This is a genomic window from Blautia intestinalis (assembly GCF_014297355.1).
In the GTDB taxonomy this organism is placed as follows: domain Bacteria; phylum Bacillota; class Clostridia; order Lachnospirales; family Lachnospiraceae; genus Blautia_A; species Blautia_A intestinalis.
The window spans coordinates 1-57,671 of record NZ_JACOQE010000005.1 but is presented as its reverse complement, the minus strand read 5'-3'; the positions used below and the strand labels follow the sequence as shown (position 1 = coordinate 57,671).

Here is a 57,671-nt window from a genome sequence, read left to right as displayed (position 1 = left end):
AAAAAAAGTTGAGATGAGTTCAAAAGGAAGAAAAAAGAATGCAGACATGCATGTCATTCTGGGTACAGCTATGCCGGAAACCGGTCAGAAGCAGAAGTTTAAGCTCCATATTGAAACACCATCAGTAAAAGATTATATTCTGACAGTTTCAATATTTATTGGCTGTACACTGATTGGATTGATATTTCAGAAACTGTATTTCACAGATGCCAATATAGTTACCATATATATCCTTGGAGTATTGCTCACCTCAATTTTAACAGATGGATATCTTTGCAGTCTGGCCGGTTCGTTTTTAAGTGTTGTTCTTTTTTGCTTTTTTCTTACAGAACCAAGAATGTCATTTCAGACATATGCAGTTGGTTATCCTGTGACATTTCTGATCATGCTTATCTCATCCGTACTGACAGGAACACTTGCGGCAAAACTAAAAGAGCATGCAAGGTTATCGGCACAGCAGGCTTTTTGCACACAGATTTTATTTGATACAAACCGTCTACTCCAACAGGTAAAAGACAGAAGAGATATCCTTTGTGTTACCTGTAAACAACTGGTGCGTCTGTTAAACTGTAATATTGTTGCGTATATTGAAGAAAACGGAGAACTGTCCGGCGGCAGTCTGTTTTTTCATAACGACGAAAGAGGAAGACAGGGAGAACTTCTGACATCAGAAGAACAGTATGTAGCCAGGTGGGCATATGAGAATGGGCAGAATGCAGGTGCAACAACGAATCATTTCAGCAGTGCCAGATGTTTATACTTTGTTATTAAAAGTGGAGACAATGTATATGGTGTAATTGGAATTCCATTGCAGAAGAAAAAACTGGATTCTTATGAGAGCAGCATTCTGATTTCTGTTCTTAATGAATGTGCACTTACGATGGAAAATTCACATAATGCAATAGAAAAAGAAAAAAATGCAGTATTTGCTAAAAATGAACAGCTTCGTGCGGATCTTTTGCGTGCGATTTCACATGATCTTCGAACACCTCTTTGTTCGATATCCGGAAATGCAGATATGCTGTTAAACAACGGAAGCTGTCTGGATGAGGCAACAAAACGTCAAATTTATTCAGATATTTATGATGATGCAGACTGGCTGATTGATGTTGTGGAAAATCTGCTTTCTATCACGAGGCTGAATGATGGAAGATTAAAGATCAAATTTACAGATCAGCTTCTGGACGAAGTCATTACAGAATCATTACGCCACATTAGCCGAAAACATGAGGATTATCAGATTGACGTAGAATGTGAAGAATTTATTCTCGTACATATGGATGTGCGGCTTATAATCCAGGTTCTTGTAAATCTGATTGATAATGCAATAAAATATACACTGCCTGGCTCAAAGATATGTATCAGAGGAATAAAGAAGGATGGTAAAGCACAGATCAGTGTAGCTGATAACGGACCAGGTATTTCAGATGAAGTAAAACCGCATATCTTTGAAATGTTCTACACAGGCAATAATACAATCGCTGACAGTCATCGAAGTCTTGGCCTTGGCCTTTCCCTTTGTCGTTCAATTATTGAAGCACACGGGGGAACTCTGGTGCTGACAGATAATATTCCGAGAGGATGCATGTTTACGTTTACTTTACCATTAAGTGAGGTGATATTAAATGAATAAAAATTCGATTCTGGTTGTTGAAGATGATCGTCCGATACGAAACCTGATCATAACAGCATTAAAGACACATGATTATAAATATCTGGAAGCAGAGAATGGTACTTCTGCTATTCTGGAGGCCTCCTCACATAATCCGGATATTGTTTTGCTTGACCTGGGATTGCCGGATATAGAGGGAGTGGAAGTGATCAAAAAAATCAGAATGTGGTCAAATATGCCGATTATTGTTATAAGTGCAAGAAACGAAGACATGGATAAGATAGAAGCGCTGGATGCAGGCGCAGATGATTATATCACGAAACCATTTTCAGTCGAGGAACTTCTTGCACGGATACGCGTCACGCAGAGACGACTTGCACTGATTCAGACAGGCGAGATGCAGGAAGAATCGATTTTTACCAATGGTGAACTGAAAATTGATTATACTGCCGGTTGTACTTATCTGAGAGGTGAAGAACTTCATCTGACCCCTATAGAATATAAACTTTTGTGCCTTTTGTCGCGTAATGTAGGTAAGGTACTGACGCATACATTTATCACGCAGCAGATCTGGAGAAGAAGCTCAGAGAATGATGTAGCTTCTCTTCGCGTGTTTATGGCGACTTTGAGAAAGAAGCTGGAAACAGAAAAGAGTGATGTTTCATATATACAGACTCATGTTGGAATAGGCTATCGGATGCTGCGGATAGAATAAAAAATAATTACTTTAATATGTCATCAAGATTCTGATTCATGATACTTAGAATCTCCATAAATATGATAGTTCAAATTTGAAATAAATAGCGAATTTATTATACTTCTTATGGAGAAATTGTTAAGGAATTATTGAAAAAATAACGGTTACTGTGAACGAAGTCCGTATTTTGTTTCGTCAGTACAGAGATTGTGTAAGGAACTTTTAAAGGCTGTTGCAGAATATTCACAGTTGAATCGGGAAGAATTTTTGGAGACAGTAAAAAAGGCACAGACTTCACAGCAGGCTGCCAGATGAACGCTATGCGATTCTTGACGGACAGTATTTTATAGAACAGAAAGGTTTGCCGGCAGAAATCGCAGATATGAAAGCTTAAGTCGATCCGGAACTTCTGGCAAAAGTATTGGCTGATCCAGAGATGCGGGCATTGCTTAATTCACTGACGAAAACAGATCATACCTTGGCAAATGAAATTGAAGCTCCACATGAGATTTTAAGAAAAAATCCTGTTCAGTATATGAATATGAGCAGGATTTTTCTCTTTACAACAATATTTTTTATAGTATTTCCTTTGATTATCCGGAAAATTTTTCACTGTAATGACTTTTTATATCCTCCCAGTCCATGAACAATACATAAAATACTTTGCCATATTGCTGGTTCTCAACAATTCTCCCATGGTCAAGCACAGACAGATACGATCCATCCGCTCTTCGTAAATGAAAGTGGATATAGTCATTTCCATTGCCATTATCAATCTGTTTCCAAATGCTTGCTTCTATCTTCTTCTTCTCATCTTCCCGTATCAGGTTGCTGAAACTTTTCTTTGTAAGTCTGAATAGTTCATCCATATCTTTATACCCGGCCATATGAAGAAACTCCTGATTTGCATAAAAGAGTTCATCATCTTCTTTGTCTGCTCTGTATATGATAAATGCTCCTGGAAGGTGTTCAGAGATATCCCTGAATGCAAATCCCAGTTGTTTACGAGCCCTTAATTCAAGCCCTTCCCTATAAGCCATGCAGCCATTTTTCCCATCGTAAAGTCATAGGAAACCGGATCCGTTAATTGACGATCTGACTGATAAACAACTTTATAATTATCACTCCATGGATTATCCGTTTTTAAAAGACTATATTCATATCCAAATTTCGAAAGTGCACTTGTTGAATCTGAAAAAATATCCGGAACACGAAGGATAACAATGGTAAATCCCCAAAAATATTCCTGCCCGTTTTCATCTTTCAGATAAATAGGATTGCGGACAGCAATTCCATATCCACCCTGTTTCAATTCAAAAGGCCCCTGTGTAACGATTGTATGATGATCTCTTGCATATATGGAAATTTCACCACGTTCTTTATCATGAATCAGATCAATCTTACCTGCCTCATTTCCCTCGGCCGGATAAATATCCGTTACAATACCAGCCGGAGCAAGCTGTACGCTTTCAACAGAATCCGACATAATATTTTTTGCAATTGTGTCAAATTGATTGATTTCTCCAGTTCCGCTGATCAAAAGCTGTTTCAGAACATCTGTAATCTCTATTCCATTTATAATCTCATTCTTTATACGTTCTCCATAGGTTGTTGCATTTAATTGTGCTGTTGTGCGGCTCTGCTCTTTTTCATGAGTATCTGTTTTGTATACAACTAAAGTAACAAGGCATATGCCCATTAAAAAAACGAGAAGAGGCACAATTATCTTTTTTTTCACCTGATCACCTCGTTTTATCTATCTGATATTTTTATAATTAAGCATTATATCACGGAAGTAAAAAATTTGAATAAATTTTGCAAAAAAAGAAGAAGTCATAAAATCGGAATTTACTTCTACTTAGACATACAAACTGTTGACAGTAAAACTCCTATATAGTATTATTTGATAAAATACTATATAGGAGTTTTTGCGTGAAAATGAATGGCGGATTTCTTGTTACCAAAATAAAACAACTTGGAGATCGAATCTTTGAGAAGATTCTCAGCGAAAAGAATATTGATGCGTTTAACGGAGCCCAAGGGCGTATTCTTTATGTACTGTGGCAGGAAGATGGAATCTCAATCAGGTCACTCTCGATTAAATGTGGATTAGCGATAACTTCTCTTACTACGATGCTGGAAAGAATGGAAAATCAAGGGCTGATAAGACGTGTTCAGTCTGAAACGGACAAAAGGAAAACACTCCTGTTTCTGACTGAAAAAGCACATGCCTTAAAGGACAAATACGATTCTGTATCTGATAAAATGGGCAGTATTTACTACAAAGGTTTTTCGGAGGAAGAAATTACCCAGTTTGAGGAATGCCTCGACCGTATCAGAAAGAATCTTGAGGAGTGGCAGAAATCATGAGTATTTGTATCAAAGATCAGATTCAAAACATGAATATCGTCATCGGATGTACAGTGGGGTGTGCATATTGCTATGCCCGCAATAATGTGAAACGCTGGCATATGATTGATGACTTTGCTGACCCTGAATTCTTTCCGGGTAAGCTCAAGATGATGGAAAAGAAACGTCCGCAGAACTTTCTTCTTACCGGCATGAGCGATCTTTCCGGCTGGAAGTCAGAATGGAGAGACGAGGTATTTGAAAAAATCCGTGAAAATCCACAGCATCAGTTCCTGTTCCTTACAAAGCGACCAGATCTGCTGGATTTTGATACAGATTTGGAAAACGCATGGTTTGGTGTTACGGTGACGAGAAAAGCAGAACTGTGGCGTATTGACGCACTACGGGAAAATGTCAGAGCAAAACACTATCATGTTACCTTTGAGCCGCTATTCGACAATCCAGGTTCAGTTGATTTTTCCGGGATCAACTGGATCGTTGTCGGCACCATGACTGGAGTTCAGAGCAGGAAGGTTCATACGGAGCCGGAGTGGGCATGGTCTCTGACAGATCAGGCGCATGTGCTTGACATTCCGGTATTTATGAAGGAAGATCTTGTCCCTATCATAGGGAATGAAAATATGATTCAGGAAATGCCGGATGAATTTAATAAAGTGTTGGAGGTACAGAGATCATGGCAGAAGTAATAAATGGAATCCTCATTAATGAGGCGGAAACAAAGAACATCATGACCAAGTCCAGTCTGCCTGTAGGCGGTTACTCGGTCAATCCATATGTAGGCTGTACACACGCCTGCAAGTATTGCTATGCTTCTTTTATGAAGCGCTTTACCGGACACAAGGAGGAATGGGGCACTTTCCTTGATGTAAAGCATTGGCCGGAAATTAAGAATCCGAAGAAATATGCCGGACAGCGGGTGGTCATCGGTTCTGTGACAGATGGCTACAATCCACAGGAGGAGCAATTCGGGAATACCAGAAAACTTCTGGAACAGCTGATCGGCAGTGACGCAGATATTCTGATCTGCACAAAGTCGGATCTTGTGGTACGAGATATTGATCTGCTGAAGAAGCTTGGACGAGTAACCGTTTCATGGTCGATCAACACACTAGATGAAAAATTCAAGAACGATATGGACTCTGCTTCTAGCATTGAGTGCCGTATCGCTGCTATGAAGCAGGTATATGAAGCAGGTATCCGTACAGTCTGTTTCGTATCCCCGGTATTCCCCGGTATCACGAATTTTGAAGCGATCTTTGAGCGGGTAAAAGATCAGTGCGATCTGTTCTGGCTCGAAAATCTCAATCTTCGAGGCGGTTTCAAAAAGACAATTATGGATTATATCGCCGGAAAATATCCTGATCTTGTACCACTTTACGACGAGATCTATAACAAGCATAACCGCAGCTACTTTGAAGCACTTGAAGTAAAAGCTGAGGAAATGGCTAAGAAGTATGATTGCCCATTTGTGGATAATGAAATGCCTTATGGCAGAGTCCCGCAGGGACATCCGGTGATCGTAGATTATTTCTATCATGAGGAAATCCGAGGGACAGAGAATACAGGAAAAAGAAATCGTTAATCTAAACGAAAATTAAACTGATGATGGTGGAGAAATTTATTTATCGCCATTTGAAATCGAGAAGTTCTTGTTTGAAAAATAGAGAAATTGTAAAATTGAAGAAAAAATGCACAGTTCTTAGCTTATCGGGAGCTGTGCATTTTTGTAAATAAATACTTTTAATTAGCCGATTACGGCGTCCTCTGCTGTAAAATGTTCCAGAGAATTTTCTTTTACCTGAATGCAGATATAAGTAATTCCGGAAATATCGGATGCAAAAAACTGACGCTTTGCAGCAGGTGCGATTTTTAGCCAGTCTCCAGTTGAAAGGCTGATTTCTTCTCCATCAATTATGGCTTTGCCGTTACCTGAAAGAATTCCATAGATTTCCTCATTTTCTTTATGAGAATGAACAAATGGGACATTTGCTCCTGCAGGTAGTTCGTTTAAACTGATTTCTGCACCTGTTAAAGACAACTTTTCATGCAGTTCAATTCGGTTTTCCTTTCCAATAGTTGTTTTTGTGTAATTTGTCATAATAATACCTCCATAGTTGATTTGTAGTTTCTAATTACATGGCATTAGTATAGTGTGAGACACATACAAAAACAAGTACGCACCTTTTTGTAACTGTACACTCAAAATTGAATGTGTTACAATAGACTCGGAGGTGAGAATTATGCGAGTAAAAGAAGAATTACCGGAATGTCCAGTTGCAACAGCAGTATCTCTCATCGGAGGAAAATGGAAACTGCTGATTTTGCGTAACTTGAAAGAGCGCCCATGGAGATTCAATGAGCTACAACGAAGTATAGATGGTATTTCACAAAAGGTTTTGACAGATAGTTTAAGACAAATGATGAGTGATGGACTGGCATATCGCCACGATTACCATGAGCAGCCACCGAGAGTTGAATATGGATTAACGGAACTCGGAACAAAAATGCTTCCAATTGTTAATTCACTTGCTGACTTTGGTAACTACTATAAATCACTTATTGAACAGAAATAAGTACGTTAGTATTTGAAAAGCTCGAATAATCAGAATTGATGGAGGAAAACTTCATTTTTCCAGTCGCTCAATATTAAAAATAATGGAGTCAGATATAGGAGGATATATGAAGTTTCGTGAACTTCCACAAAAATGGAAAATGACTGTGACGATATTACAAATTTTAGCAGTGGGTCTACCAATTGCATTTCTGTGTTGTTTTTAATACTACTTGTCATATTTAACCTTTTTCTCAATTCATACCGAGCAGAAAATGCCATACAGCGGGCAAAGCTCGTTAAAAATGACAGTGAACTCATAGGGGAACGTATTGAGATTCCAAGAGACGGAAAAGCCAGTGTAAAGGCAAATCTTTATGTGCCGGATTCTATTGGCGATGGACGATTACCGGTTGTATTTAATATTCACGGAGGCGGCTTTGTTGGAGGAGACGCTGATGGGTTACAGTGCCGGAGCCTATTATGCCGCAGACAGCACGAGATTGCTGCAAAAAGCAGATTTCCAAATGGCATCGTTGGTATTGTGTTATCCGTGGACTACCGGACTGAGTGCAGATAAGCTGGAAAAAGATTATCCGCCTACACTTTTTATTCTTTCTGGACAAGATCCAATCTCTCAGAAAGCAAAAAATTATGTGAAGGATATGAAATCTGCGGGATTAGAACTGGAAGTGATAGAGTATGAAAATGCAGTTCATAGTTTTATTGAGTCCAATAACCCGGAAAGAATGACTGAAAGTACGGTTGATATGTCAAATGTAATCAATCCAGAACAGGAGTCTCTTGCCAGAGAGGCAGAGGCAGCCATTTCGGAATGGATTAGATTGCAATAAACAAAAGACGATATTATTATCCCTAATGGAACGCCACAATTCCAGTTTTTGAAACTGAGGAATTTGAATTTGGAGGATTGAATTATGTGGAATGAATTAGGCATAAGCGGAGCAGCCTGTCGATGTAATTGTAATTCTATGGTCATCGGGGTATAATTATCATAATATAATGAAAGCAGGTGAGTTCCATATGACAAAGGTAAACGGTAAAATGAAATATCAGAGAATATTTGTAATTGTGCTGGATTCGGTCGGCATGGGATATATGCCGGATGCAGCGAAGTTTGGAGATGAGGGAGCAGATACGCTCGGTCATCTGGGCAAATATCTGCATGAGGATAAGCTGCTTCATCTACGGAGTCTGGGTCTGGCAAACCTGAAAGCAATGGAAGGTATTCATCCTGTTGAGAAACCGCTGGGCTGCTACAAGCGAATGAAAGAGCAGAGCAATGGCAAGGATACGATGACCGGACACTGGGAAATGATGGGTATCCATACGACAAAACCGTTTAAGACATTTACGGAAACCGGTTTTCCGCAGGAGCTGATCGACGAGCTTGAGAAGCAGTGTGGCAAAAAGGTTATCGGAAATAAAAGCGCAAGCGGAACAGAGATCATTAAAGAACTTGGTATGCAGGAGATGCAGGAAAATGCGATGATCGTTTATACTTCTGCAGATTCTGTATTGCAGATCTGTGGAAATGAAAAGACATTTGATCTTGCAAATCTGTATCGCTGCTGTGAGATCGCGAGAAAGCTGACGCTCAAAGAGGAATGGCGAGTAGGTCGCGTAATTGCAAGGCCGTATGTCGGTGATTCACCGGAGAACTTCAGACGAACCAGCAACCGCCATGATTATGCATTAAAACCGACGAATAAAACAGCAATGGATGCGTTGAAAGAAAACGGTTACGATGTGCTGGCAGTCGGTAAGATCCATGATATTTTTGATGGGGAAGGAATTACAGATTCCGTCCATTCCGTAAGCTCTGTCAACGGAATGAATCAGACGATTGATTATGCAAAGACTGATTTTACAGGACTTTGTTTTACAAATCTTGTTGATTTTGATGCGCTTTGGGGACACCGCAGAAACCCGGAAGGATACGCGGCAGAGCTTGAGCGTTTTGATGTGAAACTAGGTGAGTTTCTGAAAGTTCTCAGGGATGATGATCTTTTGATGATCACTGCGGATCATGGAAATGACCCGACTTATACAGGAACCGACCACACAAGAGAATATGTACCGCTTCTTCTGTATTCGCCGAAACTGACAATAAGAGGAAGTCTGCCGGAGTCTGATTCCTTTGCTGACATCGGCGCAACGATCGCAGCAAATTTCGGAGTTGCGATGCCGGAAGAAACAATCGGCACATCGATGAAAGAAATTTTAGATTGAAAATAAATACAGGCACAGATCACATAAAACAGTGGTTTGTGCCTGCTGCTTTACAGTGGCAGTATGAGAGCAATCGTGCTGCCGTTTTTATCGCTTTTCAGGACTTTTACTTCTCCTCCATGCTGTCTGGCAATTTCATTTACGAGCGCGAGCCCCAGTCCGGCACCGCCCATGGCGCGGCTTCGTGACTTGTCTACACGGAAAAAAGGGGCAAAGATTTTTTCCTGATATTCCGGAGAAATACCGATTCCGGTGTCAGATACTTCAACGAGGGCGCAGTCTGTCGGAACAGGAGGAACAGCAGTGTTCAGGAGAGATTTTTTCTGCCGGATGTTTACCGTTACTTTTCCACCGGGATGGTTGTATTTAATCGCATTTTCCACAAGATTATACACAGCACGGTAGAGAAGAAGATAACTTCCGGTGATGGTACAGTCTCCATCCTCCTGAATCAGCTTAATTTGTTTTTGCTCAGCAATTGAAGTCAGGTCGCAGAGAACTTCATCTGTAAGCTCTGCCAGCGAGATTGTTTCAGAACGTTCAATCGTCTGTATCCCGGTCATATCGAGAAGTATTTCTGCCAGATGGGAGAGTCGTCCGGTCTGTTCCTGAATCATGGAAAAAAGCTTCTGATATTCATCAGCGGAGGGCTCTTTCTTGCGGGAAAAAACTTCCAGATTTGTCTGCATGACCGCAAGGGGTGTGCGAAGCTCATGCGCGGCACTGGCAGAAAATTGTTTTTGTGCGGTAAAGGCATCATTCAGACGGGAAAGCATTTCATTAAAGGAAAGTGTCAGATTCGAGATCTCATCGTTGCTGTCCGGTACTTCAAGTGGTTCGGAGAGGTTTTGTGCCTGGATTTTTTCAACTTTTGTGCTGAGATTGTGCAATGGTTTTAATGCCCGGCGACTGACAAAATATGTGCAGGCACTGCTCAGCAGAATGATGAGTACTGTAGTGATAAGGCTTCGGATCTGAAAAAGCTGTTTGGTCGTTGTTACCTGTTCTGAGAGATCAGGAAACAAGATAGTTGGATCTATGTTAAAAGTAATTGGTGAAGAATCGGTTTTATTAATTTGTACGATATAATTTTGCAGGTGGTCCATACCGGTAACTGCGGACTGACTGATAAAAAAGTACATCAGTATGCAGGTGATTGTTACAAGCAGAGCGGTGATCAGTGTCAGACGCCATTGCAGGGAGAGTTTTCTGGAAAAATTTTTCATGATATTTCCTCCATCAGAATATATCCCTGTCCGATTTTATTCTGAATCGGATCAAAGCCCAGTGCAGCACGAAGTTTTTTGCGCAGAGAAGAAATGTGGACGCGGATTGAATTACTGAAACTGTTAACACTTCCGTCCCAGAGATGTTCGATCATTTCCTCGGGGCTGATGATACGACCCTGATGGAGCAGGAAATATTCCAGAAGTGCACTTTCTTTTCGGGTAAGGGAAAGAGTCGCATCATCTACACTGGCTTTCCGTGTGCGTGTATCAAAAATGATGCGGCCACATTTCAGACAGATGTCTTCCTGAATAAATTTTCTACGGGTGAGACTGCGGATTCTGGCTTCCAGTTCTTCAAAGTGAAAAGGTTTGGTGAGGTAATCATTGGCGCCAAGATCCAGTCCCTCTACTTTGTCCTGAATCTGTCCACGGGCGGAAAGAATCAGAACCGGTGTGGTGCTGTCAGATGTACGGAATTGCTGCAGAATGTCAAGACCGTCTGTTCCCGGAAGATTCAGGTCCAGAAGAATCAGATCGTAACTTTCTGTCATACATAATTCCAGTCCTTCGTTTCCATCAAAACAGGTATCTGTTTCGTATCCATTCATGCGAAGACCCTCTGCAATGGAGCAACAGAGTTGTTCTTCATCTTCTATAATTAATATATGCATGTAAGCTCTCCTTTTTAAGTGGTAGTACCTGAGAATTGTTTTGTATCAGGTATTTCGATAATTCTGTCTGATAGTATCATATCATGTTGGACATAAAATTCCTGTAAAAAAAATTACATATTTCAATGAAATCGGCATTTTGATCAAAAAATTTCATTTTCGTGTTTTCTTAACACCAATTTTATGTACAGTATGGTATAGTTTTGTCTATAGTAATCGCAGTGAGCACAGCTCACGCTGTAAAATGCAAACGAAATCAATTGAAGGGAGATATATATCATGAAATTCAGAATGAAAAAAATAACAGCACTTATGGCAGCTGCAGTATTAGGAGCATCCACCTTTGGAGGAGTATCCGTAATGGCAGCAGAAAGTACAGAAGCAATGGCGGTTCCGGCAGACCAGGCCGGAATGGTAGTTGATGATGATGCAGTTGCTGCAGAGGGGGATGCAATCCCGTCTGATTTTATACAGGGTACTTTCAAACCATCTGAGACAACTGTGCAGGCACAGGATTCTTATGAGTATCCATTCCTTGGACTTAACATGAAACTTCCAGAGGAACTGCTTAAACAGATAAAAGCGCAGACTATTGCGATGATCTCAAATGAAGGATGGAATGACACTGCAGATGCAATTAAATATGCATATATAAGCTGGAGCGAAATGACCGAGGAGCAGAAAGAGGCAGAGGTTGACAAGCTTGGAACAGCGTATGATGACTGGTGCAATAGTCTTGCAAAAATTGGAGTGATTGGAATCTATGACGAAGATTCTGAGAAAGAACTGGATGAGATCACAGGCTGTACAGAACACAAAGAAATCGGAAGCAGCAGTGATGGAAAGTATAAATATTATCTGAGCACTAATAAAGATGCAGATGAATCCCTGAAAAAAGAAGTGGAAGAAATTGATGTGACACTCACAGAGATGACACCATTCCAGCAGCTTTCCGCATTTGATCAGCCACAGGATACCAGCAATGCAGGTGATTCTACAACTGTGGGTAAATTTGAGACAAAAGGTGTTGACGGAAAAGACTATACAGAAAAAGTATTTAGCGATTATGACCTGACTCTGGTCAATATTTTTACTACCTGGTGTTCTCCATGCGTCAATGAGATTCCGGAACTGGAAAAACTCTATGAGGAGATGAAAGAAAAAGGAGTCGGTGTTGTCGGTGTTGTTCTTGATACAGTAGGAGATGACGGAAAACAGGATGATGCTACCGTGAAAAAAGCTGGTGTTCTTCAGGAAAAGACAAAAGCTTCTTATCCTTTCCTGATTCCGGATTCAACAATGATGAATGGACGTCTGAATGGCATCTCTGCTTTCCCGGAAACCTTCTTTGTTGACAAAGATGGAAATATTGTAGGAGAAACATATTCCGGAAGCCATAGCCTGGATGATTGGAAGAAAATCGTAGAAAAAGAGCTTGCGAATGTTTCAAAATAAAAGAGTATAGTTGTGATAACCGGCAATGCCGGTTTCCGGCAGAAAGATAAAAGATAACTATGATAAAAAAAATAACAGAAACAAAATGGGCAGGAGTTGTTTTGGCAATTCTTGGAATCCTTCTGATGATCTTTGGAATCTACAGAGGCGAGATGTCCGTTGTTTTTACAAAAGCAATTAATATCTGCATGGAGTGTATTGGAATTGGATAATAAAAAAGTGAAAATAAACGAATGGCCGCGACATGGAATCCAGGCATTGTGGGCACTGCTGACTAACAGTCATCTGTCTGGTTTTGTGACCGGCAAGATCTATACCGGAAAGCTGAAAAATGTCTGTGTTCCGGGGCTGAACTGTTATTCCTGTCCCGGTGCGACAGGCGCCTGTCCGATTGGTTCTCTTCAGGCGGTAATTGGAAGCTGGAATTTCAAAATGGCATATTATGTGGTCGGATTTCTAATTTTTGTGGGAGCATTGCTGGGCAGACTGGTCTGCGGATTCCTGTGTCCGTTTGGACTGATTCAGGATCTGCTCAATAAGATTCCGTTTCCAAAGAAAATCAGGACATTTCGCGGAGACAAACTGCTTCGCAAACTGAAATATATAATTTTTCTTGTGTTCGTAATTTTATTGCCGATGTTTGTGGTAGATATCATGGGACAGGGTGCACCGTATTTCTGCAAACTGATCTGCCCGGCAGGAACATTGGAAGGTGGTCTTCCGCTTGTATTGTTGAACAGGTCCATGCGGAGTGCAGTTGGATGGCTTTACATATGGAAAAATGTGATTCTGGTGATTACGATTATTTTGACTATTCTTATTTACCGGCCATTCTGCAAATATATCTGTCCGTTGGGAGCTTTTTATTCTATATTCAATAAAGTATCTGTTTTTCGCTATCGTGTAGATGAGGCGAAGTGCATTCACTGTGGGAAATGTGCAAAAGCATGCCAGATGGAGGTCAACCCTGTGGAAAACCCGAACAGTGCAGAATGCATCCGTTGTGGAAGATGTAAGAAAGCCTGTCCGACACAGGCAATTCAGTGTGGAGTAAAGAGATAATATTAATGCCGTCAGGTGGCCCGGAGCTAACTGGCGGTATTTTTACGTTATAGGAAATCACTCCGTAATCTTCCTGTTACATAAAAACGTGACGAAATATTGCATAAGATTTGTATAGGTAAATATTGGTGTGTCTGGTATAATAAGTTTACTTGTATCAAAAAAAGAAAAATGGAGGAGGGTATAAGTAATGATTTGTGGAATGACATATTTTCAGATATGTTTGTATTTTTTGTTTTATTCTTTTGGTGGATGGGTAGTTGAGGTCATCTTCCATGCGGTGGCACTTGGAAAGGTGATAAACAGGGGATTCCTGAATGGTCCGGTCTGCCCGGTATATGGTTTCGGAGTGCTGTCTGTTTTTGCTCTGCTCAATACAATTCAGAGCGGCGGACATGTGATGAGTGAAGGAATGATCTTTGTTTTTGGATTTGTGCTGGCCACGCTGGTAGAATTGATCGCCGGATGGCTGCTTGACGTATGCTTTCATGCAAGATGGTGGGATTATTCAGATAAGCCGCTGAATTTTCATGGATATATCTGTCTGGAGTTTTCACTGATCTGGGGACTTGCAATCGTGATGGTCGTAAAAGTTTTTCAGAAGTATGTGGAGAATCAGGCATCACACACACCGGCAACGTGGGAATGGGTTGTGATGGCAATCTTGTATGCGGCATATTTTGCGGATTTTGTAGTGACTGTCGCAACGATCCGCGGACTGAACAAGAAGCTTACCAGACTGGATAAAGTCAGCTCCGATATGAGAATCGTAAGTGACAAACTCAGCAACACACTGGCGATGACCACGATCGATACTGTTCAGAAAGTCGGTGAGGGCAAAGTGCAGGTTGCACTTGCAAAGGCAGAGCTGCGTGATGCAACAATAGCGCAGAAAGATAAGTCAATCGAAATGCTTCGAACGAAAAAAGCAGAACTTCAGGCACAGTTTGATGAGCTGTCCGGTTCTATCACAAATCACACTGTATTTGGACAGGGACGAATCATTAAAGCTTTCCCTGAGATGAAACACAGAGATTATTTTGAACTGATTCAGGAACTGAAGAAGAAATTGAAGTAAAGTTATTTGCATGATTGCAGGCGTGAGTAATAATGACTAAAATTTACAATATGTTTTTTGGTCAAAATCGCTTTTGAAATAAAATTTTGATAGTTTTATAATAAGAATAGCAGCAGGCAGCGTATTTGTGTAAGGTAAACGACACGTATGCTGCCTTCTTTTATAGAATGGTTCAGAGGAGGAAAGGTATATGCATGAATATGAAATATTTATTGAAGAAATAAATCCATGCGGGGGAGAGAAATACAGCAAAAAAACTTTGATTGAGGCGGAAGCAGCCAGTCCGGAAGCATATGTAAAAGAGAATGGAAGATTTCCTGTTCTGGAAGCTATGCGCAACGAAGAGGGAGATGTTGTGATTGTAACAGGAGATAATCAGGGGTCTTTTGTACGTTATACCTTTACGGAATAAAATGTGTTGGTAGTGAGGAGAGAGTTTTGTGAGATTCAAGATTGGAGATTTTGTCAGTAAGCCAGTTACAGGTGTATGTGAAATAGAAGATATTGTGTCTCTGGATCTGACTGAAAAAAAAGAGAACAAATTATATTATCTGATGCATTCTATGGAAGATATGCAGGGAAAAATCTATGTTCCGGTATCAAATACAGCTTCAAGATTAAGATTATGCCTGACAAAAGAAGAGGCATGGAATTTGATTGAACGTATTACGGAAATTCCGATTGCATGGACAAATAACGAAAAAATGAGGGAACAGAAATATAAAGAGGCTGTGAAATCAAATGATCCTGAGGCATTAGTTGCAATTATAAAAATGATTTATCAGAGAAAACAGCAAAGACTTGCACAGGGAAAAAGGTGCACTGCAACAGATGAAAGATATTTCAGGACAGCAGAAAACCTGTTATATATGGAGTTGGGAACAGCTCTTGGAAAACCGAAGGAGAAAATCTGTGAAATGATTATTGAGTATATCGATAAGAGCAGGTGTGTATCTGGCTGAACCGTTTGCAGTTTATACTACAGCACCGATGTTCTTCTGTTATTATCGGAAATTAATCTAAAATAGAATTATACCCGATCGGGATTGTTATGTTTAAAGATATCAAATCCAAAAGGCGACTGGTATCATGGAGAAGAAAACACTCACACCGAACATCGGTGGAATTGGGGAGGGTTATAAAATTTTAGGTTGTTCCTTTAAAATCCGCGTGCTACAATTATAGTGTAAATATCTTTTGATCTGTGATTTGTTTCCAGTGAGGAGGCAAAATGGAAAAAGCATCACAGGACAAAAGAGAAAACAACACAAGCTACCAGCCGGAAATACATGTGAGAAATGCAAACAGCCGGGAGATTTTTAAAAACAACAGGCTGACAAGCCAGTTTCTGAGAAATTACGCAAATATTCCGTTGTTGTCAAATGTGATGCCGGAGGATATTGAGGATATATCAGAAAAATATCAGGCATTTCTGGGTGTGGAATTTGAAGCGGATACAATCAAAAAGGTATATATTCGCAGGGCAGACGGCACAATAGAAAGAGAAGTTTACGTATTATCATTAATTGAACATAAGAGTGGAAATGACTATGATGTGGCAATGCAGTTACTTCGGTATATGTGTGTAATCTGGCAGGAGTATAAGGCGACTCAGAATAGAATTCAGGAGGGAAGCAGTCGACGAAAAAATTTTCGATATCCACTGATTATTCCAATCGTATATTATGAAGGAAAAAAGGAGTGGACGGCAAGCCTGCGCCTGAGAGACAGAATTGAGTTTTCTGAGGAAATGGCTGAGTATATCCCGGATTTTACATATCAGGTAGTGAGTTTGAATAAATATACAAATGAAGAGCTCAGCGAAAAACATGATGAAATGTCACTGGTGATGCTGATTAATAAAATACAATCTGAGGAAGATCTTTCGGAATTCAGAAAGGTTTCCGAAGAAATGGTGGAGTCTGTTTATGGAAATACATCAGATGAGATAAAAGAGATATGTAAGAAAATATTATGGTCATTACTAATGAAATTGAAAGTACCGAATGAAGAAGCCAGTAATATTATAGGCGAGATTGGAGGTCATGGTATGGGATATCTGTTTGAGAATATGGATGAAATAGATATTGGGGCTCTAAAAAGAAATACTGCAAGAGAGAAGCAACGAGCAAATGAAGAGAGACAACGAGCAGATGAAGAGAGACAACGAGCAGATGAAGAGAGACAACGAGCAGATGAAGAGAGACAACGAGCAGATGAAGAGAAGCAACGAGCAGATGCACTTGAAGATGAAGTTAAGCGTCTCAGGAAGCTGTTAGAGATTCAGAAACAGAAGTAATATAGAAATACCGTAACTTATCAATAAAGCTAAAAATGGAAACAAGTCAAATCAAAAGATGTAAGTAAGAAAATATCGTTTTGCTGTCTGAGTGATGGTAAAGCGATATTTTTTATTGTGAAATTGTACTTTAATACTTCTTGACAAATTATCAGATCCTTATATAATTATCATAGGTAATTAACAAGGGTAATTAATTATGATAACTATATGAAAGGGATATAACATGACTAATAAGAAGATTAAGGAAATGCTTGATGCATGTTATCAGGCGAAGCGGATCCGGGAAATGCTGCCGCCTCTGCCGGAAGGGGTGATGCCGTCTTATATTCAATATCTGGATGCAATCCAGAAACTGGAAAAAAAAGACATTCATGTAAAAGTGTCTGATATCAGCGATGTAATGAACCTCCCAAGGCCGGGAGTCACCAGAACGGTAAAAGAGATGGAGAAAAAAGGTTATCTTAGCAAGATTGCATCCCCGGATGACGGACGCGTCACTTACATATCTATCACAGAAGAGGGCTGGAAGCTGTTTCGTAAGTATGATGAAAATTATTTCGGTGAACTGTCTGCAGATCTGAGTGACATTTCAGAAGAAGATGCAGACTGTATGATCCGCACGATTGCAAAATTTTATCAGATCATGTGCGAGAGGAGGAGCCATTATGACAAATGATAAAGCTGATTTTACACAGGGAAATATATTGAAAAAATTGGTCGCTTTTATGATGCCGGTTCTCGGGGCATTGATTCTGCAGGCGGCATACGGTGCAGTTGATCTGCTGGTTGTAGGAAGATTTGGTTCCACATCCGGACTTTCTGCGGTTTCCACCGGAAGCCAGGTACTGAATCTGGTGACATTTGTAGTAACTCAGTTTGCAATGGGTATCACTGTTTTGATCGCCCGCTATCTCGGGGAAAAAAGACCGGAAAGGATCGGGGCTGTCATTGGTGGTGGAGCAGTGGTATTTACCATGATGTCTGTTGCTCTGTTTATTGCGATGGTTGGATTTGCCCGTCCTATTTCCGTTCTGATGCAGGCACCGGCGGAGGCTGTAGATCTGACTGCAAGTTATGTAAGAATCTGCGGTGCAGGTATTTTCTTTATTGTAGCGTACAATCTGTTGTCTGCAATCTTCCGTGGACTGGGAGACAGTAAATCACCACTTCTTTTTGTACTGGTGGCATGTATCGTAAATATTATCGGCGACCTGGTACTGGTAGCCGGTCTTCACATGGATGCAGCAGGAGCTGCAATTGCAACAGTTACCGCACAGGCGCTCAGCGTAGTATTTGCAGTAATGCTTTTGCTGAAAAAAGATCTTCCGTTTGCGATCACAAAGAAAGATTTTCGCCTGAACCCACAGTGCCGGAAATTCCTGAAGATCGGTCTTCCGCTTGCACTGCAGGAATTTCTGACACAGATTTCTTTCCTGGCACTCTGTGCATTTGTCAACCGACTTGGACTGGAAGCTTCGTCCGGTTACGGAGTTGCATGTAAAATTGTAAACTTTGCAATGCTCGTACCGAGTTCACTGATGCAGTCCATGGCATCTTTCGTTTCCCAGAATATAGGTGCAGGCAAGAAAAAACGTGCGAAACAGTCTATGTTTACAGGAATCGGTGTGGGTCTGGCTGTTGGCTGTGTGGTATTTGTACTGGTTCTGTTTAAAGGGGATGTATTGTGCAGTGCTTTTTCTACAGATGCAGCAGTTATCCAGAATGGATTTGCATATCTGAAAGGTTTTGCACCGGAAACACTTGTGACTGCGATTATGTTCAGTATGGTTGGCTATTTCAATGGAAATAACAAGACTGTCTGGGTTATGACACAGGGCCTGATCCAGACACTTCTGGTACGTCTGCCGCTTGCATACTTTATGAGTATCCAGCCGAACGCAAGCCTGACAAAGATCGGTCTGGCTGCTCCGGTGGCAACGACTGTGGGAATCGTCCTGAACGTAGGATTCTTTATATATCTGAATCAGACTGAACAGCGGAAGTCAATCCTGTCTTAAGCAGACCGCATCCGGTGTAATCGTTTATTTTGCAATAAACAGAACACCAAGTGTACCAGGACCGCAGTGGCTGGAAACAACACCGCCGGCCCTGGTTTCTAATATTTCATGGAAGATCCCGAGACTTTCCAGGTAGGAGCGGACGGCATCAACGGTGGTGCGGTCACAGCCGGAATGTGTGATAAATACGCGCTCAGGTCTTGCAGATTTTAAATCCTCTTCCATGTCTTTTACATAGGACATAATGACAGAATTTATTTTGCCACGATATTTTTTGGACGCGTCCATGGCACCGTTTTCGACGACGATTTTTGGGTGGAGTCTCAGAACTCCGCCTGCCATGGCAGAAATAGCGTTGCATCGGCCACCGCGGTACAGATAAGTCAGTGTATCGACGACAAAGCTTGCACGGACCTTTGGTTTTAAGACTTCTATTGCAGCTGCGATTTCAGCCGCAGACTGTCCTTTTTCGGCCATAATTGCTGCCTCTATGACGAGAAGCCCGATTCCGGTAGAGAGATTTGCCGAATCAATGACCGTAACAAGATCAGATGCTTCTAATTCTTCAGCCGCAAGACGCATGACATTTCCGGAAGTGGACATGCTGCCGGAAATGGAAAAACAGACGATTTCACGTTTTTCTTCTATATATGGGCGAAAAAGCTCAATGGCTTCAGCCAGAGACGGGGCTGATGTTTTGGGCGTTGTTTTATGAGTATCAGACCAGTCATAGATCTGCTGTGGCGTAATGTTTCTGCCATCTTCATATTCGTCCTCGCCGAGAAGAATGTGGAGCGGCAGGATGTCGATATCATATTTTGCAATCAGCTCAGGAGAGAGGTCGCAGGTGCTGTCTGAAATAATCTTTACCATATGAGATATGTCCTTTCTGTGTTTATTCCGTTGACAAGGTATAACAGTTTTTGCGTATTCACGCACATCTCTTTTGTATATCTGTAATCATATCATAAATTCACATGGAAATCCAAATTTGTGTGCCATATTTCTTTTCTTCCGAAAAGACCCTGAACAGTAACAGGAAGATTTGATTCCACATGTTGAGGATGAAGCGGAACTTGACAGTTTTTTTTCAACATGATATGATTAGGTCAATTTTGAGAGACGAAGATGCAGAGTAACAGACAGAGTCTTTTCAAAGCAATTGTTTGGGACCACCCGTCAGGGTTAAGGCCATACGGACAGCCGGGTCCACTGCCGATGATGGTAACTTTGGTTACCTTATTGATTGAGTTAAAAGCTCAAATTTTATAAGTAGGTTCCTTTGATAACCGAAATGCGTCAGAAGCGCAGACTTGTGAAACGATCAATAAGAGTAGTAAAAGTATGATTGCTATATAGACTCTGATACGCATGCAAATACAGATCAAACGCAGGTTTGTGGCTTAGTGCCCTGATCTGCGTTTTTTTACGTTTTTTATTCAGTCTGTGGAATGTATATTAAGGGGTGATACAAAGGAAACTGGAATTGGAGGAATGATGAAAGGAAGTCGTTTTAAATTAAACCAGAATCATGCACCGATACATGAAGCTCTGGAGACTTTCCGTCGTATGAGGGTTGTACCATTTGATGTACCTGGCCATAAACGAGGAAGAGGCAATCCGGAACTGACAGAATTTCTGGGACAAAAATGTGTAGGTGTTGATGTTAACAGTATGAAGCCACTGGATAATCTTTGTCATCCGGTATCTGTAATACGGGAGGCAGAAGAACTGGCAGCAGATGCCTTTGGAGCAGCACATGCATTTCTGATGGTAGGAGGCACGACAAGTTCTGTCCAGACGATGGTTCTGACTGCCTGCAAACGTGGAGATGAGATCATACTGCCACGTAACGTTCACAGGAGTGTTTTGAATGCACTTGTTTTATGCGGTGCGATTCCTGTTTATGTAAATCCGGAAGTAGATCAGCGGCTTGGAATTTCCCTTGGAATGAAAAGGGAACAGGTGGAGAAAGCGATAAAAGAACATCCAAAGGCAGTTGCGGTGCTGGTAAATAACCCGACTTATTATGGCATATGCAGTGACCTGCGTGCGATTGTTAAGATGGCTCATGATGCAGGAATGCTTTGTCTGGCAGATGAGGCACATGGAACGCATTTTTATTTTGGAGGAGGTCTTCCTGTCTCTGCTATGGCAGCTGGTGCAGATATGGCAGCTGTGTCCATGCATAAGAGTGGAGGAAGTCTTACACAGTCAAGCCTTCTTCTTACAGGTCCGGACGTACATGCCGGCTATGTGCGCCAGATCATCAATCTGACACAGACGACTTCAGGAAGCTACCTTCTGATGTCAAGCCTTGATATCTCAAGAAGAAACCTTGCACAGCGCGGCCGTCAGATCTTTCACCAGGTAGCAGATATGGCGGAATATGCCAGAGAGGAAATCAATGCGATCGGCGGTTATTATGCGTTTGGCAAAGAACTGGTAAACGGAAACTCCGTTTTTGATTTTGATATAACTAAACTAAGCGTACATACGCTGGATATCGGACTTGCAGGAATCGAAGTGTATGATATTCTGCGTGACGAATATGATATTCAGATAGAGTTTGGAGATATCGGTAATATTCTTGCCTACCTTTCCATAGGAGACCGTGCACAGGAAGTAGAACGGCTTGTGAGTGCACTTGCAGAGATCCGCAGACGTTTTCAGACAGATGGTTCAGGGCTTCTGAGTCAGGAATATATTGATCCACAGGTAGTGACCAGCCCGCAGGATGCTTTTTATGCGGATAAATGCAGCCTGCCGCTTCGTGAAACCGAGGGTAAGGTCTGCAGTGAATTTGTGATGTGCTATCCGCCTGGAATTCCGATTCTTGCACCGGGGGAACGTATCACAGCAGAGATCCTGGATTATATTGAATATGCCAAAGCAAAGGGCTGTAACATGACGGGACCTGAAGATCCTGATATTTTGAGACTGAATGTTCTGACAGGGAGGGAATGACAATGGAAATGTGGTTTTCAGAATTTCATACACCGGATGTGAAACACAGTATCCGGGTAAACCGCCATCTTTATTCCAGACAGAGTGAGTATCAGAGAATTGATATTTTTGAGACACCGGAATTCGGCCGTGTGCTAACTCTGGACGGAAATGTAATGCTGACAGAGCGTGACGAATTTATTTATGATGAGATGATCACGCATGTGCCGATGTCGGTCCATAAAGAAGCAAAAGATATTCTGGTGATCGGTGCCGGAGATGGTGGCGTTGTCCGTGAACTGACCAGATATGACAGAGTACGTCATATTGATCTGGTAGAAATGGATCCTATGGTTGTTGAGGCCTGTCGTGCCTATCTTCCGGGAAATGCCTGCAGACTGGATGACAGAAGAGTTCATCTTCATTATGAAAATGCGCTGAGATTTATCCGAAGATGCGAAGCAAAATATGATCTTATCATCGTGGATTCCTCTGATCCGTTTGGTCCGTCTGAAGGATTGTTTACCCGTGAATTTTACGGAAACTGTTACAATGCACTGAAGGATGATGGGATTATGGTAAACCAGCAGGGAAGCCCGTTTTATGCAGAAGATGCACATGCGATGCAGCGCAGCCATAAAAGGATTGCCAGTACCTTCCAGATCAGCCGTGTTTATCAGGCACATATCCCAACCTTTGCTGCCGGTTACTGGCTGTTCGGATTTGCAAGTAAAAAATATCATCCGGTAGACGATCTGGATGCAGAGGCCTGGAACACATTAAATCTTCGTACACGTTACTATACGACCAGACTCCATAAAGGGGCATTTTATCTTCCGGCTTTTCTGGAAGACATGCTGAAAGAAGTGGAGGATTAATTTATGATCTTATCTAATATAGAAACTTTTATCGGCTGCGAAAGCAGTTTTGAGGAAGCATCCATTGTTCTTTATGGTGCACCGTTTGATTCTACAACAAGTTTTCGTCCGGGTGCCCGATTTGGCCCATCAGCCATGCGCCATGAGAGCTTTGGTCTGGAGACCTACAGTCCGTATCAGGATAAAGACCTTACGGACATCAACGTATTTGACAGCGGGGATCTGGAGCTTTGCTTTGGCAGCAGTGAAATGGCACTTTCAGACATTGAAAAGAGAGCAGAAGAAATCCTGGGAGCAGGAAAATTCCCGTTGCTTCTTGGAGGCGAACATCTGGTAACACTGGCAGCGGTGCGTGCTGTAGCCGCAAAATATCCGGATCTTCATATTATCCATTTTGATGCTCACGCAGATTTAAGAGATGATTATCTCGGAGCAAAACTAAGTCATGCCTGTGTTCTTCGCAGATGCCATGAAATTGTGGGAGATGGCCACATCCATCAGTTCTGTATCCGAAGCGGAGAACGGGAAGAATTTCAATTTGCTTCCAGACACACAGATTTTCATCCGTTTACTTTTGAAGGACTGGAAGAGACTGTAAGAGAACTGAAAGAGAAACAGGTTCCGGTATATTTTACAATTGATCTGGACTGTCTGGATCCGTCTGCATTTCCGGGAACAGGAACTCCGGAGGCGGGAGGCGTGAGCTTTTTAGAGCTTCTTAAAGCAATCCGTACCGTTTCTCAGGCAAATGTGGTAGGGGCAGATGTTAATGAACTTGCACCTGTGCTGGATGCAAGCGGTGTTTCAACTGCAACAGCCTGCAAGGTTCTTCGTGAACTGCTTCTGGCAATTGCAAAATAAAATGATATCAGGGTCAAAAGTCCCGACATCAAAAAACAACATTAAGAGAAAACAGTAACATACCAACATAAAAAGGAGAAGAATTATGAGCAGAGTATTAGTGATCGGCTGCGGTGGAGTAGCCAGTGTGGCAATTCAGAAATGTTGCCAGGTTGATGAGGTGTTTACAGAAATGTGTATTGCAAGCCGTACAAAGGAAAAATGTGATGCGCTTGTAGAAAAACTGAAAGGAAAGACAAAAACTGTTCTTACTACAGCCAGGGTGGATGCAGATGATGCAGATCAGCTGATCGAACTGATCAACAGATATAAACCGGATCTGGTAATGAACATTGCACTTCCTTATCAGGATCTGACAATCATGGATGCGTGTCTGGCATGTGGTGTAAACTATATGGATACAGCAAACTATGAGCCGGAAGATACCGATGATCCAGAGTGGCGTGCTATCTATGAAAAACGCTGCAAAGAAGAAGGTTTTTCCGCATACTTTGATTATTCCTGGCAGTGGGCATACCGTAAAAAATTTGAAGATGCAGGACTTACAGCACTTCTTGGATGTGGATTTGACCCGGGTGTAACACAGGCTTATTGTGCCTATGCATTAAAGCATGAATTTGATCAGATTGATACAATTGATATCCTGGACTGCAACGGCGGTGATCATGGATATGCATTTGCGACAAACTTTAATCCGGAGATCAATCTTCGTGAGGTAAGTGCACCGGGAAGCTACTGGGAAGACGGACACTGGGTGGAAATCCCGCCGATGGATATCAAGAGAGAATATAACTTCGACCAGGTTGGCGACAAGGATATGTATCTGCTCCACCATGAAGAGATTGAGTCTCTTGCAAAAACAATCCCAGGTGTAAAACGTATCCGTTTCTTCATGACTTTTGGACAGAGCTATCTGGATCACATGCGTTGTCTTGAAGATGTAGGAATGCTTTCTACAACACCGATCCAGTACAATGGACAGGAAATCGTTCCGATCCAGTTTTTGAAAGCACTGCTTCCGGATCCGGCAAGCCTTGGACCACGTACAAAAGGAAAAACAAATATTGGCTGTATCTTTACCGGTGTAAAAGACGGAAAAGAAAAAACATACTATATCTACAATGTATGTGATCATCAGGAATGCTATCACGAAGTAGGAAGTCAGGCAATCAGCTATACAACAGGTGTTCCGGCAATGTGCGGAGCACTTATGATGCTGACAGGAAAATGGATCAGACCAGGTGTATATACCGTAGAAGAATTTGATCCGGATCCGTTCCTGGATGCTCTTGACCGTTATGGTCTGCCACGCAGTGAAAGTTATGATCCGAAGCTGGTAGACTGATGGAAGGATTGGATAAAAGAGCTCCGTTTACAGCCACCGGCGGAATCATTCCGCCGGAATTCCAGAACATAAAAACACCCTGCTACATTCTGGATGAAAAAGCACTTATAAAAAATGCAAAGCTGCTCGGTGAAGTATCTGAACGGACAGGATGTAAGATGCTTTTGGCACAGAAAGCGTTCAGCAATTATGACTGCTATCGTTTTTTTGAACCATATCTTGCAGGAACAGAGGCAAGCGGGCTGTTTGAGGCACGGCTTGGAGCAGAGGAAATGCCGGGAAAAGAGGTTCATGTATTCTGTGCAGGCTACCGGGCTGATGAATTTGAAGAACTTCTTCAGTATGCGGATCATATTGTGTTTAATTCACCCTCTCAGCTTCTGCGTTTTGGTGTAAGGGCAAAGGAAGCAGGAAAGAGCGTCGGACTGCGGATCAATCCGGAATGCTCTACCCAGGAAGGACACGATATCTATGATCCCTGTGCTTCGGGAAGCCGTATGGGTACAACAAGAGCACAGTGGGATGAAGCATTTCAGAAAAATCCTGAACTGTTGGATTTACTCGACGGACTTCATTTCCATACTCTCTGTGAGCAGGATTCTGATGATCTGGAGACAACGCTTGTTTCCGTAAAGAAGCATTTTGGTGATCTCGCTTCCAGGATGAAGTGGATCAATTTTGGCGGAGGCCACCATATTACAAGACTAGGCTATGATATTGAACGACTGGAACGCTGTATCCGGATGGTACAAGAGGAATGGAAGGCAGATGTTTATCTTGAACCCGGAGAAGCGTGGGCATTAAATGCAGGCTTTCTGCTGACCAGCGTACTGGATGTCCTGAAAAATGGAGAGACACAGATCGCGATCGTGGATGCCAGTGCAGCCTGCCATATGCCGGATGTATTGGAAATGCCTTATCTTCCACCGCTTTTGGGAACTGATGAGACAGAAGAAAGCGGGATCACAGTCCGGCTTGGAGGACCGACCTGCCTGTCAGGAGATGTGATCGGGGATTATAAATTCAGGCAGCTCCCGGAATACGGAGAGCTTCTTATGTTTGGAGATATGGCCATCTATACTACCTGCAAAAACAATACATTTAATGGAATGCCATTGCCGGACATCTGGCTCAGACATGGTGACAATACCATGCAGCAGCTTACAGATTTTGGTTATATGGATTTTAAGGAAAGACTTGGAAGCCGTGACTAACGGCTTCCTTTTTTGTCGAGTGCATGCGCATCTTCTTTATGGCGTATTTCCACAGTTTGATGTGAGCATAAGAAAGATAGTCTTGTTTATTGAGTATATAAATCCATGTGGAGGCGAATAATACGATAAAAAATATTGATTCATGCAGAAACAGCCAGTAAGTTAACTGTTGTTCCAATAAAAATACAAAAATCAATAGTTTTGGGACTGTAATCCAAAAACTATTGATTTTTTTGCTGCTTTTGGAATATAATTAGTAAAAAGAAGGGAGCATTATTATGGTTATAGAAAGAAAAGAATATTTAGAAAAACTGATAGCCTGGAAAGATAAGCAATTGATTAAAATTGTTACAGGTGTACGACGTTGTGGAAAATCTATGCTTCTGGAAATTTATCGTAATTATTTAAAAGAGCATGGGATTGAGGAAGAACAGATTATTTCTGTTAATTTTGAAGATCTTGATTATGAAGAACTGACAGATTACAGGAAATTATATAAATATTTAAAGGAACGTCTGATTGATGGAAAAATGACATATATATTCCTTGATGAAATTCAGAATGTAACAGATTTTCCAAAAGTGCTGGACAGTCTTTATATTAAAAAAAACATAGATATTTATGTGACTGGATCCAATGCATATATGTTGTCCAGTGAGATTGCAACTATGATCTCGGGAAGATATATTCAGATTGAAATGTTGCCGTTGTCTTTTAAGGAATATATGGAGAGTACTGGCAGTATGAATGACAGAGGAATCAAATATTCGGAGTATTTGCAGAATAGTTCATTTCCGTTCACACTGGAATTAAAAAATCAGCCGGATGAAATCAGAGATTATCTGGAAGGAATCTATAATACGATTGTTGTAAAGGATATTATAAGCAGGAAAAAAATCACAGATACTATGATGCTTAAGAGTGTTTTAAGATTTGTGTTTGATAATATAGGAAATCCATTGTCATCAAAAAAAATTGCAGATACGATGACCTCAGAAGGGCGAAAAATTGATACAAAAACGGTGGAAAAATATCTGGAGGCTTTTAGTGAGAGCTATATTATTTATCAGGCAAAGCGTTATAATATAAAGGGAAAACAATATTTAAAAACCCTTGAAAAATATTATATAGTTGATATTGGAATGAGGTATATGCTTTTAGGCTCGAGGCAGGCAGATTCAGGACATGTCCTGGAAAATATAGTTTATCTGGAATTGTTACGTCGGGGATATGATGTGTATGTTGGAAAAATTGATTCATATGAAGTGGATTTTGTGGCACAGAATAAAAAGGGAACGGTATATTTCCAGGTAGCACTGACTGTACGAGATGAAAATACACTTTTGAGAGAATTAAGACCATTACAGGCGATACGAGATCATTATCCAAAGATTATTTTAACAATGGATGAAGAACCAGAAGAACAATATGAGGGAATTCGACGTATTAATGCCCGAGACTGGTTACTGGGGATTGCAGACTGAGCAGAATGTCTGATCACAAATCCTGACAGAACTGTATAAGGTAATAATGAAATTGAATATGTCAGGATGAAGTTACTGTTCACAGGTAATATTCCGCGAGGCGTTTTGCCATGAATATGGCAAAATCCCGAGACATACGGGGCAAAATCCCATCACCGAAGGTGATTTGGAATGGATTTTGACCAAGTTGCTGTGAACGGAGTGAACAGTAACCGGAGGAAGCGGCAGATAAAAAATAATTCTAAAAGGTATATCTTTATAATGTAAGTGTATGATACAATTAGTTGCGAATACTAAGAACTAAGGAAAATCATATATGCTAAATAAAAAAGATTTCTTAAAATACGCTTCAAAACTAGCGTTTCCGATCATGATCCAAAATCTGATCGGAACTCTGGTAAACATTGCTGATACGGTAATGCTTGGATATGTAAGCCAGACTGCCATGTCGGCTTCATCCCTTGCGAATCAGTATACTTTCATTCTTTTCTGTTTATATTATGGTATGGCCACGGGTGCTTCAGTTTTATGTGCACAGTACTGGGGAAAAGGTGATAAAAAGACTGTAGAAAGAATTCTCGGCCTGGCGGAACGGATCTCACTGATCGTTTCTCTTGTGTTTTTCGTGATTTCTTTTTCTATGCCAACTACGATCATGAAGATCTTTACAAGCAGTCCGGATACGATTGCTGCCGGCAGTGAATACTTAAAGGTAATTTCGTTTTCATTTATGTTCATGGGATTCTCTCAGGTTTTTATGAGCGCCCTTCGAAGTATCGGAAAAATAATGCTGCCTTCTGTCACGTACATTGTTTCGCTTTGTGTCAATGTAATTTGTAATGCCACCTTTATCTTTGGTCTGTTTGGACTTCCAAAGCTCGGTGTTACCGGTGTGGCTCTTGGTACTGTCATTGCCAGAATTACAGAAGTACTGATCTGCCTCATTTACTCATTAAGAAGTTCTGATGTCAGATTCCGCATAAAATATTTCTTTGCGAAATCAGGTATTCTTTTTCAGGACTTTATGAAAATTGCGACCCCGGCTGTAATAAATGATGTTGTCTGGAGTTTTGCCAGCTCAGCATTCGCAGCAATACTCGGCCATATTGGTGATGATATGGTTGCCGCAAATACAGTTGCTGTTATGGTGGTAAATATTGGTGCGATCGCCTGTCGTGGTTTTGCCAATGCGACTACTATCATTGTCAGTCAGGAACTGGGTAAAGATAATATTGATGCAGCAAGAGAATATGGAAAGCGCATGCTCAGAATAACAATGGTTGTAAGTCTGGTCGGATGTGTCATTATTCTGGCACTTCGGCCTCTGATACTGGATTTCTATCGGGATAAACTGACAGAGACGGCCATTTATTATCTTGGCATTTTTATAATTATGACAACCTGGCGCCTTGTGGGAGAAGGCATCAATACCTGCCTTATATGCGGCTGCTTCAGAGGTGGTGGTGATTCCAGATTTGGAATGATCATAGATTCCATCTTTATGTGGCTTGTTGCAGTTCCCCTCACCTTCCTTGCAGCATATGTCTTAAAACTGCCGCCTGTCTGGGTATACTTTGTAATGACTCTGGATGAGTTCGAAAAAATGCCCGTGGTCTTCATCCACTATATCAGAGGTAAGTGGCTCACAAACATTACCAGAGATTTTGATTGAAAAACACCTTCAGGCTATAATAAAATAGCTTGAAGGTATTTTTGCTTTATAGGAAATTACTCCGTAATGTTCCAATAAAGCAAAAACGCTCCGCGAGGATGTGACCAGATGCAAGAGGAATATGTCTGCTAAAGCAGACTGCATCTGGCACGCAAAGCGTAACAAGTCCCTCAAAGATTGAGGGATGCAGGGAGTTTGAAGCGGACTTGTCCGCTTTGTTCTTTACAAATGCCAGTTTCAATGATTTAATGAAAAGAACATATGTATTAACCGGAGGTGCGAAACATGACTATCAGAAAAGCTGAAGAAAAAGATATTACAAGAATTATTGAGTTACTGGGGCAGGTGTTGCAAATCCATGCGGACATAAGACCAGATATTTTTATTCCCGGTACAACAAAATATACAGTAGAAGAATTAACAGAGCTTTTAAAAAATAAAGAAAAACCGGTATATGTTGCTGTGAACGAGGCTGATGTTTGTGTAGGATATGCCTTTTGTCAATTGCAGAAACAGCCTTTCTCAAATAATATGGTACAGTTTAAAACGTTGTTTATAGATGATCTTTGCGTTGACCGGCAGGCACGAGGTCAGCATATCGGCGAAAGTTTGTTTGAGTATGTAAAAGAAGAAGCCAGAAAAATGAACTGCTATGAAGTGACATTAAATGTATGGTCAGGAAATACTTCCGCAGAAAAATTCTATGAAAAAATGGGAATGAAAACAAAAGAGAGGCAGATGGAATACATTCTGGAAAATTTACGAAAAAACATTTAAAAGATTTGAATAAGAACATACACGAGATATAAAAGGAGGCCGGATAACAGATGATTCGTCTTCAGGATATTGCCGAAATGGCTGGTGTCAGCCGTACCACCGTATCAAATGTCATAAATGGAAATACCAAAAGAGTTTCCCAGAAAACGATTGATAAGATCACAGCGATCCTTAAAGAACAGAATTATGTTCCACATATGGGATCAGTGATGCTTTCCGGTCATGGTTCCAGAATTATAGGAGTAGTGCTGGGATTTACTTATGCTCATGGCATGCAGTCCCTTCAGGATCCGTTTGTGGGAGAACTTATTGGAAACATCCGTATGGAAACGGAAGAAAAAGGATATTATGTTATGCTCATCGGTGGTGAAGACATTCAGAATGTAGTAGACATTGCTTCAAAATGGAATGTTGAGGGACTGATCATCCTTGGGTATAATGAAGAACGATACCGTAGTCTTTCACGTAAGCTGAATAAGAAAATGATTATGATCGATGCTTACCCTGAAGGTGCATATACCTTTCAGAATGTTGGTGTAGATGATTACTCCGGAGGATACCAGATAGGAGAATATCTCTATTCCTGTGGGTACAAAAAGGCTTTGTTTATTGCAGAAACGGATAGAGACAGTGACTATTATCGATGGATGGGCTTCAAGCAGGCGATGGAAAAGAAAGGGGGATTCTGCAGTCGTTCCCGATACATTGTTGTTCCGGGCAAGAAGAAATACCGTCTCAGGAAATACGAAGAACTCTTACCGCATTTTCTTGAAGCTAAAGCACTGGCTTTTTCGTCAGACTATGATGCAATTGAAGCAATGAACTTCTTCTCTGATAAGGGAATCAGGGTTCCGGATCAGATTTCCATCACAGGTTACGATGACAGCATGTATGCGAGTATGGTCCGTCCAAAACTGACGACAGTTCATCAGAATGTCCAGCAAAAAGCACATATGGCACTGAAACGTCTGATGCAGCTGATTCAGGGAGAAGAATTGAAGGAATTAAATATAAAAAGTCCGGTTTATCTGGTAAAGAGGGATTCTGTCAGAGAATGACAGAGTCCTTATTTTTTGTCTAATATGCATAAAAATAAAATTAAAACTTTGGTTAGATTTTAAGTTTCACGAGAAACCTGTTGATTTTACTGAGATACAGGGTTTATCATAAAATCACCGAAAGGGAACAGGACAGACGTGTCCGATGTGGCGGATCATCCGACGGAAAATCTTCTGCAAAGGGTGGAAAAACAGAGCTGGAACAGTTTTCAGTAGATTATAACCTGGCGTTCGCGTCTTACTTGCTGGTACTTATTCCTGTACTGCTTGTATATCTTTTCTGTCAGAAATGGATTATGAATGGTGTTGTTGCCGGAGCAGTCAAGTAAAGAGTGTAGATTACGGGAGCTGTGCTGCCGCGGAGTGATTCGCAGGTATCTGTGAATAAAGAATTATTAACAGGAGATTAATAACATGGAGAAAAAATGGTGGAAAGAAAGTGTGGTATATCAGATATATCCAAAAAGTTTTAAAGACAGCAACGGAGATGGCGTAGGGGATATCAGAGGAATCATACAGAAACTTGATTATCTCAAAGAGCTTGGTGTAAATGTGTTATGGATATCTCCGATGCTGGAATCTCCTCAGGATGATAATGGTTACGATATTTCTGATTACCGCAGGATTTATAAAGAATATGGAACTATGGATGATTACGAAGAACTTCTGTCAGAAGCTCATAAAAGAGATATCAGAATACTGATGGATCTCGTAGTCAACCACACATCGGATGAACATAACTGGTTTGTTGAAAGCCGAAAGTCAAAAGATAATCCATATCGTGATTATTATATTTGGAAAGATCCTGTAAACGGAAAAGAACCTAATAACTGGGGTGGGGTATTTGGAGGTTCTGCGTGGGAATATGATCCGCAGACGCAGATGTATTATATGCACCTGTTTTCCAAAAAGCAGCCGGATCTTAACTGGGAAAACGAAAAAGTACGCCAGGAAGTTTATGATATGATGAAATTCTGGTGCGATAAGGGAATCGATGGTTTCCGCATGGATGTGATCAGTATGATCTCAAAAGACCAGTCATTCCCGGATGGAGAAATGAACAACAGCCTTTATGGTGATTTTGGACCATACTGCGTACATGGCCCAAGAATTCATGAGTTCCTTCAGGAAATGAACAGAGAAGTTCTTTCAAAATACGATATCATGACAGTTGGTGAAACCTCAGGAGTAACAATTGAAGAGGCACAGAAATATGCAGGTGAATCCAGAAATGAACTGAATATGGTATTCCAGTTTGAACATGTTGAGAACGGAAGCGGTGATTATGGAAAGTGGACAACTGAAAAATATGATTTCAAAGAGTTCAAACGTACCATGCTCAAATGGCAGGAAGAACTTCAGGGTAAAGCATGGAACAGCCTGTTTCTTGGAAATCATGACCAGCCGAGAAGTGTCAGCCGATTTGGAAATGACAATCCGGCATACAGAGAAACTTCTGCAAAAATGCTTGCAACCTGCCTTCATATGATGCAGGGAACACCATATGTATATCAGGGCGAAGAGCTTGGCATGACAAATGTTTACTTTGATAAACTGGAAGATTATCGTGATATTGAGAGCATCAATTTCTTTACAGAATTTACGGAATCAGGTCTTATGACTCCGGAATATATGATGAAATGTCTGATGCTGAGAAGCCGTGATAATGCCCGGACTCCAATGCAGTGGGATGATTCAGCACAGGCCGGATTTACAGATGGTGCTCCATGGATCAAAGTGAATACGAACTACAAAGAAATCAATGCGGCACAGCAGCTTGAAGATCCGAACTCTATTTTCCATTATTATCAGAAACTGATTCGTCTGCGTAAAGAAAAAGACATTATTGTTTACGGCGGATTTGAGACCCTTTACCGTGACGACGAGCAGATTTTGGCATATATAAGAAGACAGGCTCAGGAAAAACTTCTGACAGTCTGCAATTTCAGTGACAAAAATGCAGAGATGGAGATTCCGGAAGAATTCAAAGGAGCAGAATGTCTGATCACAAATCTTGACAGAACTGTATTTGAAGGCAAAATTGTTTTGAAACCATATGAAGCATTTGTACTATATAAAAAATAAGAGGTAACACAGAGATGATCAGAAAATACAGATATGGAACTCCGTTTGACACGGAGGCACTGACCGAAAAAATCGAAACAACTGAGAGCGCTTTTCCATATGGAGAGATCAGCCAGAATGATGGATTTGCATTTACCTATATTATGGACGAAGATGACATTGTCTATGGCCTGGGCGAATCCAACCGTGGAATCAACAAGAGGGGTTACTGTTATATCAGCAACTGCACAGATGATGCAATTCATACAGAGGACAAACGTTCTCTGTATGGAGCTCACAATTTTATTGTCGTGAGCGGCAAGACTACTTTTGGCCTGTTTTTTGACTATCCGTCAAAGCTGACCTTTGACATCGGATATACCAGAATGGACACTCTCAAAGTATCCTGCGAAAATGCAGATCTGGATATTTATGTGATTGAAGGTGAGAATGCTTACGATATCGTAAAACAGTTCCGCCATGTGATCGGACGCAGCTACATTCCGCCAAAGTTTGCCTTTGGTTTTGGACAGAGCCGTTGGGGTTATACAACAAAAGAAGATTTCCGTGCGGTGGCAAAAGGATATCGTGAGAATCATATCCCGATCGACATGATCTACATGGATATTGACTATATGCAGGATTTTAAGGACTTCACAGTTAATGAGAAAAACTTCCCTGATTTCCCTGAATTTGTAAAGGAAATGAAAGACCAGGAGCTTCGCCTGATCCCGATCATTGATGCAGGTGTCAAGGTGGAAAAAGGCTACGAGATCTATGAAGAAGGTGTAAAAAACAACTACTTCTGTAAAAGAGAAGACGGCAGTGATTTTGTTGCAGCTGTGTGGCCGGGAGATACGCACTTTCCGGATATGCTGAATCCGGAAGCCCGTAAATGGTTCGGGGATAAATATCGTTTTCTGATCGATCAGGGAATCGAAGGATTCTGGAATGACATGAACGAGCCTGCAATTTTTTATTCTTCAGAAGGACTTGCAGAGGCAAAAGAACTTGCCGGAGAATTTGCAAAAGACACAGAAGGTAAGATCCATCCGTGGACTATGCAGGCAAAGATGATAAACATTGCCAACAGTCCGGAAGATTACAGAAGATTTTATCACAATGTTGATGGTAAGAAAATCCGCCACGACAAAGTACATAATCTTTTTGGTTACAATATGACAAGAGCAGCAGGAGAAGCATTTGAGCGCATTGATCCGGAAAAACGTTTCCTAATGTTCTCCAGATCTTCTTACATCGGAATGCACCGCTATGGTGGAATCTGGATGGGAGATAATAAATCCTGGTGGTCACACATTCTTTTAAATCTGAAGATGCTCCCATCTCTGAATATGTGCGGCTTTATGTACACAGGTGCGGACCTTGGCGGATTTGGTGATGACACGACCAGAGATCTGCTGCTTCGTTTCCTTGCACTCGGTGTGTTTACACCTCTGATGCGCGATCATGCGGCAGAAGGAACAAGAGAACAGGAATGTTACCAGTTCGAAAACATCGAAGATTTCCGCAGTGTCATTAACACCAGATATCGCCTTGTACCATATCTCTACAGTGAATATATGAAAGCTGCACTGAATGACGATATGTACTTTAAGCCACTTGGATTTGTTTATCCAGATGATAAGATGGCAATCCGTGTTGAAGACCAATTGATGCTTGGCAACGAGATCATGATCGCACCGGTTTATGAGCAGAACGCAAGAGGCCGTTACGTTTATCTGCCGGAAGAAATGAAATTCATCAAGTTCATGCCGGATGGAACCATTTTCGAAGAAGTCCTTGCAAAAGGAGTTCATTATGTGGATGTTGCCCTCAATGAAGTACCACTTTTCATTCGAAGCGGCAAATGCATTCCGGTTGCAGAAGCAGCTGAGTGCGTAAAGGATATTGATACAGACAGGCTTAAGATGCTTGGATATGAAGGCAGCAGCTATACTCTGTACGAAGATGACGGAATCCATAAAGATTATGATAAGAAAGAAAATTATAGGGTTCTGACGAAATAAGGTAATAATGAAATTGAATATGTCTGGATGAATTTAAGGCTGACAGTCGTGTGAGGGGACTGTCAGCCTTAATCTTTATTGTAAAGTACTGTTTGTTTGAGTATAATTTAACTAAATAAACTGTGGAGAGTGTAGAAATGCGGGTAAGCGACTTTTTCAACTGACAAAATTACTGCCCCCAGATGCCTGTGCTGAATTTTTAATTTCCCTGAATCTTCCCAGCCAGGTAAAGCAGCACCGCATTCTGGAATTTTCTCGGATTCAGTGAACATTTCTTCTGAATCGCATTCAATTTATATTGTAATGTATTTTTATGGAGAAAGAGTCGTTCGCTTGTGGCGGTAAGAGACATTTCTTCGGAAAAATAAACTTCAAGCAGGTGCAGTTCCTGTTCATTGAGCGGGGCGATTGTCTTGGCTAAATATTCTTTCTGATTTTCCGGTGTGATCGTAGAAAGAATTAGTTCAAGTGTCAGATCGTCGAAAACAACATAGTGCTCAGACGAAATTGTAAGGCTGTGCAAAGCAGTCTCAGCAGATTGATAGGAGATGTGGAGCTGGAAGAGTGATGTCGGTTTTCCAACTGCAATATTCAAAATATCAAAATGTTCTTTTGCAAAGAGTTTAAAAATATAATTCTGCTTTTCAAATTCATTTTCTTCAATCAAAGCAATAAAATCACCCGGATAATTAAATGTGTGAAGGCAGACATGTGCCTGTGCAAACATTTGTTGAATTTTCTGCTCTAAAATAGAGCGGTTTGTAATTGTATTTTGTTTGTTTATGCGAATAAAAACAATTCTTTTCTTTGTGTTGAGATCAATCTTAAATTCATGCAGGCAAGAGGTGAGGTATTCCTGATTGTCGGTTTCATTTCTGACCAAAGACTGAATGACAAAATGCTTTTTATCAGCTTGTCTGCGGCTGTATTGATTCAGTTCCTGCTCGCGAATCAGAAGATTGGTGATACGTTCTGCGAGATAGGCATAACTGCGGACTTTATCAGGTGCGCCGGTAATTCCGATGACAGCAAGCAGATATTCATTATGATAAAGTGGAAGATTGATTCCTTGCTTTGTGCCGGAAAAATTGTTGTCTTCTGTTACTTCCAGCACAGAACCGGAATCAGCGGCCTGTTGTCCAATCTCGTGAAAGGTTCCGACACGGGATGAATCTGTGCTGGCGAGAATAATGCCGGATGGAGCAATAAAGTTGATGTCATGATCACAGACATCTTTGATCGTATTTACGATTTGTTCTGCGAGTTCGCGGTCAATTTTAGTTATCATAAATTTTTGTTATATCCTTTCTTTCGACATGACGGATTACAATAGGGGATGAGTTTGAAGATAAATTCTTTTCTGTAATTTTACTATAAAATGTTATACATAACAAATAATAATAGAATAAATTTAAAATAATGTTATGTGTAACATGTTTGTGAAACAGGAAATTTGATATCCTAATATTAATAAAACACGGAACAGACATGGAAAGGAGTTTATTATGAAAATAATAACAGCAATTGATTCCTTTAAAGGAAGTATGACTTCTATGGAAGCAGGACAGGCAGCAGCAGAGGGAATCCTCAGAGTGGATGCGGATGCAGAAGTGATCGTAAGACCGTTAGCCGACGGAGGGGAAGGTACAGTAGAGGCTCTTGTATCCGGAATGAACGGAACATTACAGAAAGTACAGGTGACAGGACCGCTCGGTGAGCCGGTGATCTGTGAATACGGTATTATTGAAAGCACGAAAACAGCTGTGATCGAGATGGCGGGGGCCGCAGGAATTACATTGGTTTCTGATGAAGAGAGAAATCCGTTGAATACGACAACATACGGCGTGGGAGAAGTGATCCGTGATGCGATTGACAAGGGATGCAGACGTTTTCTTGTCGGAATCGGAGGAAGTGCAACAAATGACGGGGGAGTCGGGATGCTGCAGGCATTAGGTTATGGTTTCCTTGACAAAGACGGAAATCAGGTTCCATTTGGCGCAAAGGGATTGAAAGTTCTGGAGAAAATCACAGATACTTATGTGCTTCCGGAATTAAAAGAATGCAAGTTTAAGATTGCGTGTGACGTGACAAATGCTCTTTGTGGAGAGCAGGGATGCAGTGAAGTATTTGGTCCTCAGAAAGGTGCAACACCGGAAATGATCCGCCAGATGGATCAGTGGCTTGGATATTATGCAGCATTGGCGAAAGAAAAATTCCCAAAGGCAGATGCAAAGCAGGAAGGAACAGGAGCAGCAGGAGGACTTGGATTCGCGTTTCTTACATTTACAGATGCTGTTCTGGAATCAGGAATTAAAATCGTGCTGGAAGAGACACAGCTAGAAGAGTATGTGAAGGATGCAGACCTTGTCATCACAGGGGAAGGTCGGATGGATGGTCAGACAGCAATGGGAAAAGCTCCGGTTGGAGTGGCTGCACTTGCAAAGAAATACTGCAAGCCGGTACTTGCATTTGCAGGTGCAGTCGAAAGAGATGCCAGAAAATGTAATGAACATGGTATTGATGCATTTTTCCCTATCCTGCGAGGTGTAGTTACGCTGGAAGAGGCAATGAAGAATGAAAATGCAAAGAGAAACCTGGCAGATACTGCGGAACAGGTGTACAGAACATTTACAATTCTTTGACCATACAATATTGTTTTAACTGAAAATGAGGTTTCAGATGGCAGCGGAAGGAACAAGTTTGGCAGATATTACAAGGGAATTGAACAGACAGGCGATTGCTGCTTGTGATGAGCAAGTAGCGAAGCGGATTGCGAATGTCCACGGTTATGACTTATACGAATGTGAATGGATACCTGATTCCCAATCTCACCTATAAATCCGGTGAGCATCTGCTGGAAGTGGACAAGGCAGCCAGAGAACGGGAAGAAGTGATCCTGAAACAGTTGGAAGAAAAAGAACCTTTGCCGGATAAAGAGAAAGATCAGATTGCCTGGGTAAGAGCGGCTAATCAGCACAGAGCGATTGCGGAAGAGATTATCCTGAAAGAATTGATTTATGTAGTAAGAAACAAACAAGTCATGGTGGATAGTGATCTGGCAATGCTTTATCAAGTAGAAACGTATTATGCGTGCATTTGTTGAAATGAGACGTTTTATAGCCAATAATGCACTTCTATTTGAGAGGATTAGTAATGTTGAATTAAAACAACTGGAGTATCAGAAAAAGACAGATGAAAAGCTAGAGCAGATTTTTGAATATATATTAGATCATGAGGAATCTAATCAAAAGATATTTTTCTGTGTCCATTGATGATTTGTTATCTGAAGAACAATTGATTTTCATCAGAGGCATATGGAATCAGTACGATTCCATCAACCATACGATCGATAAGATATTGTGTTTTACGCAATTCCATTTCGGCATTGTTATGGCATTCGCATACGATAACACTGTATCCTAAAGGCAATAATGTGGATTCAATTGATGAAATCATAGAAGTACAAAATGTGGAATCAAGCATAGGTAACAGGATGGCAACGGAGAATGATTTGGCATTACACAGTCCTTTGTCTATATTATTAGGATGAAAGTCAAGTTCTTTGATTGCTTCTTCTATTGCCAGGCGTGTGCTTTCTTTTACTGTTTTGCCATTAATGTATTTGGAAACAGTAGCTACAGAAAGACCGGCACGAGCTGCAACATCGCGTATTGTTGAGGCCATAATAACGCCTCCATTCTTAATGTGATTGCTGTTCACTCCGTTCACAGCAACTTGGTCAAAATCCATTCCACTTGCTGTAAACTGTCAGGAATGCTATATTATAAGAAATATCTGTCGTACTGTACAGTTGTACCAAAAATAAAATGTATGGGAAAGACGGTGAAAAAATGATACCGCCTGTAAGAATACACGGACGGAAATGGGATGTGGAGGAATGGAGCATGTTTAAAGAAATTAGAGATGAACGGACTTTTAACGGGATTTTAAATCAGATTATAGAGAACATTCAGAATGGCAGTCTCAAAGCGGGCGATGCCCTTCCGGCGGAGCGGACAATGGCGGAGATCATGGGAGTATCCAGACCGGCAGTCAGAGAAGCTTTGAGAGCACTGGAACTGCTGGGAATAGTCAAGCCGGTGCCGGGAGGCGGAAATTATATTACGGAGGACCTGGATACCTGGCTGATCGAACCTTTATCCATACTTTTTAAATTAAATAATGGATATCTGCGCCAGAATCAGCAGTTCCGTGCGGCACTGGAGCGAGAAGCGGCAATTCTTGCGGCGCGAAAGTGCACACCGTTGGATGCAGCAGAATTATGGGTGATTCTTGCACGGCTGGACGCCGCAGAAGATGAAAAGATACGGGGTGAACTGGATCGCGAACTTCATAAGAAGATTGCAAAGATCGCAGATAACCCGATGGTTTACAGTGTCCTTGCGGCAGCGGATCAGCTTACTGAGAGTATTGTTTCCGGGACGAGAGACTACATTATGAAAAAGAATAATTCTGCCAGAGAGGTTGATGACCAGCATCATCGGCTTGTTAATGCAATCATCAACGGAGATACAGAACAGGCGGAACGATGTATGTCCGAACATATGGATACGATTGAACGTTATATGGAAGAAATGCAAAAAAAATCCTGAGAAATTTTGGGCATTTTTACAGGATAAATTGATATGACCTCTATTGTATTTTGGTAATACCGGTGGTATAATTAAAATATAAATTGGTAATGCCACTAAATAAAACCGGCAACACCAGAAGGAGGGACGAAACAATGGGATATGTGAAATGGTCATATGAGACACTGAATCATTTTTGCGGAGACGTATTCAAGGCGTTTGGTTTTACAGAGGAAGAAAGCAATCAGATCAAGGATGTGCTTCTTACGGCTGACCTTTATGGAATAGAAAGTCATGGCATGCAGAGAATGGTGCGTTATCATAAGGGAATCGAAAAGGGAACGATCCATCCGCAGGCAAAGCCTGAAATTGTATTTGAAACACCGATATCTGCAGTGATTGATGGTCATAATGGAATGGGACAGCTTATTTCCGTTTATGCAATGAAAAAAGCAATCGAAAAAGCCAAAAAGACAGGAGTTGGAATTGTAACTGTCCGTGAGTCCAATCATTTCGGTATCGCCGGATATTATGCAAAGATGGCGTGCGATGAGGGACTTCTGGGAATGGCCTGTACAAATTCAGAGGCTATTATGGTTCCTACGTTTGGCAAAAAAGCCATGCTTGGATCAAACCCAATCGCAGTAGCTATGCCGGCAGACCCGTATCCGTTTTTCTTTGACTGTTCTACCACGGTAGTTACAAGAGGAAAACTCGAAATGTACAATAAAATGGAGAAACCACTTCCGGATGGATGGGCCCTGGACAAAGATGGTCATGCAAGTACAGATGCACCGGATGTCCTTTCCAATATTGTTGCAAAGAAGGGCGGTGGAATCATGCCCCTTGGTGGAAATGAAGAGGTTACAGGAAGCCACAAGGGATATGGATATGGTATGCTGTGTGAACTATTCAGTTCCATTCTTTCTATGGGTGTTACTTCGGATCATTGCTGCACATTCCCGGATAAAACAGGAATCTGTCATGGATTTATGGCAATCGATCCGGCTGCATTTGGTAATCCTCAAGCAATCCGCAGACACTTTTCAGAATACCTGGAAGCTTTGAGAGAAAGTCCGAAGGCAGAAGGCAAAGATCGTATTTATACACATGGTGAAAAAGAAGTTTTGGCAGAAAAAGATAGAAGAGAGCATGGATTACCTGTAAACGATAATACGATGGTCGAACTTGCTAATCTGTGTGGATATCTCGGACTTGACTTTAATAAATATTTTGATGGATATGAGCTTCCAAAAGAAAGCAAATTCTTTACCGGTAATTATTAATAGATTAGAAGATTGCTGTGAACGGAGTGAACAGCAACAATAGAAGAGTCGAATGATACGTTTTCACAAAATTTAAGATATCAGGGAGGACAATAGAAATGGATTATGCAAAAGAATCTTTAAGATTGCATGGAGAATGGAAAGGTAAGATTGAAGTTGTAACAAGAGTACCTGTAGAAAATAAGGATGATCTGTCTCTTGCCTATACACCAGGTGTTGCACAGCCTTGTCTCGAAATCCAGAAGGATGTGGATAAATCTTATGATCTTACCAGAAGATGGAACATGTGTCTGGTAGTAACTGACGGCTCAGCTGTTCTTGGACTTGGAAACATCGGACCAGAGGCCGGAATGCCGGTAATGGAAGGAAAATGTGTACTTTTCAAGGCGTTTGGCGATGTAGATGCATTCCCTCTTTGCATCAAGAGCAATGATGTGGATGAGATCGTTAATACAATTTATCTGATCTCCGGTTCTTTTGGCGGAGTAAATCTGGAAGATATTTCTGCTCCGAGATGTTTTGAGATTGAGAAAAAACTGAAAGAAAAATGTGCTATTCCGATCTTCCATGATGACCAGCACGGTACAGCGATTATCACTCTTGCCGGTCTGACCAACGCACTGAAGGTTGTAGGAAAGAAAAAAGAAGATGTTCGTATCGTTATGAACGGAGCAGGAGCTGCTGCAATTTCTATTGCACGTCTCCTTCTGACAGCAGGATTCAAAGATATCACTCTCTGCGACAGAAAGGGTGCAATCTACGAGGGACGCCCGGAAGGCATGAATCCGGTCAAAGATGAAATGGCTAAAGTTACTAACCTGGCTAAAAAATCCGGTTCTCTTGCAGATATGCTGGTTGGCGCAGATGTATTTATCGGTGTTTCTGCACCGGGTGCTGTTACAACAGAGATGGTTAAGACCATGAACAAAGATGCAGTTGTTTTTGCATGTGCGAACCCGATTCCGGAGATTTTCCCGGATGATGCAAAGGCAGGCGGAGCAAAAGTTGTTTCCACAGGAAGAAGTGATTTCCCGAACCAGATCAACAACGTACTTGCTTTCCCGGGAATCTTCCGTGGTGCATTTGATGTGAGAGCAAAAGAAATCAATGACGAAATGAAATTGGCAGCGTCTGAAGCACTTGCAAATCTGATCACAGATGAGGAACTTTCTCCGGAGTATATCATTCCGAAGGCATTTGATAAGCGAGTAGGACCAGCGGTAGCCAAAGCGGTTGCTGAGGCAGCAAAGAGAACCGGTGTAGCTCGTATTTAAACGAGATACGCAGGGGTAACACCGGAAAGTCATGAGACTGCACTGAAGGTCATGAAAGCGTGCCAGATAGAGGTTGTCGAATGAACGGATTATAAAAAGATATAGAATAAAGTAAAGCAGAAGGGGCTGTCGGTTTGAACTGCTCCCCGTCAAGTAGACAATTGAAAAAATATAAATTTTTCCTGCCAGTAGAAATTATCTGCTGGCAGTTTTTATGCAGCTTGCAAGTAAATTTCGTGTTTTTCTATCGGTGTTAAAATTCCGAGATTCCTTTGCAAGCGTTTATTGTTATAGTAATCTATATAATCTTCGATCATTTTTACGAGAGTACCTCTATCAGTAAATCGTTTTCCATAGTATCGCTCTCTCTTCAGAATTCCCCAAAAGCCCTCCATTGGTCCATTGTCGATACATTTAGCAACTCGCGACATGCTTTGTGTTATTCCAGCATTTACAAGTTTTGTATGAAATGTCCTGTTAGTATATTGGAATCCCCTGTCACTGTGAAACAGTGGCTGTGCACCAGGATTTCTAAGTAAAGCATTGTCTACCGTATCAAACACCAAAGCATTGTTATTCTTATCACGAATAACATACGAAACGATCCGTCTATCATATAGATCCAATATTGCACTTAGATAAACTTTATGCTTTTCCATCCCAATATAATAATGGAATTCTGTCACATCAGTGAGCCATTTTTCATTTGGTGCTTTGGCAGTGAACTCCCGATTAAGTATGTTTTCAGCTATATACTGAGGGTTTGCAGCCTGTCTTGTGCATCCGTTGTTAGAATACTTAATAGTTGATTTTATATTAAGTTTACGGCAAATGCGTAGCACACGTTTATCGTTTACATCAATACCATGATATCGTTCCAAATCATCTCTGATCCTTCGATAACCTTTATCCGGTGACTCTGTATGAATCTTTTCTATCTCATCAGCAATAAGTCTATTCTTTTGTTCACTTTCAGGAATTTCTCTATGTAACCATTTATAGTAAGCGGCTTTGGAAACTCTGCCAAGTTTACAAAGTGCAGCGATTGGATAATTGTGTTCTTTGTGTTCTTCTTTGATTGCCTGATATATATGTTCATGACGAATCAGGCCTAGCCCCGCCTCCTCTCTATTTCTTCGAGTTTTTTTAAGAAAGATGCCTCCATTTCAGCACGTTCTTTCTCTGCTTTTAAAATTTTAACTTCAGCATGCAGCTTTTCTAATTCACTCATCTCGTTGGGACTTTTTCGTTTGCCACGGTTATCTCTTAAAGCTTCCACTCCACCAGCTTCATATTCGACTATATAATTACGAGCCTGTTGATAGGACATCTGGTATTGTTCTGCTGTTTGGGCATAATTACGATCATGTGCGATACAATACTGTACTATTTCAACCCGTTCTTCAAAAGTAGTTTTTCTTCCTTTGGTCATGATAATGCTTCCTCCTGTTCCAGAAGATTTTAATTCTTCATGACCATTATACTTCTTTATCCAGATTTGTAACTTAGCTTTTGAACGGATTCCGTATTTTTTGCAAATATCATCTTGAGAACCATAGCCTGCTAAATAATCTAAGACTGCTTGTTGTTTCAATTCTTTGGAATATTTTTTATTCCCTTTCAATGTGAATGCATTTGCTTCCATAGATTCATAGTTTCGAATCCATTGCTGGACAGATGCGAGACTTACATCAAACATATCGGCAATTTGCCGTTGGCTTTCTTTTCCATCCAGATATAGATTTACAGCATATATCTTATCCTCAACAGATACTTTTCTTTTAGACATAAAATATGCTCCCTCCTAAGTGACAAGTTTTTATTATTTCACTTGTCTACCTAGAAGGGAGCATATCAGATAGTAGGAACGCTTGGGATTGACACATTTATGGACAATGAAATGTTTCCGGCCTTTTTTAGGAACCAGAGTATTGCCGCAATGAGGACATCTCAGTTTTACGGTGGAGAACCTGCTTTCATCAGGTGAGAACCTGAAATCACAGATCTTACACAGTAGTTGGCCTTTGGAACTGTTGTTCTTATAGAGAAACGGCTTAGGTGCATCACAGCGGGGGCAGGTACAGGAGTCTGGGATATCACACTCTGAGCGTCGGCTGATGGGGCGTATCTTCTTATCATAGCGTTTCTCGTAGTAAGGGATCAGCTCTTTGTATGTCCAGTCCTGACGGAAGTCAGTGATCAGAGGGAGTTCATCAATCTTGAATTTTTGATACTTCGGAGAATGGGAATCATCGAAAGCCCACTGTTTGAGAGGAATGTATCTGCAGATAAAATTTAGAAGCCAGCAGATTTGTTTATGTTGGTATTGAATTAAGTGAAGTAAATAAAGTATAATGTCCATGAGCAATTAAATTCCTTTCGTATAAGGTTGGTTTGGCGATTGACATTATACCAGAAAAGGGAGGTAATTGCTCTTTTTATTTGCAAACCTCCAATAAATCAAGGTTTTAAAGGATTTTGAACAATAAAAAAGAGGTAGTTTTTGACACTACCATTTCAACATTAAGAGAATATATAATGAATGCAGAAATAAAAGAATGTTTAAAACATATAAAAACTCAATTATGAGGAGGCAGAGTATTACAATGAAAATCGGAAATGATATTTATTATGTGGGCGTAAACGATCATCAGGTAGATCTTTTTGAGGGCCAGTATGATGTACCGAATGGCATGTCTTATAATTCCTATGTGATAATGGATGAAAAGATTGCAGTTATGGATACAGTAGATGCGAATTTTACAGAAGAATGGCTTGGCAATGTAGCAGAAGTTCTTAATGGAGTAAAACCGGATTATCTGATCGTACAGCACATGGAGCCGGATCATGCTGCCAATATTGAAAATTTTATGAAGGTATATCCGGAAACAATAGTCGTAGCGAACACAAAGACGTTTACTATGATGGAAAACTTCTTCAGAGGTATGGATCTGGAAGGAAAGAAGCTTGTCGTTGCTAATGGTGAGAGCCTGACTCTTGGCAAACATGTTCTGACCTTTGTATTTGCACCTATGGTTCACTGGCCGGAAGTTATGGTTACTTATGACAGCACAGATAAGGTTCTTTTCTCAGCTGACGGATTTGGTAAGTTTGGTGCGCTTGATGTAGAAGAGGACTGGGATTGCGAGGCACGCCGCTATTATATCGGTATCATTGGAAAATATGGCCCACAGGTTCAGAAACTTCTCAAGACAGCTGCAACACTGGATATTCAGACAATCTGTCCGCTCCATGGATCGGTTCTGACAGAAAACCTGGGTCACTACCTTGAGAAATATGACATCTGGTCTTCCTACAAAGTTGAGAGTGAAGGTGTCGTGATCGCATATTCATCTGTATATGGAAATACAAAGAAAGCAGTAGAAGTTCTGGCGCAGAAGCTGGAAGAAAAGAGCTGCCCGAAGGTTTCTGTATTTGATCTTGCAAGAGACGATATGGCAGAAGCTGTTGAAGACGCATTCCGTTATGGCAAGCTGGTGCTTGCAAGCATCACTTATAATGCAGATATGTTCCCGTTTATGAAGACATATATCGATCACCTGACAGAAAGAAATTATCAGAACCGTACCATTGGTCTGATCGAGAATGGAAGCTGGGCTCCGAACGCAGCGAAAGTGATGAAAGCAGAATTCGAAAAGAGCAAAAATATCACATGGCTTGATACAACTGTTAAGATCATGTCTTCTCTGAGTGAGGAAAACATGGAACAGCTGGATCAGATGGCAGAGGAACTCTGTAAATAAGAAAATAAAAATTTCAAGGATATCTTGAAAACAACTTCTTAAATGTTATAATTAAGCTATCATTATAACGAAAAAGGAAGGTATCCTGTGAAAAAGAATGAGAGATGTCTTGCTATTCTGGAGATACTCCAGAAACAGCATAAAGTAACAGTAACAGAGCTGTCAGAGAAATTTGACATTTCAGAAATGACAGTCCGCAGAGACTTGAATTCGTTAGCACGTGAGTACAATATTGCAAGAACTCATGGGGGTGCAGAACTTGGAAATCAGCCGGTAGTTCGAATGATTTCCTTTGATGAACCGAGAATTGCACATAAAGAAGATAAAGACAAGATTGCTGCGCTGGCAGCCACAATGATTCAGAATGGGCAGAGAATATTTATTGATGCCGGATCAACGACACGAATTATTTTGAACTATCTGGAAAAAGAAACCCGTGCTGTTGTTGTGACCCATCATCTTGCAGTTGCGGAACATGCACTTCAATTTGAAAATCTGGCAGTGATCATGCTTGGCGGTGATATGATTCGAATTACTAACTGCAGTTCCGGTCCGGTAGCAGAAGAACAGCTGAAAAAATATCAGCTTGATACTGCATTTATCGGAGCTGCAGCAATTGGATCAGATGGAAAATTATACGATGGATATTCTCCGGAGGCAAGGTTGAAGGGGACGCTTTTTTCAGTCGCAAAGAAGATTTATGTTCTGGCGGACTCGTCCAAGATGAATACTTATAACCTGAATGAGTTTGGAAGTCTTTCTCAGATTGATGGTCTGATTACAGATGCGAATATAGATGAGGAAGCAATGACACTTATGAAAAGACATCGTGTAAATGTAATTATAGCAGAATAAGTTGTATTTTTAATCAGCAGAGATAATCTGCTGATTTTTTTGACTTTTTTGTTTGTTAGATTGCTGAAAACGAACATTTATATAACGATAAATGAACATAAATAAAACAACATATAAATTGAAAAATGCAGTAAAAATCGTGCCTGCGATGTGAATGGAAAAGTAAAAACGAACAATAATTTCAAATATAACGAACATTAAAAAGAAGAAATGCACAAATAAATGACAGAATTATTGGTAATTAAGTGCATTGCAAATAAAAAATCCTTATGCTAATATGTTCATACAAACAAAAAACGAACGAATAATTCGCGAAACGAACAAAGGGAGGTTTTTCTATGAAGAAAAAAATGATCGCAACATTATTAACAGGTGCTATGGCATTATCGATGGTAGCAGGTGCAGCAACAGTTATGGCAGATGACACAACAGAAACAAAAGAAAAATATACCATTGGTTTTTCTCCATATACTCTGACCAATGAATATTTCACAGCTGTACTTGATGGTGTACAGAAAGCATGTGACGAAACAGGAAGCGAACTGATTTATTTCGATCCACAGAATGACCCGACACAGCAGGCATCTCAGATTGATGATATGATCGCAAGCGGAATCGATGCACTTATTTATATTCCATATGATTCAGCAGGAGCTCAGACAGTTCTTCAGACATGCAAAGATGCTGGCGTAAAAGTAATTAACGTAGATAACGTAATCACAGAAGACGACTATGATCTGGTAGATGGAATCATTGCTTCTGATAATGAACAGCTCGGATATCTTTCCGGACAGTGGGTTGCAGAAAATCATCCAGATGGAGCAAACATCCTGACAGTACATCTTCAGACAGCAGAATCTTGCATTATCAACGTAGATGGTTTCTGGAAAGGAATCAAAGAAAATGCAAAAGATCCAGATAAATACGTAGATGCACAGGTTGTTGAAGGTGAAGGATCTACAGAAACATCCTTTAACGTTGTATCAGATGCTCTTCAGGCAAATGATGATATCGATGTAATCTACTGCATCAATGATACTTCTGCTCTTGGTGCTGTACAGGCAGTTGAAGATGCTGGAAAGACAGGTCAGATTGATATTCTTGGTAAAGATGGTGCTCCGATCGGTAAACATGCGATCAAAGATGGAACAATGGTTCAGTCTTCTGCACAGAGACCTACATACATGGGATATCTTGGTGTAAAAGAAGCAATCGATGTTCTTGAAGGAAAAGAAATCGAATTTAATACAGCAATTGAATCTTACAGCATTACAAAAGACAACATTGATGATTTCGACCTGGACGCTTGGGATTCTCTGGACGAAGACAGCACAGATGATGCAGCAGCAGATACAACAGAAGCAGCTGACACAGAAGAAGCTGATACAGAAGAAGCAAAATAATTGCAGAATCGGGCGTTGCAAGAAAACTTGCAACGCCCACTTTAAAAAATGAGAGGTAGCATAATATGAGCGAAACAAAGCTGTTAGAGATGACAAATATAACGAAAGCATTTGCCTCCAATGTTGTGCTGAATGGTGTAAACCTTTCTGTAGATGAAGGGGAAGTTGTTGCTATCCTCGGCGAGAACGGAGCCGGAAAGTCAACCCTGATCAAAATCCTTGGTGGCATTTATAAGGCAGATTCCGGAGAAATCCGTATGCATGGAACTGTGAAAAATATAACTTCTGCCGCTATAGCAGGAGAAAATGGTATTCGTATTATTCATCAGGAAATTGTTCTTGTACCGGATAGAACAATAGCAGCAAATGTATTTCTGGGCAGAGAGCCCAAAAACAAATTCGGCTTTGTAGATGTACAGGCAATGGAACAGCAGACACAGAAGTTAATTGATGATCTGCATTTGAATTTAAGAGCGAATGAACTGGTAAGAAATTTAACGATGGGTATGCAGCAGCTGGTTGAGATTATTAAAGCAATATCAGCAGATGCAAAAGTAGTAGTTATGGATGAACCGACATCTTCTCTTTCACAGGGTGAAGTAGAGATTTTGTTTGGAATTATCCGTCTTCTTCAGAAAAAAAATATTGGAATTATCTATATTTCACATAGATTGGAAGAATTGTATGCTATCACGAACCGTATCGTAGTACTTCGAGATGGAAAAATGGTTGGAGATCTGGAAACTGCAAATGTAGATAAAGATCATCTGATCAGTTTGATGGTTGGTCGTGAGCTGGACAGTTTTTATACCAAAAACAAGCACAAAATCGGAGAGGTTGCATTGGAAACAAAGGATTTGTCACATCCTAAATTATTCAGAAATGCAAGTTTTAAAGCAAGATATGGTGAAATTGTTGGTTTTGCAGGGCTGGTAGGAGCCGGCCGTACAGAACTTATGAAAACAATTTTTGGTGCATATGAAAAGAGCGGAGGAGAAATCCTTCTGGATGGCAAGTCTGTCAATATTAAATCACCACGTGATGCAATCAACAATGGAATCGCATATGTATCAGAGGATCGTCGAGGTGAAGGGCTGATTCTGAAAAATGATGTGAAATTTAATATGGGCCTGGCCTGTCTGTCTGATTTTGTCAATGGAATTCATGTAAAAGACAAAGAGTGGAACAATATGGTGGAAGATTACCGCAAGAAGTTTTCCATAAAAATTACCTCGCCAAAGCAGCTGGCAGGAAACCTGAGCGGTGGAAACCAGCAGAAAGTTGTCCTTAGTAAATGGCTGGCAAACAAGCCAAAAGTCATTATACTTGATGAACCTACAAGAGGTATTGATGTTGCTGCCAAAGCAGAGATTTATGCAATTATTGATGAACTCGCAGCCAAAGGTGCATGCATCATCATGGTTTCTTCAGAACTTCCGGAGATTATCAATATGTGTAATCGTTGCTATGTTATGTGTGAAGGAAAAATCACAGGAGAAATTGATGAAACAGAGTTCTCACAGGAAGAAATGATGACACTGGCAACAAAAAGAGATTAAAAAAGGATATAAGTAAACTCTTGTCAATAAAAAAGTTAGGAGGTCTGGACATGGATACAAAAAATAAAATCCCAGGCGTAAGTTTTGTCAAAAGGAACATAGGTACGATCATAGGTCTGATTCTTTTGGTGATTATAGTTTCAATTTCTACACCGAAGTTTCTTACATCATCAAATATTCTGAACCTGTTAAAATCCAATTCGGTAAATGCAATTATCAGCTGCGGTATGCTGATGGCAATTCTGATGGGTGAAATTGATATTTCTGTTGGATCAACAGTAGGTTTATCAGGAATTATCGGAGCTTACATGATTACAAATGTGGGACTTCCAGTGGTCCCAACAGTATTTATCTGCCTTGGGGTAGGTGCACTGGTAGGTATTGTAAATGGTGTTGCGATTTCTTATTTAAAGGTTCCGGCTTTTGTAGCAACTCTTGCAACACAGAGTATTGGACGTGGTCTTACTGAAATTATTTCAGGCGGTGTAACGATCCGTGTACGTAACACAGGATATACAGCTCTTGGTAATCAGAATGTAGCAGGAATCTCTGTTATCATTATTTATGCAGCAGCAGTACTTATTTTTACATGGTTCTTATTAAACAGAACCCGTTTTGGATATTATATCTATGCGTTAGGTGGAAATAAACTTGCAGCTCAGTATTCAGGTGTAAATGTAAAGAAATATAATATGCTTCCATATGTTTTGATTGGTCTGTTCTGTGGACTTGGTGGTCTGATCTGGTCAGCAAGACTTGGTTCAGCAGCAGCGACTCTTGGAAGCGGCTTTGAAATGGATGCGATCGCAGCTGTTGTTATCGGTGGAACCAGTATGTCAGGTGGTGTAGGAACTGTTGGTGGTACTTTCATTGGTATTCTGATCATTGGTGTTATTACAAATGGTCTGAACCTGATGGGAATCAATTCTTTCTGGCAGGAAGTATTTAAAGGAATCATTATTCTTGTAGCGGTAATCATCGATGTAGTGAGAAAATCAAAATCAAAAGACTGATAGAAATTGAGAATCTATCAAACTGAATGGAGACCGTTATGGCAGACAGAATGTTATTCGCAGGTATAGATGTAGGTACCAGTGGATGTAAAATGCTGGTATATGATCTGGATGGAAATATTATATATCAATCCAGCAGAAAGTATCAGGAAGAAGGTAGCGGAGGACACCGTGAACTAAATCCGGAAGTTGTGATATCAAAGGTAAAAGAAGTTCTTAAGGATGTTGCCGGAGACTGTATAGAAGGAATTACGGCAATGGCGGTAACAAGTCTCGGGGAGTCTGTAGTATGTCTGGATAAAAACAATAAGGTACTTGCAAATTCCATGCTTACTGGGGATGACCGGGGAATTTCGGAAACCCAGGAGATCATAAAAATTCTTGGAGCAGACAGAATTTTTGAGACTACAGGTCTCCCGCCAAATGAATTGTATGGTCTTCCGAAATATATGTGGCTGAACCGTAACACAAATGCAATAAAAGATGCAGCCGCAATTTTATATTATGAAGATTTTGTTGGATATATTCTGACCGGACAGAGAAAGGTCAGTTATTCATCGGCTGCACGAAGTATGGCATTTGATATCAGAAAATTTGAATGGTCAGAAGAATTTCTGAAGCTTGCAGGTATCCGCAAAGAGCAGATGTCAGAACCCGTTCCGCCATGTACCGTAATTGGTACGATTCTTCCTGAAATGGCAGAAGAACTGGGACTTAACCAAGACCTGAAGATCGTAGCCGGCGGCCATGATCAGACGTGTGCAGCTCTTGGAAGCGGGTTGTTTATGCCGGAAGACGGAGAATGTGGAATGGGAACCTGTGAATTTATGTTTACGATGCTTCCCAGGGCAATGATGACACCGTATATGAAGAAAAACGATTTTACCTGTATACCATATGTTTTTCCGGACACTTATTTATCAAGTATTGAAGTAACAACCTGTGGAGCCTTGAAAAACTGGGCAAGAGACAGTATTTTTCAGGATATTTACAGAAAATGTCAGGAAGAAGGCAGAAACTTTTTTCAGTATATGGATGAACTTGCCAGAAATGTAAAGACAGATGTTATGGTTCTTCCTCAGTTTGGTTCAGCCGGAAATCCGGATTTGTCTATGGATGCAAAAGGCACGATAACAGGACTTACAATTCATACCAGGCCGGAAGAATTATATAAGGGAATTCTGGAAGGCATGGCATTTCAAATGTATCTGGCATATGAGCGAATGCAGGAACTGGGAATAACGATGCATCGTATTGCTGTTACAGGTGGTGGTGCAGCGTCAGAACTGACGCTTCAGATTCGTGCAGATGTTTTTGGAATGGAAGTTTATTCGCTGGAAAGTGCTGAAGCCGGAACTCTGGGCTGCATGCTTATGGCTGCAACGGCAGTAAAAGCATATCCTTCGATGCAGGAAGGCATTAAAAGAGCAGTAAAATCAAAGAAGAAATATGTTCCTGAGACAGACATGACAAATTATTATAAAAATAAATTTGAACGTTATAAGCGGTTCTATGAAGTAATGCATGACTTTCACTAACAGATAATACAACATCAGAGATATGGAGGAGATTACTATGAAACTTGTAAATGGATTTAAACTTATGGAGTACGCAAAAAGAAACAATCTCGTATTACCAGCTTTTAATACTACGAATCTGGAAATGACATATGCAATCGCAGATGGCCTGATGAGAGCCAATCTGCCTGGATATATTCAGATTTCTTCCAATAATCTGCGCCTTTCCAATCCTGGCATAATTGCAGAAATAGCTGCTGATGCAGTGAAGAAATCTGAAACACCGATTGGACTTCATCTGGATCACGGAAAATCATTCGAAGATGTTAAAGCCTGCATAGATGCCGGATTTACTTCTATCATGATCGATGCATCACATCTTCCGTTTGAGGAAAATGTAAAAGAATGCCGCAGAGCTGCAGACTATTGCCATTTCTATGGAATTCCGGTAGAAGCAGAGCTTGGCGCACTTCGTGGTAAAGAAGAAGACATTGTAAATGAAGCAGAATGCAAGACAGATCCGGATATGGTAGCAGAATTTGTCGAAAAAACAGGCTGCGATACACTGGCTGTTTCAGTGGGTAACGTGCATGGACTCTGCCTGAATCCACAGATTGATATTCCGTTGCTCGAGAAAATCAATCAGATTTCCAAAGTTCCGCTGGTTCTTCATGGTGGATCTGGTATCCCGAAAGAAGTTATCTGGGAAGCAAAGAAACATGGATTGATCAAAATTAACTATGGTTCTGATCTTCGCAAAGAATTTGTTAAAACATTTGGCCAGGCCTATGAAGAAAACCATAATGAATATGATGTGATTCATTTAAGTATTGAGGCTGTTGAAGAAGTAAGCAGAAAGGCCCAGGAGCTTGTGACAATGATCAACGAGCACTAATTTTTCTGTAAGGCGGGTGTTGGTGTGAACGATACATATTTAGGAATTGACGTAGGAACGTCTTCTATGAAGATGGTACTAACAGATTCGGAAAAACATATTCTGGGACAGATTTCAGAGGAATATGAGGCTGAACAGCAGCAAAATGGCTGGTCAGAAATTGATCCTGAAATCTGGTTTCAGGCCATGAAAAGAGGAATGCATCATATTTTTGAAGGCCAGATTCCAGAGAGATTAAAGGGAATTGGTGTGACCGGACAGATGCATACTTTGATTGTTGTTGGAGAAGATGGAAGACCAGTAAGACCGGCGATGATGTGGAACGACACCAGAACAAAAGACCTTCTTCCGGAATTAAAAGAAAAAATTCAGGAATTTCCGGAAGGAGAGTATCTTTCTCAGACAATATCAACAGGAAGTCCGGCAGCAAATCTGTACTGGATGAAAGTATATGAGCCAGAAAATCTGAAAAAAGTAAGAAAATTTCTGATTGGACCAGATTACCTGGTATATCGTCTGACGGGAAATCAGACAACAGATTATTGTGAAGCTTCCACATCCTGTCTTTATGAAATATGCAATAAACGTTGGTCAGAAGAAATCAGAAATCTGATAGGATTGGATCAGGAGTGTTATCCGAAACTTCGTGGAAGTGTAGAAAGTGCAGGCAAAATACTTTCTGAGATTGCCGAGGAATTTGAAATCAGCAAAGATGTGGAAGTGATTGTCGGAACTGGTGACAATCCGGCCACTGCGATTTCGACAGGATGTCTGGGACTTGGATATCCTGTGGTATCTCTTGGCACATCGGGTGTATTTATGATGCCGATCGACAAACCAGAAAGCCAGACAAAAGGAAAAAAGATTCTGTTTTCCTTTGATGATAAAAAATTTCAATATCTTGTGCAGGGTGTGGTCCAGTGTAATGGTAATACATTTGACTGGTGGAATAAAAACATCATGGAACTGAAGCGCTTTAAAGAATTGACAACATCCATTGATGTAAACAGTAATGCACAAAATGATCTGATTTTTTATCCGCATCTGGATGGTGACAAGACCATATATGCAGATCCCGAACTCCGTGGAGCATTTATCGGACTGAATCTGACAACCTCACAGGAAAATCTGTTCTACGCTGTGATTGAAGGATTGTGCTTCGGTTTTCGGGAGCTGGCAGAAAAAATGCATTTGCCACTGGAAAAATATGGTACAGTCAAAGTTGTAGGTGGTGGTGCGAAAAGCCCTGTATGGCTTCAGACAATGGCAAATGTATTAAATATTGCTGTTGAAAAAATGGAAGGAATGATTGGACCGGCATTTGGTATAGCACTTCTGGCTGCATACAAAGGAGGAAGTATTACATCTTTGGAGCAGATATCGGAAGGTAATGTGAAGATTGAGTGCCGACATGAACCAGATGCAGAGGCTGTTAAAGCATGTCAGCAAAAATATGAGAAATATTTGAGAATACGTTCCGGACTTCAGTATATTAAAAATGGAGTTATTGAGTAAGCGAAGAGAGCTGTCAAAGTTAATATCACATTTCGGCATCCTCAGTAGCAATTGAAAGGATCCCTGCAAGGACAAGGCTTGTTAGCCTTCCACCTTGCGTAGGATCCTTTTTTCTATGAAAGATGAAATTTATTTTTGGCCGCAAAAATCCCTTGTCTGGATTTTTACAGCCACACTTTTGAGTATGGGGAATCGGTAATGACAGCCGAATACAGACCTGTAGAATATGGAAAGGACTATGCTGTTGTCAATAATCCTGATAAATTTCAACTATATATAGATGGAAAAGAGATTAAATAGTAATTTCCTGAAGGTAAGCTTTTTGTTAGATTTTTCAAAGAAAAATTATAGGATAACAATACATAGTTTTAACCATGATATTCTGAAAAATTTATAGGAATGCGCTATTGTCAAATTGACATAGGAATGTGGTAGAGTATAATTATAATTGAATACACTGAAAAATGGAGGAATTACATGAAAGCACATAAATATTGGTCAGTTGGAGCATTAATTGCAATGTTTGGGACTTATTACACTGGATATAAAAAGCTAAAATCAAGTCATAAATACTTTGCTTTAAGTTCTATGTTATGTATGGTAATGGCGATATATACAGGTCATAAAATAATTACTGGGAATAGAAAAGAAAAGGCAAAAAAAGAGAAAGTTACAGATAGGGAGGAATAAATAATGTTGGAAGTAGGAATTAAGGCACCTGATTTTGAGTTGCCCGATCAAAATGGGAAAATACATAGATTATCGGATTATACAGGAAAAAAAGTGATTTTGTATTTTTATCCAAGGGATAATACACCAGGATGTACGAAGCAGGCATGTGGTTTTTCCGAGAGATACCCTCAGTTTACCGAAAAAGGTGCAGTTATTCTTGGAGTCAGTAAGGATTCTGTATCTTCTCATAAGAGATTTGAGGAAAAATATGGATTGGCATTTACACTTTTAGCAGATCCAGAGCGAAAAGTTATTGAAGCTTATGATGTATGGAAAGAAAAGAAAAATTATGGCAAAGTATCTATGGGAGTAGTAAGAACCACATATCTTATTGATGAACAGGGGGTTATTATAAAGGCAAATGATAAAGTCAAGGCTGTAGATGATCCTGAAAATATGCTTAAGGAATTAGATTAATGAAGATAATATTATCCCCTGCTAAAAAGATGATTACAGATACTGACAGCATAGCACCGGATGCATTGCCTGAATTTATTGAAAAGACGACGGAGATACAAAGTTGGTTGAAAAGTAAGTCAAAAGAGGAACTGAAAGGCATTTGGAAATGTAATGACAAGATTGCAGAACAAAATTTCAATAGATTGGGAAATATGAATCTTTATCAGATGCTCAGTCCGGCTGTTTTATCATATGAAGGAATTGCTTTTCAATATATGGCACCATCTGTGTTTGAAGATATGCAGCTTGAGTATGTGCAAAATCATTTGAGAATATTGTCTGCATTTTATGGTGCTCTGAAACCAATGGATGGTGTGACACCTTATCGTTTGGAAATGCAGGCAAAGATCAGGATTGGAGATGCCAAAAATCTGTATGAGTACTGGGGTGACTTGTTATACCGCTCAGTAATAGATGACAGCAGGATTATCATTAATCTTGCATCAAAAGAATACTCAAAATGTATAGAAAAGTATTTGACACCACAGGACAGATATATTTCGGTTACATTTTGTGAAGTTTCTGGAGATAAAATGGTAACAAAAGGTACATATGCCAAGATGGCTCGTGGTGAAATGGTCAGATTTATGGCAGAAAATAATATTGAGAATCCGCTGGATATTAAGAAATTCGACAGACTTGGTTATTCATTCCGTTCTGATTTATCATCAGAAACTGAATATGTTTTTGAACGAAAAAAGGATGATTAAATGATTAAAACAAAAAGTAGTCAGTAATGTTAATTTATTATAATAATAAGAATTGTTACTACTATTAATTGACAATAAATTAATATTGATATATAATTATAATTAATAATGAATCCTAATAAGCATGGAATGGATTACACTAAATACAAATCAAGGTATTTATAAAAAACAGCTAATTCCGGGATAGGAACCTATTGCGGATTTCTGCCTCTGTGGTGGAGAATATGTAGAAGAAGTATATGCATACTGCAATCTTCATGGGTTCTGGAAATGCTAAAAACACTTGACATTTGTGCCAAGATTACAAAATAATTCAGATACAACAGTAAAATATGCTGCGTATTAATATATTTTTAAGGAGGAACAAACTAATGAAATATGTATGTGACGTTTGCGGATGGGAATATGATGAAGAGGAAGGTTATCCTGAAGGTGGTATTGCACCAGGAACAAAGTGGGAGGATGTTCCGGAA

Annotated in this window: 53 protein-coding genes and 5 pseudogenes (1 of these 58 running past the window's edge); 47 read left to right on the top strand and 11 right to left on the bottom strand. The window is 40.5% G+C overall.

All coding sequences use genetic code 11. From position 1 onward, the window contains the following. Window positions 1-1,633, top strand: the 3' portion of a protein-coding gene (locus H8Z79_RS09910) for a DUF4118 domain-containing protein (RefSeq protein WP_118041143.1). It extends 140 nt beyond the left edge of the window; only the last 1,633 of its 1,773 coding nucleotides appear in the window; its start codon lies off the left edge, out of view; its stop codon occupies window positions 1,631-1,633. Continuing rightward, window positions 1,626-2,327 carry a response regulator gene (locus H8Z79_RS09905; protein WP_015541654.1) on the top strand — a complete coding sequence of 234 codons (702 nt, stop codon included), beginning with the start codon at window positions 1,626-1,628 and terminating at the stop codon, window positions 2,325-2,327. Before H8Z79_RS09910 ends, H8Z79_RS09905 begins: the two co-directional genes overlap by 8 nt. Window positions 2,328-2,902: 575 nt before the next feature. Here the strand turns inward: H8Z79_RS09905 and H8Z79_RS16910 are convergent. Next, on the bottom strand, window positions 2,903-3,349 hold the full coding sequence (locus tag H8Z79_RS16910) for a PAS domain S-box protein (RefSeq protein ID WP_015541655.1): 447 nt from the start codon (window positions 3,347-3,349) through the stop codon (window positions 2,903-2,905). Then, a complete protein-coding gene (locus tag H8Z79_RS16905; protein WP_243135327.1) occupies window positions 3,322-4,047 on the bottom strand; it encodes a CHASE domain-containing protein in 726 nt (241 codons plus the stop codon). Before H8Z79_RS16905 ends, H8Z79_RS16910 begins: the two co-directional genes overlap by 28 nt. Before the next feature lie 194 nt (window positions 4,048-4,241). Here H8Z79_RS16905 and H8Z79_RS09895 point away from each other — a divergent pair, with 194 nt between their 5' ends. Genes H8Z79_RS09895 through H8Z79_RS09885 form a run of 3 tightly spaced genes read left to right on the top strand, consistent with a single transcriptional unit; the run spans window position 4,242 to window position 6,261 of the window. Further along, entirely contained in the window at window positions 4,242-4,679 is a 438-nt protein-coding gene (locus tag H8Z79_RS09895) for a radical SAM mobile pair system MarR family transcriptional regulator (protein ID WP_118041147.1), read from the top strand. Continuing rightward, window positions 4,676-5,365 (top strand): radical SAM mobile pair protein A, encoded by a 690-nt coding sequence (locus H8Z79_RS09890; RefSeq protein ID WP_015541657.1) that lies wholly within the window; start codon window positions 4,676-4,678, stop codon window positions 5,363-5,365. Before H8Z79_RS09895 ends, H8Z79_RS09890 begins: the two co-directional genes overlap by 4 nt. After that, entirely contained in the window at window positions 5,353-6,261 is a 909-nt protein-coding gene (locus H8Z79_RS09885) for a radical SAM mobile pair protein B (protein WP_187002830.1), read from the top strand. The genes H8Z79_RS09890 and H8Z79_RS09885 overlap by 13 nt, the downstream gene beginning before the upstream one ends. A 162-nt stretch (window positions 6,262-6,423) precedes the next feature. Here H8Z79_RS09885 and H8Z79_RS09880 read toward each other — a convergent pair whose 3' ends face one another. Continuing rightward, window positions 6,424-6,777, bottom strand: coding sequence for a cupin domain-containing protein (locus H8Z79_RS09880; protein ID WP_117495883.1), 354 nt, complete (start codon window positions 6,775-6,777; stop codon window positions 6,424-6,426). A 142-nt stretch (window positions 6,778-6,919) separates the two neighbouring features. On the opposite strand from H8Z79_RS09880, the gene H8Z79_RS09875 reads away from it, so the two are divergent. From H8Z79_RS09875 to H8Z79_RS09865, 3 genes are all read left to right on the top strand, one after another. Next, on the top strand, window positions 6,920-7,252 hold the full coding sequence (locus tag H8Z79_RS09875; RefSeq protein ID WP_015541660.1) for a winged helix-turn-helix transcriptional regulator: 333 nt from the start codon (window positions 6,920-6,922) through the stop codon (window positions 7,250-7,252). Window positions 7,253-7,688: 436 nt separating this feature from the next. Beyond that, window positions 7,689-8,084 carry an alpha/beta hydrolase gene (locus H8Z79_RS09870; RefSeq protein WP_015541661.1) on the top strand — a complete coding sequence of 132 codons (396 nt, stop codon included), beginning with the start codon at window positions 7,689-7,691 and terminating at the stop codon, window positions 8,082-8,084. 190 nt (window positions 8,085-8,274) lie between these two features. After that, entirely contained in the window at window positions 8,275-9,483 is a 1,209-nt protein-coding gene (locus H8Z79_RS09865; protein WP_187002829.1) for a phosphopentomutase, read from the top strand. Between the two features lie 50 nt (window positions 9,484-9,533). Here the strand turns inward: H8Z79_RS09865 and H8Z79_RS09860 are convergent, their stop codons facing one another. After that, window positions 9,534-10,709, bottom strand: coding sequence for a sensor histidine kinase (locus tag H8Z79_RS09860; protein ID WP_015541663.1), 1,176 nt, complete (start codon window positions 10,707-10,709; stop codon window positions 9,534-9,536). Beyond that, on the bottom strand, window positions 10,706-11,383 hold the full coding sequence (locus H8Z79_RS09855; RefSeq protein ID WP_015541664.1) for a response regulator transcription factor: 678 nt from the start codon (window positions 11,381-11,383) through the stop codon (window positions 10,706-10,708). Before H8Z79_RS09855 ends, H8Z79_RS09860 begins: the two co-directional genes overlap by 4 nt. A 279-nt stretch (window positions 11,384-11,662) precedes the next feature. Between H8Z79_RS09855 and H8Z79_RS09850 the strand changes: the two genes are divergently transcribed. From H8Z79_RS09850 to H8Z79_RS09810, 9 genes are all read left to right on the top strand, one after another. After that, window positions 11,663-12,838, top strand: coding sequence for a TlpA family protein disulfide reductase (locus tag H8Z79_RS09850; RefSeq protein ID WP_015541665.1), 1,176 nt, complete (start codon window positions 11,663-11,665; stop codon window positions 12,836-12,838). Between the two features lie 59 nt (window positions 12,839-12,897). Then, a complete protein-coding gene (locus H8Z79_RS09845; RefSeq protein WP_015541666.1) occupies window positions 12,898-13,050 on the top strand; it encodes a CD1871A family CXXC motif-containing protein in 153 nt (50 codons plus the stop codon). Further along, complete coding sequence (locus H8Z79_RS09840) at window positions 13,043-13,900, top strand: 4Fe-4S binding protein (protein ID WP_207726357.1); 858 nt, start codon at window positions 13,043-13,045, stop codon at window positions 13,898-13,900. Before H8Z79_RS09845 ends, H8Z79_RS09840 begins: the two co-directional genes overlap by 8 nt. Before the next feature lie 190 nt (window positions 13,901-14,090). Beyond that, on the top strand, window positions 14,091-14,978 hold the full coding sequence (locus H8Z79_RS09835; protein WP_118041159.1) for a putative ABC transporter permease: 888 nt from the start codon (window positions 14,091-14,093) through the stop codon (window positions 14,976-14,978). A gap of 190 nt (window positions 14,979-15,168) precedes the next feature. Continuing rightward, complete coding sequence (locus H8Z79_RS09830) at window positions 15,169-15,390, top strand: hypothetical protein (protein WP_118041161.1); 222 nt, start codon at window positions 15,169-15,171, stop codon at window positions 15,388-15,390. Window positions 15,391-15,418: 28 nt separating this feature from the next. Continuing rightward, complete coding sequence (locus H8Z79_RS09825; protein WP_118041163.1) at window positions 15,419-15,940, top strand: CarD family transcriptional regulator; 522 nt, start codon at window positions 15,419-15,421, stop codon at window positions 15,938-15,940. Window positions 15,941-16,209: 269 nt separating this feature from the next. Next, the gene (locus H8Z79_RS09820; protein ID WP_118041165.1) at window positions 16,210-17,277 is read left to right on the top strand and encodes an Rpn family recombination-promoting nuclease/putative transposase; all 1,068 of its coding nucleotides are present in this window, start codon (window positions 16,210-16,212) and stop codon (window positions 17,275-17,277) included. 226 nt (window positions 17,278-17,503) lie between these two features. Further along, window positions 17,504-17,956, top strand: a complete 453-nt coding sequence (locus tag H8Z79_RS09815) for a MarR family winged helix-turn-helix transcriptional regulator (RefSeq protein ID WP_118041167.1) — start codon at window positions 17,504-17,506, stop codon at window positions 17,954-17,956. Next, window positions 17,946-19,298 (top strand): MATE family efflux transporter, encoded by a 1,353-nt coding sequence (locus H8Z79_RS09810; RefSeq protein WP_118041169.1) that lies wholly within the window; start codon window positions 17,946-17,948, stop codon window positions 19,296-19,298. Before H8Z79_RS09815 ends, H8Z79_RS09810 begins: the two co-directional genes overlap by 11 nt. 24 nt (window positions 19,299-19,322) lie before the next feature. Here H8Z79_RS09810 and H8Z79_RS09805 read toward each other — a convergent pair whose 3' ends face one another. Beyond that, window positions 19,323-20,171 carry a DegV family protein gene (locus H8Z79_RS09805; protein WP_118041171.1) on the bottom strand — a complete coding sequence of 283 codons (849 nt, stop codon included), beginning with the start codon at window positions 20,169-20,171 and terminating at the stop codon, window positions 19,323-19,325. Between the two features lie 621 nt (window positions 20,172-20,792). Here H8Z79_RS09805 and H8Z79_RS09800 point away from each other — a divergent pair. From H8Z79_RS09800 to H8Z79_RS09745, 12 genes and pseudogenes are all read left to right on the top strand, one after another. Next, complete coding sequence (locus tag H8Z79_RS09800) at window positions 20,793-22,265, top strand: aminotransferase class I/II-fold pyridoxal phosphate-dependent enzyme (protein WP_015541671.1); 1,473 nt, start codon at window positions 20,793-20,795, stop codon at window positions 22,263-22,265. A gap of 2 nt (window positions 22,266-22,267) precedes the next feature. Beyond that, window positions 22,268-23,122 carry a polyamine aminopropyltransferase gene (gene speE / locus H8Z79_RS09795; RefSeq protein ID WP_118041173.1) on the top strand — a complete coding sequence of 285 codons (855 nt, stop codon included), beginning with the start codon at window positions 22,268-22,270 and terminating at the stop codon, window positions 23,120-23,122. A 3-nt stretch (window positions 23,123-23,125) separates the two neighbouring features. Continuing rightward, complete coding sequence (gene speB / locus H8Z79_RS09790; protein ID WP_118041175.1) at window positions 23,126-23,983, top strand: agmatinase; 858 nt, start codon at window positions 23,126-23,128, stop codon at window positions 23,981-23,983. Window positions 23,984-24,068: 85 nt separating this feature from the next. After that, window positions 24,069-25,328, top strand: a complete 1,260-nt coding sequence (locus tag H8Z79_RS09785) for a saccharopine dehydrogenase family protein (RefSeq protein ID WP_015541674.1) — start codon at window positions 24,069-24,071, stop codon at window positions 25,326-25,328. Continuing rightward, on the top strand, window positions 25,328-26,542 hold the full coding sequence (locus tag H8Z79_RS09780) for a carboxynorspermidine decarboxylase (protein ID WP_118041177.1): 1,215 nt from the start codon (window positions 25,328-25,330) through the stop codon (window positions 26,540-26,542). The genes H8Z79_RS09785 and H8Z79_RS09780 overlap by 1 nt, the downstream gene beginning before the upstream one ends. 278 nt (window positions 26,543-26,820) lie before the next feature. Further along, window positions 26,821-28,026, top strand: coding sequence for an ATP-binding protein (locus H8Z79_RS09775; RefSeq protein WP_015541676.1), 1,206 nt, complete (start codon window positions 26,821-26,823; stop codon window positions 28,024-28,026). 316 nt (window positions 28,027-28,342) lie between these two features. Next, the gene (locus H8Z79_RS09770; protein WP_187002828.1) at window positions 28,343-29,698 is read left to right on the top strand and encodes an MATE family efflux transporter; all 1,356 of its coding nucleotides are present in this window, start codon (window positions 28,343-28,345) and stop codon (window positions 29,696-29,698) included. Window positions 29,699-29,983: 285 nt separating this feature from the next. After that, on the top strand, window positions 29,984-30,475 hold the full coding sequence (locus H8Z79_RS09765; protein WP_015541678.1) for a GNAT family N-acetyltransferase: 492 nt from the start codon (window positions 29,984-29,986) through the stop codon (window positions 30,473-30,475). A gap of 50 nt (window positions 30,476-30,525) precedes the next feature. Further along, window positions 30,526-31,533, top strand: coding sequence for a LacI family DNA-binding transcriptional regulator (locus H8Z79_RS09760; protein ID WP_118050496.1), 1,008 nt, complete (start codon window positions 30,526-30,528; stop codon window positions 31,531-31,533). Window positions 31,534-31,736: 203 nt separating this feature from the next. Continuing rightward, a pseudogene (locus H8Z79_RS17430) lies at window positions 31,737-31,862 on the top strand (carbohydrate ABC transporter permease); the annotation flags it as partial. An 85-nt stretch (window positions 31,863-31,947) separates the two neighbouring features. Then, window positions 31,948-33,618: a glycoside hydrolase family 13 protein gene (locus H8Z79_RS09750; RefSeq protein ID WP_118041183.1), complete on the top strand. Its 1,671-nt coding sequence runs from the start codon at window positions 31,948-31,950 to the stop codon at window positions 33,616-33,618. 14 nt (window positions 33,619-33,632) lie between these two features. Beyond that, the gene (locus H8Z79_RS09745) at window positions 33,633-35,624 is read left to right on the top strand and encodes a glycoside hydrolase family 31 protein (protein WP_015541681.1); all 1,992 of its coding nucleotides are present in this window, start codon (window positions 33,633-33,635) and stop codon (window positions 35,622-35,624) included. 199 nt (window positions 35,625-35,823) lie between these two features. Here the strand turns inward: H8Z79_RS09745 and H8Z79_RS09740 are convergent, their stop codons facing one another. Beyond that, a complete protein-coding gene (locus H8Z79_RS09740; protein WP_187002827.1) occupies window positions 35,824-36,912 on the bottom strand; it encodes a CdaR family transcriptional regulator in 1,089 nt (362 codons plus the stop codon). A 217-nt stretch (window positions 36,913-37,129) separates the two neighbouring features. On the opposite strand from H8Z79_RS09740, the gene H8Z79_RS09735 reads away from it, so the two are divergent. Continuing rightward, window positions 37,130-38,266: a glycerate kinase family protein gene (locus tag H8Z79_RS09735; RefSeq protein ID WP_118041189.1), complete on the top strand. Its 1,137-nt coding sequence runs from the start codon at window positions 37,130-37,132 to the stop codon at window positions 38,264-38,266. A gap of 146 nt (window positions 38,267-38,412) precedes the next feature. Beyond that, window positions 38,413-38,646, top strand: a pseudogene (locus tag H8Z79_RS17275) (TnpV protein); the annotation flags it as partial. Between the two features lie 257 nt (window positions 38,647-38,903). On the opposite strand, the gene H8Z79_RS09725 reads toward H8Z79_RS17275, so the two are convergent. After that, window positions 38,904-39,374, bottom strand: coding sequence for a LacI family DNA-binding transcriptional regulator (locus H8Z79_RS09725; protein WP_187002826.1), 471 nt, complete (start codon window positions 39,372-39,374; stop codon window positions 38,904-38,906). A gap of 155 nt (window positions 39,375-39,529) precedes the next feature. Between H8Z79_RS09725 and H8Z79_RS09720 the strand changes: the two genes are divergently transcribed. From H8Z79_RS09720 to H8Z79_RS09710, 3 genes are all read left to right on the top strand, one after another. Then, on the top strand, window positions 39,530-40,237 hold the full coding sequence (locus H8Z79_RS09720; protein WP_187002825.1) for a FadR/GntR family transcriptional regulator: 708 nt from the start codon (window positions 39,530-39,532) through the stop codon (window positions 40,235-40,237). Between the two features lie 134 nt (window positions 40,238-40,371). Next, window positions 40,372-41,502 (top strand): Ldh family oxidoreductase, encoded by a 1,131-nt coding sequence (locus tag H8Z79_RS09715; protein WP_118041195.1) that lies wholly within the window; start codon window positions 40,372-40,374, stop codon window positions 41,500-41,502. Window positions 41,503-41,600: 98 nt separating this feature from the next. Then, window positions 41,601-42,776: an NAD(P)-dependent malic enzyme gene (locus H8Z79_RS09710; protein WP_187002824.1), complete on the top strand. Its 1,176-nt coding sequence runs from the start codon at window positions 41,601-41,603 to the stop codon at window positions 42,774-42,776. A 212-nt stretch (window positions 42,777-42,988) separates the two neighbouring features. On the opposite strand, the gene H8Z79_RS16740 is transcribed toward H8Z79_RS09710, so the two are convergent. The 3 genes and pseudogenes from H8Z79_RS16740 to H8Z79_RS17425 all read right to left on the bottom strand — a co-directional run. After that, the gene (locus H8Z79_RS16740; RefSeq protein WP_270499286.1) at window positions 42,989-43,882 is read right to left on the bottom strand and encodes an IS3 family transposase; all 894 of its coding nucleotides are present in this window, start codon (window positions 43,880-43,882) and stop codon (window positions 42,989-42,991) included. Window positions 43,883-43,887: 5 nt separating this feature from the next. Further along, the gene (locus H8Z79_RS16735; protein WP_207726356.1) at window positions 43,888-44,565 is read right to left on the bottom strand and encodes a helix-turn-helix domain-containing protein; all 678 of its coding nucleotides are present in this window, start codon (window positions 44,563-44,565) and stop codon (window positions 43,888-43,890) included. Window positions 44,566-44,631: 66 nt separating this feature from the next. After that, window positions 44,632-45,138: pseudogene (locus tag H8Z79_RS17425) on the bottom strand (transposase); the annotation flags it as partial. A gap of 244 nt (window positions 45,139-45,382) precedes the next feature. Here H8Z79_RS17425 and H8Z79_RS09700 point away from each other — a divergent pair. From H8Z79_RS09700 to H8Z79_RS09645, 13 genes and pseudogenes are all read left to right on the top strand, one after another. Next, window positions 45,383-46,537 (top strand): annotated as a pseudogene (locus tag H8Z79_RS09700) (FprA family A-type flavoprotein); the annotation flags it as partial. A 90-nt stretch (window positions 46,538-46,627) separates the two neighbouring features. Beyond that, window positions 46,628-47,395 carry a DeoR/GlpR family DNA-binding transcription regulator gene (locus tag H8Z79_RS09695; protein WP_187002822.1) on the top strand — a complete coding sequence of 256 codons (768 nt, stop codon included), beginning with the start codon at window positions 46,628-46,630 and terminating at the stop codon, window positions 47,393-47,395. 338 nt (window positions 47,396-47,733) lie between these two features. Continuing rightward, window positions 47,734-48,798: a sugar ABC transporter substrate-binding protein gene (locus H8Z79_RS09690; RefSeq protein WP_187002821.1), complete on the top strand. Its 1,065-nt coding sequence runs from the start codon at window positions 47,734-47,736 to the stop codon at window positions 48,796-48,798. 65 nt (window positions 48,799-48,863) lie between these two features. Continuing rightward, window positions 48,864-50,357, top strand: a complete 1,494-nt coding sequence (locus tag H8Z79_RS09685; RefSeq protein ID WP_187002820.1) for a sugar ABC transporter ATP-binding protein — start codon at window positions 48,864-48,866, stop codon at window positions 50,355-50,357. 50 nt (window positions 50,358-50,407) lie between these two features. Beyond that, window positions 50,408-51,370 carry an ABC transporter permease gene (locus tag H8Z79_RS09680; RefSeq protein ID WP_187002819.1) on the top strand — a complete coding sequence of 321 codons (963 nt, stop codon included), beginning with the start codon at window positions 50,408-50,410 and terminating at the stop codon, window positions 51,368-51,370. A 38-nt stretch (window positions 51,371-51,408) separates the two neighbouring features. Then, entirely contained in the window at window positions 51,409-52,908 is a 1,500-nt protein-coding gene (locus tag H8Z79_RS09675; protein WP_225876957.1) for an FGGY-family carbohydrate kinase, read from the top strand. 37 nt (window positions 52,909-52,945) lie between these two features. Next, window positions 52,946-53,782 carry a class II aldolase gene (locus H8Z79_RS09670; protein WP_187002818.1) on the top strand — a complete coding sequence of 279 codons (837 nt, stop codon included), beginning with the start codon at window positions 52,946-52,948 and terminating at the stop codon, window positions 53,780-53,782. Window positions 53,783-53,806: 24 nt separating this feature from the next. Continuing rightward, a complete protein-coding gene (locus tag H8Z79_RS17270) occupies window positions 53,807-55,297 on the top strand; it encodes a xylulokinase (RefSeq protein WP_270444991.1) in 1,491 nt (496 codons plus the stop codon). A gap of 477 nt (window positions 55,298-55,774) precedes the next feature. Further along, a complete protein-coding gene (locus H8Z79_RS09660) occupies window positions 55,775-55,987 on the top strand; it encodes a DUF6219 family protein (RefSeq protein ID WP_015541692.1) in 213 nt (70 codons plus the stop codon). Between the two features lie 3 nt (window positions 55,988-55,990). Further along, window positions 55,991-56,446, top strand: coding sequence for a thioredoxin-dependent thiol peroxidase (gene bcp, locus H8Z79_RS09655; protein ID WP_015541693.1), 456 nt, complete (start codon window positions 55,991-55,993; stop codon window positions 56,444-56,446). Further along, window positions 56,446-57,198, top strand: a complete 753-nt coding sequence (gene yaaA / locus H8Z79_RS09650) for a peroxide stress protein YaaA (protein WP_015541694.1) — start codon at window positions 56,446-56,448, stop codon at window positions 57,196-57,198. The genes bcp and yaaA overlap by 1 nt, the downstream gene beginning before the upstream one ends. A 124-nt stretch (window positions 57,199-57,322) precedes the next feature. After that, window positions 57,323-57,475: pseudogene (locus H8Z79_RS17420) on the top strand (desulfoferrodoxin family protein); the annotation flags it as partial. A 94-nt stretch (window positions 57,476-57,569) separates the two neighbouring features. Then, window positions 57,570-57,671, top strand: a 102-nt coding sequence (locus tag H8Z79_RS09645) for a rubredoxin (RefSeq protein ID WP_187002817.1), incomplete at its 3' end; no start/stop codon positions are given.

Excerpts from the sequence above, each read along its gene's own strand:
- H8Z79_RS09750 (WP_118041183.1), top strand. The coding sequence starts at position 31,948 with ATGGAGAAAAAATGGTGGAAAGAAAGTGTGGTATATCAGATATATCCA.
- H8Z79_RS09710 (WP_187002824.1), top strand. The coding sequence starts at position 41,601 with ATGGATTATGCAAAAGAATCTTTAAGATTGCATGGAGAATGGAAAGGT.
- H8Z79_RS09845 (WP_015541666.1), top strand. The coding sequence starts at position 12,898 with ATGATAAAAAAAATAACAGAAACAAAATGGGCAGGAGTTGTTTTGGCA.
- yaaA (WP_015541694.1), top strand. The coding sequence starts at position 56,446 with ATGAAGATAATATTATCCCCTGCTAAAAAGATGATTACAGATACTGAC.
- H8Z79_RS09680 (WP_187002819.1), top strand. The coding sequence starts at position 50,408 with ATGGATACAAAAAATAAAATCCCAGGCGTAAGTTTTGTCAAAAGGAAC.
- H8Z79_RS16735 (WP_207726356.1), bottom strand. The coding sequence starts at position 44,565 with ATGTCTAAAAGAAAAGTATCTGTTGAGGATAAGATATATGCTGTAAAT.
- H8Z79_RS09835 (WP_118041159.1), top strand. The coding sequence starts at position 14,091 with ATGATTTGTGGAATGACATATTTTCAGATATGTTTGTATTTTTTGTTT.
- H8Z79_RS09685 (WP_187002820.1), top strand. The coding sequence starts at position 48,864 with ATGAGCGAAACAAAGCTGTTAGAGATGACAAATATAACGAAAGCATTT.
- H8Z79_RS09890 (WP_015541657.1), top strand. The coding sequence starts at position 4,676 with ATGAGTATTTGTATCAAAGATCAGATTCAAAACATGAATATCGTCATC.
- H8Z79_RS09775 (WP_015541676.1), top strand. The coding sequence starts at position 26,821 with ATGGTTATAGAAAGAAAAGAATATTTAGAAAAACTGATAGCCTGGAAA.
- H8Z79_RS09905 (WP_015541654.1), top strand. The coding sequence starts at position 1,626 with ATGAATAAAAATTCGATTCTGGTTGTTGAAGATGATCGTCCGATACGA.
- H8Z79_RS09715 (WP_118041195.1), top strand. The coding sequence starts at position 40,372 with ATGGGATATGTGAAATGGTCATATGAGACACTGAATCATTTTTGCGGA.
- speE (WP_118041173.1), top strand. The coding sequence starts at position 22,268 with ATGGAAATGTGGTTTTCAGAATTTCATACACCGGATGTGAAACACAGT.
- H8Z79_RS09800 (WP_015541671.1), top strand. The coding sequence starts at position 20,793 with ATGATGAAAGGAAGTCGTTTTAAATTAAACCAGAATCATGCACCGATA.
- H8Z79_RS09805 (WP_118041171.1), bottom strand. The coding sequence starts at position 20,171 with ATGGTAAAGATTATTTCAGACAGCACCTGCGACCTCTCTCCTGAGCTG.
- H8Z79_RS09745 (WP_015541681.1), top strand. The coding sequence starts at position 33,633 with ATGATCAGAAAATACAGATATGGAACTCCGTTTGACACGGAGGCACTG.
- H8Z79_RS09785 (WP_015541674.1), top strand. The coding sequence starts at position 24,069 with ATGAGCAGAGTATTAGTGATCGGCTGCGGTGGAGTAGCCAGTGTGGCA.
- H8Z79_RS09860 (WP_015541663.1), bottom strand. The coding sequence starts at position 10,709 with ATGAAAAATTTTTCCAGAAAACTCTCCCTGCAATGGCGTCTGACACTG.
- H8Z79_RS09660 (WP_015541692.1), top strand. The coding sequence starts at position 55,775 with ATGAAAGCACATAAATATTGGTCAGTTGGAGCATTAATTGCAATGTTT.
- H8Z79_RS09870 (WP_015541661.1), top strand. The coding sequence starts at position 7,689 with ATGGGTTACAGTGCCGGAGCCTATTATGCCGCAGACAGCACGAGATTG.
- H8Z79_RS09865 (WP_187002829.1), top strand. The coding sequence starts at position 8,275 with ATGACAAAGGTAAACGGTAAAATGAAATATCAGAGAATATTTGTAATT.
- H8Z79_RS09885 (WP_187002830.1), top strand. The coding sequence starts at position 5,353 with ATGGCAGAAGTAATAAATGGAATCCTCATTAATGAGGCGGAAACAAAG.
- H8Z79_RS09815 (WP_118041167.1), top strand. The coding sequence starts at position 17,504 with ATGACTAATAAGAAGATTAAGGAAATGCTTGATGCATGTTATCAGGCG.
- H8Z79_RS09735 (WP_118041189.1), top strand. The coding sequence starts at position 37,130 with ATGAAAATAATAACAGCAATTGATTCCTTTAAAGGAAGTATGACTTCT.
- H8Z79_RS09780 (WP_118041177.1), top strand. The coding sequence starts at position 25,328 with ATGGAAGGATTGGATAAAAGAGCTCCGTTTACAGCCACCGGCGGAATC.
- speB (WP_118041175.1), top strand. The coding sequence starts at position 23,126 with ATGATCTTATCTAATATAGAAACTTTTATCGGCTGCGAAAGCAGTTTT.
- H8Z79_RS09675 (WP_225876957.1), top strand. The coding sequence starts at position 51,409 with ATGGCAGACAGAATGTTATTCGCAGGTATAGATGTAGGTACCAGTGGA.
- H8Z79_RS09725 (WP_187002826.1), bottom strand. The coding sequence starts at position 39,374 with ATGGATTTTGACCAAGTTGCTGTGAACGGAGTGAACAGCAATCACATT.
- H8Z79_RS09830 (WP_118041161.1), top strand. The coding sequence starts at position 15,169 with ATGCATGAATATGAAATATTTATTGAAGAAATAAATCCATGCGGGGGA.
- H8Z79_RS09875 (WP_015541660.1), top strand. The coding sequence starts at position 6,920 with ATGCGAGTAAAAGAAGAATTACCGGAATGTCCAGTTGCAACAGCAGTA.
- H8Z79_RS16910 (WP_015541655.1), bottom strand. The coding sequence starts at position 3,349 with ATGGCTTATAGGGAAGGGCTTGAATTAAGGGCTCGTAAACAACTGGGA.
- bcp (WP_015541693.1), top strand. The coding sequence starts at position 55,991 with ATGTTGGAAGTAGGAATTAAGGCACCTGATTTTGAGTTGCCCGATCAA.
- H8Z79_RS09690 (WP_187002821.1), top strand. The coding sequence starts at position 47,734 with ATGAAGAAAAAAATGATCGCAACATTATTAACAGGTGCTATGGCATTA.
- H8Z79_RS09820 (WP_118041165.1), top strand. The coding sequence starts at position 16,210 with ATGGAAAAAGCATCACAGGACAAAAGAGAAAACAACACAAGCTACCAG.
- H8Z79_RS09880 (WP_117495883.1), bottom strand. The coding sequence starts at position 6,777 with ATGACAAATTACACAAAAACAACTATTGGAAAGGAAAACCGAATTGAA.
- H8Z79_RS09770 (WP_187002828.1), top strand. The coding sequence starts at position 28,343 with ATGCTAAATAAAAAAGATTTCTTAAAATACGCTTCAAAACTAGCGTTT.
- H8Z79_RS09740 (WP_187002827.1), bottom strand. The coding sequence starts at position 36,912 with ATGATAACTAAAATTGACCGCGAACTCGCAGAACAAATCGTAAATACG.
- H8Z79_RS09855 (WP_015541664.1), bottom strand. The coding sequence starts at position 11,383 with ATGCATATATTAATTATAGAAGATGAAGAACAACTCTGTTGCTCCATT.
- H8Z79_RS09810 (WP_118041169.1), top strand. The coding sequence starts at position 17,946 with ATGACAAATGATAAAGCTGATTTTACACAGGGAAATATATTGAAAAAA.
- H8Z79_RS09850 (WP_015541665.1), top strand. The coding sequence starts at position 11,663 with ATGAAATTCAGAATGAAAAAAATAACAGCACTTATGGCAGCTGCAGTA.
- H8Z79_RS09720 (WP_187002825.1), top strand. The coding sequence starts at position 39,530 with ATGTTTAAAGAAATTAGAGATGAACGGACTTTTAACGGGATTTTAAAT.
- H8Z79_RS09760 (WP_118050496.1), top strand. The coding sequence starts at position 30,526 with ATGATTCGTCTTCAGGATATTGCCGAAATGGCTGGTGTCAGCCGTACC.
- H8Z79_RS09765 (WP_015541678.1), top strand. The coding sequence starts at position 29,984 with ATGACTATCAGAAAAGCTGAAGAAAAAGATATTACAAGAATTATTGAG.
- H8Z79_RS09670 (WP_187002818.1), top strand. The coding sequence starts at position 52,946 with ATGAAACTTGTAAATGGATTTAAACTTATGGAGTACGCAAAAAGAAAC.